The sequence below is a fragment of the Streptomyces sp. ISL-99 genome, assembly GCF_018614005.1.
Taxonomy (GTDB): domain Bacteria; phylum Actinomycetota; class Actinomycetes; order Streptomycetales; family Streptomycetaceae; genus Streptomyces; species Streptomyces flavidovirens.
Genome location: NZ_JAGGPC010000005.1, coordinates 56,732 through 114,402 on the forward strand (window position 1 = coordinate 56,732; position 57,671 = coordinate 114,402).

At 71.0% G+C, this 57,671-nt stretch carries 45 protein-coding genes and 5 pseudogenes (2 of these 50 running past the window's edge); 31 read left to right on the forward strand and 19 right to left on the reverse strand.

Going from position 1 to position 57,671, the window contains the following annotated elements; all coding sequences use genetic code 11:
• Positions 1-708, reverse strand: partial view of a (2Fe-2S)-binding protein gene (locus J7E91_RS02940; RefSeq protein WP_214898860.1) — the 5' portion only. The gene continues 144 nt to the left of window position 1, outside the view; only the first 708 of its 852 coding nucleotides appear in the window; its start codon is at positions 706-708; the stop codon falls past the left edge of the window.
• A 204-nt stretch (positions 709-912) separates the two neighbouring features.
• On the opposite strand from J7E91_RS02940, the gene J7E91_RS02945 reads away from it, so the two are divergent.
• From J7E91_RS02945 to J7E91_RS03000, 12 genes are all read left to right on the forward strand, one after another.
• Complete coding sequence (locus J7E91_RS02945) at positions 913-1,896, forward strand: iron ABC transporter permease (RefSeq protein ID WP_308375999.1); 984 nt, start codon at positions 913-915, stop codon at positions 1,894-1,896.
• Entirely contained in the window at positions 1,893-2,957 is a 1,065-nt protein-coding gene (locus J7E91_RS02950) for a FecCD family ABC transporter permease (RefSeq protein ID WP_374224606.1), read from the forward strand. The genes J7E91_RS02945 and J7E91_RS02950 overlap by 4 nt, the downstream gene beginning before the upstream one ends.
• Positions 2,954-3,802 (forward strand): ABC transporter ATP-binding protein, encoded by an 849-nt coding sequence (locus J7E91_RS02955; protein WP_214898861.1) that lies wholly within the window; start codon positions 2,954-2,956, stop codon positions 3,800-3,802. The genes J7E91_RS02950 and J7E91_RS02955 overlap by 4 nt, the downstream gene beginning before the upstream one ends.
• Before the next feature lie 48 nt (positions 3,803-3,850).
• Positions 3,851-4,870: an ABC transporter substrate-binding protein gene (locus J7E91_RS02960; RefSeq protein ID WP_214898862.1), complete on the forward strand. Its 1,020-nt coding sequence runs from the start codon at positions 3,851-3,853 to the stop codon at positions 4,868-4,870.
• A gap of 88 nt (positions 4,871-4,958) precedes the next feature.
• Positions 4,959-6,149 carry an acetyl-CoA carboxylase biotin carboxylase subunit family protein gene (locus J7E91_RS02965; RefSeq protein WP_214898863.1) on the forward strand — a complete coding sequence of 397 codons (1,191 nt, stop codon included), beginning with the start codon at positions 4,959-4,961 and terminating at the stop codon, positions 6,147-6,149.
• Positions 6,150-6,175: 26 nt separating this feature from the next.
• Positions 6,176-7,990 carry an IucA/IucC family protein gene (locus J7E91_RS02970; protein ID WP_214899012.1) on the forward strand — a complete coding sequence of 605 codons (1,815 nt, stop codon included), beginning with the start codon at positions 6,176-6,178 and terminating at the stop codon, positions 7,988-7,990.
• The gene (locus J7E91_RS02975) at positions 7,987-9,237 is read left to right on the forward strand and encodes an MFS transporter (protein ID WP_214898864.1); all 1,251 of its coding nucleotides are present in this window, start codon (positions 7,987-7,989) and stop codon (positions 9,235-9,237) included. The genes J7E91_RS02970 and J7E91_RS02975 overlap by 4 nt, the downstream gene beginning before the upstream one ends.
• Positions 9,237-10,997, forward strand: coding sequence for an IucA/IucC family siderophore biosynthesis protein (locus J7E91_RS02980; protein ID WP_214898865.1), 1,761 nt, complete (start codon positions 9,237-9,239; stop codon positions 10,995-10,997). Before J7E91_RS02975 ends, J7E91_RS02980 begins: the two co-directional genes overlap by 1 nt.
• Entirely contained in the window at positions 10,994-12,211 is a 1,218-nt protein-coding gene (locus J7E91_RS02985) for a type III PLP-dependent enzyme (RefSeq protein ID WP_214898866.1), read from the forward strand. The genes J7E91_RS02980 and J7E91_RS02985 overlap by 4 nt, the downstream gene beginning before the upstream one ends.
• A 229-nt stretch (positions 12,212-12,440) precedes the next feature.
• Positions 12,441-14,099: a catalase gene (locus J7E91_RS02990; protein ID WP_214898868.1), complete on the forward strand. Its 1,659-nt coding sequence runs from the start codon at positions 12,441-12,443 to the stop codon at positions 14,097-14,099.
• 172 nt (positions 14,100-14,271) lie between these two features.
• Positions 14,272-14,727, forward strand: a complete 456-nt coding sequence (locus tag J7E91_RS02995; protein ID WP_214898869.1) for an SRPBCC family protein — start codon at positions 14,272-14,274, stop codon at positions 14,725-14,727.
• 145 nt (positions 14,728-14,872) lie between these two features.
• Positions 14,873-16,519: an NAD(P)/FAD-dependent oxidoreductase gene (locus tag J7E91_RS03000; RefSeq protein WP_214898871.1), complete on the forward strand. Its 1,647-nt coding sequence runs from the start codon at positions 14,873-14,875 to the stop codon at positions 16,517-16,519.
• Between the two features lie 7 nt (positions 16,520-16,526).
• Here J7E91_RS03000 and J7E91_RS03005 read toward each other — a convergent pair whose 3' ends face one another.
• The 7 genes from J7E91_RS03005 to J7E91_RS03035 form a co-directional block, all read right to left on the reverse strand.
• Positions 16,527-17,411 (reverse strand): SDR family oxidoreductase, encoded by an 885-nt coding sequence (locus J7E91_RS03005; protein ID WP_214898873.1) that lies wholly within the window; start codon positions 17,409-17,411, stop codon positions 16,527-16,529.
• A 27-nt stretch (positions 17,412-17,438) separates the two neighbouring features.
• Entirely contained in the window at positions 17,439-17,885 is a 447-nt protein-coding gene (locus tag J7E91_RS03010; protein ID WP_214898874.1) for an ANTAR domain-containing protein, read from the reverse strand.
• Positions 17,886-18,078: 193 nt separating this feature from the next.
• Positions 18,079-18,414 (reverse strand): zinc-binding dehydrogenase, encoded by a 336-nt coding sequence (locus J7E91_RS03015; protein ID WP_374224609.1) that lies wholly within the window; start codon positions 18,412-18,414, stop codon positions 18,079-18,081.
• Positions 18,415-18,707: 293 nt separating this feature from the next.
• Positions 18,708-19,100 (reverse strand): hypothetical protein, encoded by a 393-nt coding sequence (locus tag J7E91_RS03020; protein ID WP_214898876.1) that lies wholly within the window; start codon positions 19,098-19,100, stop codon positions 18,708-18,710.
• 25 nt (positions 19,101-19,125) lie between these two features.
• The gene (locus J7E91_RS03025; RefSeq protein ID WP_214898877.1) at positions 19,126-19,986 is read right to left on the reverse strand and encodes an NlpC/P60 family protein; all 861 of its coding nucleotides are present in this window, start codon (positions 19,984-19,986) and stop codon (positions 19,126-19,128) included.
• Between the two features lie 13 nt (positions 19,987-19,999).
• Complete coding sequence (locus tag J7E91_RS03030; RefSeq protein WP_214898878.1) at positions 20,000-23,890, reverse strand: helix-turn-helix domain-containing protein; 3,891 nt, start codon at positions 23,888-23,890, stop codon at positions 20,000-20,002.
• Between the two features lie 116 nt (positions 23,891-24,006).
• Positions 24,007-25,305 (reverse strand): MFS transporter, encoded by a 1,299-nt coding sequence (locus tag J7E91_RS03035; protein WP_214898879.1) that lies wholly within the window; start codon positions 25,303-25,305, stop codon positions 24,007-24,009.
• 71 nt (positions 25,306-25,376) lie between these two features.
• On the opposite strand from J7E91_RS03035, the gene J7E91_RS03040 reads away from it, so the two are divergent.
• Positions 25,377-26,450, forward strand: coding sequence for a GlxA family transcriptional regulator (locus J7E91_RS03040; RefSeq protein WP_214898880.1), 1,074 nt, complete (start codon positions 25,377-25,379; stop codon positions 26,448-26,450).
• Positions 26,451-26,512: 62 nt separating this feature from the next.
• Positions 26,513-26,833, forward strand: a complete 321-nt coding sequence (locus tag J7E91_RS03045) for a type B 50S ribosomal protein L31 (protein WP_214898882.1) — start codon at positions 26,513-26,515, stop codon at positions 26,831-26,833.
• Positions 26,834-26,840: 7 nt separating this feature from the next.
• On the opposite strand, the gene J7E91_RS03050 is transcribed toward J7E91_RS03045, so the two are convergent.
• The gene (locus J7E91_RS03050; RefSeq protein ID WP_214898884.1) at positions 26,841-27,149 is read right to left on the reverse strand and encodes a hypothetical protein; all 309 of its coding nucleotides are present in this window, start codon (positions 27,147-27,149) and stop codon (positions 26,841-26,843) included.
• 179 nt (positions 27,150-27,328) lie between these two features.
• Between J7E91_RS03050 and J7E91_RS03055 the strand changes: the two genes are divergently transcribed.
• The gene (locus J7E91_RS03055; protein ID WP_028812157.1) at positions 27,329-27,529 is read left to right on the forward strand and encodes a hypothetical protein; all 201 of its coding nucleotides are present in this window, start codon (positions 27,329-27,331) and stop codon (positions 27,527-27,529) included.
• 106 nt (positions 27,530-27,635) lie between these two features.
• Here J7E91_RS03055 and J7E91_RS03060 read toward each other — a convergent pair whose 3' ends face one another.
• Together J7E91_RS03060 and J7E91_RS03065 are read right to left on the reverse strand one after the other, a co-directional pair.
• Positions 27,636-28,649, reverse strand: coding sequence for an iron-containing redox enzyme family protein (locus tag J7E91_RS03060; protein ID WP_214898886.1), 1,014 nt, complete (start codon positions 28,647-28,649; stop codon positions 27,636-27,638).
• Positions 28,646-30,190 (reverse strand): FAD-dependent oxidoreductase, encoded by a 1,545-nt coding sequence (locus J7E91_RS03065; RefSeq protein WP_214898888.1) that lies wholly within the window; start codon positions 30,188-30,190, stop codon positions 28,646-28,648. The genes J7E91_RS03060 and J7E91_RS03065 overlap by 4 nt, the downstream gene beginning before the upstream one ends.
• Before the next feature lie 59 nt (positions 30,191-30,249).
• On the opposite strand from J7E91_RS03065, the gene J7E91_RS03070 reads away from it, so the two are divergent.
• The 5 genes and pseudogenes from J7E91_RS03070 (at position 30,250) to J7E91_RS03085 (ending at position 33,802) form a co-directional block, all read left to right on the forward strand.
• Positions 30,250-30,900: a HemK2/MTQ2 family protein methyltransferase gene (locus tag J7E91_RS03070; RefSeq protein WP_214898891.1), complete on the forward strand. Its 651-nt coding sequence runs from the start codon at positions 30,250-30,252 to the stop codon at positions 30,898-30,900.
• 64 nt (positions 30,901-30,964) lie between these two features.
• Positions 30,965-31,078: pseudogene (locus J7E91_RS37210) on the forward strand (CDGSH iron-sulfur domain-containing protein); the annotation flags it as partial.
• A 93-nt stretch (positions 31,079-31,171) separates the two neighbouring features.
• Positions 31,172-31,588 carry a CBS domain-containing protein gene (locus tag J7E91_RS35640; RefSeq protein WP_251015096.1) on the forward strand — a complete coding sequence of 139 codons (417 nt, stop codon included), beginning with the start codon at positions 31,172-31,174 and terminating at the stop codon, positions 31,586-31,588.
• 14 nt (positions 31,589-31,602) lie between these two features.
• Entirely contained in the window at positions 31,603-32,559 is a 957-nt protein-coding gene (locus J7E91_RS03080; RefSeq protein WP_214898895.1) for a DUF72 domain-containing protein, read from the forward strand.
• Between the two features lie 52 nt (positions 32,560-32,611).
• On the forward strand, positions 32,612-33,802 hold the full coding sequence (locus J7E91_RS03085; RefSeq protein WP_214898897.1) for an acyl-CoA dehydrogenase family protein: 1,191 nt from the start codon (positions 32,612-32,614) through the stop codon (positions 33,800-33,802).
• A gap of 100 nt (positions 33,803-33,902) precedes the next feature.
• On the opposite strand, the gene J7E91_RS03090 is transcribed toward J7E91_RS03085, so the two are convergent.
• From J7E91_RS03090 to J7E91_RS03100, 3 genes and pseudogenes are all read right to left on the reverse strand, one after another.
• Complete coding sequence (locus J7E91_RS03090) at positions 33,903-34,283, reverse strand: AbfB domain-containing protein (protein ID WP_308376000.1); 381 nt, start codon at positions 34,281-34,283, stop codon at positions 33,903-33,905.
• Positions 34,284-34,355: 72 nt separating this feature from the next.
• Positions 34,356-35,142, reverse strand: a pseudogene (locus tag J7E91_RS03095) (family 43 glycosylhydrolase); the annotation flags it as partial.
• The gene (locus J7E91_RS03100; RefSeq protein WP_214898901.1) at positions 35,036-35,656 is read right to left on the reverse strand and encodes a hypothetical protein; all 621 of its coding nucleotides are present in this window, start codon (positions 35,654-35,656) and stop codon (positions 35,036-35,038) included. The pseudogene J7E91_RS03095 and the gene J7E91_RS03100, both read right to left, overlap by 107 nt.
• 518 nt (positions 35,657-36,174) lie before the next feature.
• On the opposite strand from J7E91_RS03100, the gene J7E91_RS03105 reads away from it, so the two are divergent.
• The 3 genes from J7E91_RS03105 to J7E91_RS03115 all read left to right on the forward strand — a co-directional run bounded on the left by J7E91_RS03105 (position 36,175) and on the right by J7E91_RS03115 (position 41,294).
• Entirely contained in the window at positions 36,175-37,608 is a 1,434-nt protein-coding gene (locus J7E91_RS03105) for a glycoside hydrolase family 43 protein (protein WP_214898903.1), read from the forward strand.
• A 162-nt stretch (positions 37,609-37,770) separates the two neighbouring features.
• Positions 37,771-39,198, forward strand: a complete 1,428-nt coding sequence (locus J7E91_RS03110; protein WP_214898905.1) for an RICIN domain-containing protein — start codon at positions 37,771-37,773, stop codon at positions 39,196-39,198.
• 92 nt (positions 39,199-39,290) lie between these two features.
• Positions 39,291-41,294, forward strand: coding sequence for a DUF2264 domain-containing protein (locus J7E91_RS03115; RefSeq protein ID WP_214898907.1), 2,004 nt, complete (start codon positions 39,291-39,293; stop codon positions 41,292-41,294).
• Positions 41,295-41,422: 128 nt separating this feature from the next.
• On the opposite strand, the gene J7E91_RS36945 is transcribed toward J7E91_RS03115, so the two are convergent.
• Positions 41,423-41,545 carry a hypothetical protein gene (locus J7E91_RS36945; RefSeq protein WP_308375987.1) on the reverse strand — a complete coding sequence of 41 codons (123 nt, stop codon included), beginning with the start codon at positions 41,543-41,545 and terminating at the stop codon, positions 41,423-41,425.
• 599 nt (positions 41,546-42,144) lie between these two features.
• On the opposite strand from J7E91_RS36945, the pseudogene J7E91_RS35645 reads away from it, so the two are divergent.
• Positions 42,145-43,074 (forward strand): annotated as a pseudogene (locus J7E91_RS35645) (glycoside hydrolase family 5 protein); the annotation flags it as partial.
• Between the two features lie 82 nt (positions 43,075-43,156).
• Positions 43,157-43,366 carry an RICIN domain-containing protein gene (locus J7E91_RS35650; RefSeq protein ID WP_251015121.1) on the forward strand — a complete coding sequence of 70 codons (210 nt, stop codon included), beginning with the start codon at positions 43,157-43,159 and terminating at the stop codon, positions 43,364-43,366.
• Positions 43,367-43,506: 140 nt separating this feature from the next.
• On the opposite strand, the pseudogene J7E91_RS36660 reads toward J7E91_RS35650, so the two are convergent.
• Together J7E91_RS36660 and J7E91_RS03135 are read right to left on the reverse strand one after the other, a co-directional pair.
• Positions 43,507-43,833 (reverse strand): annotated as a pseudogene (locus J7E91_RS36660) (aldehyde dehydrogenase family protein); the annotation flags it as partial.
• Between the two features lie 235 nt (positions 43,834-44,068).
• Positions 44,069-45,127 carry a vWA domain-containing protein gene (locus J7E91_RS03135; protein ID WP_214898909.1) on the reverse strand — a complete coding sequence of 353 codons (1,059 nt, stop codon included), beginning with the start codon at positions 45,125-45,127 and terminating at the stop codon, positions 44,069-44,071.
• Positions 45,128-46,702: 1,575 nt separating this feature from the next.
• On the opposite strand from J7E91_RS03135, the gene J7E91_RS03140 reads away from it, so the two are divergent.
• The 4 genes and pseudogenes from J7E91_RS03140 (at position 46,703) to J7E91_RS03150 (ending at position 52,200) form a co-directional block, all read left to right on the forward strand.
• Positions 46,703-47,818 (forward strand): sugar ABC transporter substrate-binding protein, encoded by a 1,116-nt coding sequence (locus J7E91_RS03140; RefSeq protein WP_214898911.1) that lies wholly within the window; start codon positions 46,703-46,705, stop codon positions 47,816-47,818.
• Between the two features lie 155 nt (positions 47,819-47,973).
• Positions 47,974-48,352: pseudogene (locus tag J7E91_RS35655) on the forward strand (DUF2236 domain-containing protein); the annotation flags it as partial.
• Positions 48,334-50,577, forward strand: coding sequence for a tetratricopeptide repeat protein (locus J7E91_RS03145; RefSeq protein WP_214898913.1), 2,244 nt, complete (start codon positions 48,334-48,336; stop codon positions 50,575-50,577). The pseudogene J7E91_RS35655 and the gene J7E91_RS03145, both read left to right, overlap by 19 nt.
• Before the next feature lie 66 nt (positions 50,578-50,643).
• Positions 50,644-52,200 (forward strand): NAD(P)/FAD-dependent oxidoreductase, encoded by a 1,557-nt coding sequence (locus J7E91_RS03150; RefSeq protein WP_214898915.1) that lies wholly within the window; start codon positions 50,644-50,646, stop codon positions 52,198-52,200.
• Between the two features lie 34 nt (positions 52,201-52,234).
• Here J7E91_RS03150 and J7E91_RS03155 read toward each other — a convergent pair whose 3' ends face one another.
• The gene (locus tag J7E91_RS03155; protein ID WP_214899014.1) at positions 52,235-53,980 is read right to left on the reverse strand and encodes a serine hydrolase; all 1,746 of its coding nucleotides are present in this window, start codon (positions 53,978-53,980) and stop codon (positions 52,235-52,237) included.
• 240 nt (positions 53,981-54,220) lie between these two features.
• Here J7E91_RS03155 and J7E91_RS03160 point away from each other — a divergent pair, with 240 nt between their 5' ends.
• Both J7E91_RS03160 and J7E91_RS03165 read left to right on the forward strand, forming a co-directional pair.
• Positions 54,221-55,333, forward strand: coding sequence for a nitronate monooxygenase family protein (locus J7E91_RS03160; RefSeq protein ID WP_214898917.1), 1,113 nt, complete (start codon positions 54,221-54,223; stop codon positions 55,331-55,333).
• On the forward strand, positions 55,330-56,886 hold the full coding sequence (locus J7E91_RS03165) for an acyl-CoA synthetase (protein ID WP_214898919.1): 1,557 nt from the start codon (positions 55,330-55,332) through the stop codon (positions 56,884-56,886). The genes J7E91_RS03160 and J7E91_RS03165 overlap by 4 nt, the downstream gene beginning before the upstream one ends.
• Before the next feature lie 59 nt (positions 56,887-56,945).
• On the opposite strand, the gene J7E91_RS03170 is transcribed toward J7E91_RS03165, so the two are convergent.
• Positions 56,946-57,671, reverse strand: partial view of a penicillin acylase family protein gene (locus tag J7E91_RS03170; protein WP_214898921.1) — the end only. The gene runs 1,689 nt beyond the window's last position; 726 of the gene's 2,415 nt are visible here — the last part of the coding sequence; its start codon lies beyond the right edge, outside the window — the gene reads right to left on this strand; its stop codon occupies positions 56,946-56,948.

The following is a 57,671-nucleotide window of genomic DNA, read 5'->3' on the forward strand; positions in this document are numbered from 1 at the left end:
CAGACGACGGAAGTCCGCGCCACCGGGGAACGGTGCGATCGGGCCGGGGAGCAGTTCGGTGGCGGCGCGGACGGACCGGCCCTCCTCGCCGAGCATGCGGCCGAGGTACCAGATCCCGGAGACCAGATCGTCGCCGGTCATGCCCCACAGCACCCTCGGACCCCGGCGCAGCCGGGGTGCGAGCGCGGTGAGCAGGGGACGTACGAACTCGGCCGCGGCGGTCCGCAGCTCGGCGCGCAGCGCCTCCTCGTCCGCTACGACACGTACGCCGGGGGATGCGGCCGCGGGATCGTCCGGAAGGCAGGTGAAGGTGCCGGGCACGACGGCGAAGTCTCCGCTGCCGGGCTCGATGTGCACGTCCTGCGGACGTAGCCGCGGCACCCGCCGCTCCAGGTACCAGGGGCCGCTCATCAGCAGGCAGACCGACCAGAGGTAGTGGTGAAGCGCCCTGGACGCGGCGACGTCAGGGCGGGCGGTGTGGCCGTGCGCGGCTTCGATGCGACGGGACTCCGCGTCCACGAAGTCGTCGAGCTGTCCCGGCTCGGACACCAGGCGCGCGCTGTCGGTCCAGCCTTCGGCGGGATGCGCCGTATGCGCGACCTTCACGCGCAGCGATTCACAGAGGTGCGCGAGGCGTTGATACGTGTCAGCCAGTAGTACGGAGGAACTCGCGGCCCGGGCGGGTGCGGTGGGTGCCGGAACCGGCATCTTCAACTCCCCTCCAACATCGCTGGACGACATCGCTGGACGTAAGGTCAGCCTCACCTTAGTCTCATGTTCGCACCCTGGTGATCAGGGGGTGTCCGGAGCGGAGACGCCGGACCGGAGTTGACAGAATTAGGTACACCTAACCTAACCTGTCGCCTCGTGTCCAAGAACGAGCCCGGGGCCCTGGCAGCTGCTTCGCCCCCTATAACCGCCCGGCGGGTACCGCTACTTGTCGTCGGCGCCTGCGCGCTGACGCTGTGCGCCGCGCTGAGCCTCGCCATGGGCTCGCGGCCGGTACCGATGTCCGTCGTCGCCGACGCGCTGTTCGGCGACGCCGTCGGACGTGACGCGCTCGTGGTCACCGGCCTGCGGCTGCCGCGCACCGTCCTCGGACTCGCCGTCGGCGCGGCGTTGGGCGTCGCCGGAGCCGTCGCCCAGGGCATCACCCGCAACCCGCTCGCCTCACCCACCACCCTCGGCATCAACGCCGGCGCGGGCTTCGCCGTGGTCGTCGCCATCTTCGCCCTGCATCTCACCCGGCCCGTCGAGTACGTCTGGTTCGCCTTCGCCGGAGCGGCGGCCGCCGCCCTGTTCGCCCAGGCACTCGCCCGGCGCGGCGGCGATCTCGATCCGGTGCGGCTCGCGCTCGGCGGCACCGTGCTGCAACTGGTCCTGCTGTCCTGGACCTCGGCGGTGATGCTGGCCAGCCAGCGCACCCACGACGAAGCCCGGTTCTGGCTGGCGGGCTCGCTGGCCGAGCGTCAGCTCGACGTGCTCTGGCCGGTGCTGCCCACGCTCGTCGTCGGACTGGTGCTCGCCCTGGCCATTTCTCCCGCGCTCAACGCCCTCGCGCTCGGCGACGACGCCGCCCAGTCGCTGGGCGTACCCGTGGCGAGGATCCGGCTGGCCGGCGGCATCGCAGTGGTTCTGCTCGCCGGTTCGGCGGTCGCCGCCGCCGGACCCATCGCCTTCATCGGCCTCGCCGCACCGCACCTGGTGCGCCCGCTGCTCGGCGCCGACCACCGGCTGCTCGTACCCGGCTGCCTGATCGCCGGTCCGCTGCTGCTGCTCGCCGCCGACGTACTGGGCCGTGTCGTCATACGCCCGTCCGAGCTGGAGGTCGGCATCGTCAGCGCGTTCCTCGGCGCCCCGCTGCTGGCCCTGCTCGCCCGGAAGGTGGCCCGGTGACCAAGACTGTGGAGATTTCACGGCCCGCCCCCGTCAAGCGTGTCGGCGCTGCCCGCGCCCGGCGGCGGCGCCGCAGCGCCCTGTTCGGCGGTGCGGCCGTCGCCCTCCTCCTCGTGCTCGCCACCGTCTCGCTCACCGTCGGCGAGATACCGATGACTCCGTCCGTCGCGCTGCGCGCCCTCGTGGGAGCGGGCGACGAAGGCGATGTGTTCGTGGTCCAGGAGTTCCTGGCGCCCCGGCTGACCGCTGCGGTCGTCGCGGGAGCCGGGCTCGGCGTCGCGGGCTCGCTGCTGCAGCGGCTGTTCCGTAACCCGCTCGCCTCTCCGGATGTCATGGGCATAACCGGCGGCGCCTCCTTCGGAGCGGTGTCGATGCTCGCCGTCGGCGCCTCGCAGGCCCTCATCCCGCTCGGCGCGCTGGGCGGCGGACTGCTCGCCGCCCTGCTGCTCGGGGTGTTCGCCTGGCGCTCCGGACTCGACGTCACCCGCATGGTGCTGGTCGGCCTCGCCGTGCAGGCGGGCCTCGCCGCCGCCGTGAACTTCATGGTCGTACGCTTCCCCGCCGAGCTCGCGGGCTCCGCGCTGCAATGGACCACCGGATCGCTGTACGGACGTACCTGGACCGAGGTCTGGGCGGCGGCGGGCGCTGTTGTCCTGACCCTGGCCCTCGCCTTCGCCCTGCACCGGCGGCTGGCCGTACTGGACCTCGGTGACGACTCGGCGGGCGGGCTCGGCCTGAACACCTCCGCCGCCCGTCTCCAGTTGCTCGTCACCGCCATCGTGCTGGCGTCGCTGGCCGCCGCCATCTCGGGACCGGTCGCGTTCGTGGCGCTGGCCGTGCCGCACGTCGTGCGGTTCCTCGCGGGCCCGCCGACCCCCGGCACGCTGGCGCTGTGCGGCCTGGCCGGCGCCGTACTGCTGCTGGCGTCCGACCTGATCGTGCAGCACGTGATCCCCGTCGAGGGGCTGCCGGTCGGGGTGGTCACCGCGACCCTCGGGGCCCCGTGGCTGCTGGTGCTGATGATCCGTCAGAGCAAGGCCGTCAACAGGAGCTCCCTATGACCACGACCACGCAGCAGAAGCAGACGCAGGCGCAGTCGAACGAGCTGGCCACCCACAGCCTCGACCTGCGCTACGGCGACCGGTCCGTCATCGAAGGCCTCGACCTGGTCCTGCCCGGCGGCGCCGTCACCGCCATCGTCGGTCCCAACGCCTGTGGCAAGTCGACCCTGTTGCGCGGCCTGAACCGGCTGCTCAGCCCGGCCGGCGGCAGCGTCACCCTGGACGGCGCCGACATCCACGGCATGCCGGCCCGCTCGCTCGCGCTGCGGATGGGCCTGCTGCCGCAGCAGCCCGTGACCCCCGAGGCGATCACCGTGGAAGCGCTCGTACGCCTCGGCCGCTACCCGCACCAGCGACTCCTCAGCCCCTGGTCCGCCGCCGACCAGGCCGCAGTGGAGGCCGCCCTGGAGCGCACCGGTACGGCGGCGCTGCGCGACCAGCCGGTCGACCGGCTCTCCGGCGGCCAGCGGCAGCGCGCCTGGATCGCCCTGGCACTCGCCCAGGACACCGAGCTGCTGCTGCTCGACGAGCCCACGACCTTCCTCGACCTGCGGCACCAGCTCGACGTACTCGACCTGGTCGCCGAACTGCACTCCGAGGCCGGCCGCACCGTGGTGATGGTGCTGCACGACCTCGGTCAGGCCGCCCGTTACGCGGACCACCTCGTGGTGCTCAAAGACGGGCGGCTGGCCGCCGCCGGCGCTCCGGCGGCGGTGCTCGACGCGGAACTGGTCAAGTCCGTGTTCGACGTGGACTGCCGGGTGATCCCCGACCCGGAGACCGGCACCCCGCTGGTCGTCCCCAAGAGCACGGCGACCCGGCACACCGCTGCCGTAACCGTCTGACCGCCCTTCCGTCCCCATCCGCTCACTGCAAGAAGGCGAAACACCCTCATGAACACCAGCACCTCCCGCCGCGGCCTGCGCCGCTTCGGCGCCGCGCTCTCCGCCGTCCTCGTAGGCGCCACCGCGCTCACCGCCTGCGGCGGCGACAAGGCCGCCGAGGGCAAGCCCCAGAAGGCGGGCGCCGAGGCGGACGCCGGCTTCCCGCGCACCGTCGAGCACGCCATGGGCAGCACCAAGATCCCCGCCAAGCCGGCCCGTGTCGTCGTGCTCGACACCGGTGAACTGGACGACGTGACGATGCTCGGCATCAAGCCGGTCGGCGCGGTCTCCCCGCACATGAAGACCGCGGGCGGCTTCCCGAACTACCTCAAGGGCAAGACCGACGGTGTCAAGGACGTCGGCCCGCTCCTCGAGCCGAACCTCCTGAAGATCGCCGCGCTCAAGCCCGACCTGATCCTGTCCTCCAAGGTCCGCCACGAGAAGGTGTACAAGAAGCTCGCGGGCATCGCCCCGACCGTCTTCACCGAGACCACCGGCGGCCCCTGGAAGGAGAACCTGGCGGTGCACGCCGAGGCGCTCGGCCTGGAGAAGGAGGCCAAGAGCGCGCTGACGGCCTACGAGACCCGCGCCAAGGCCCTCGGCGAGGAGATCAAGAAGAAGCACAAGGGCAAGATGCCCTCCGCCTCCGTCGTCCGCTTCGTCGCGGGACCGACCCGGCTCTACCAGAAGTCGGCGTACAGCGGCATCGTCCTGAACGACATCGGCCTCGCCCGCCCCAAGTCGCAGTCCTCCGTCGACCCCGAGGTCACGATGCTGGACGTCAGCCCCGAGCAGATCGACAAGGCCGAGGCCGACCTGATCTTCGTCACGCTCGCCGACGACCCGTCCAAGACCAAGCAGAAGGACGTCACGTCCAACCCGGTCTGGAAGGATTTGAACGCGGTCAAGAACGACAAGGTCTTCACCGTTCCCGACGAGACGTGGATGTCCGGCATCGGTGTCCAGGCCGCCGAGCACATGCTCGCCGACGTGGCGAAGGCCGCCGGCGTGGAACTCCCCAAGAAGTAACACCTGCCGGGGGCGGGCCGCAGGCCGGTCCGCCCCCGCCCGGCGTCACCGTCCCCCCACTTCAGGCCCGGAAGGGGTCCTCCCGCTCATGCGGATGTACCTGCTTGCCCTCAACCCGACCGATTCCGTCTCCGAGGGCTTCCTCCCCGCCGCCCGTCGGCTCGGCATCGACATCACCCTGCTCACCGACCAGCCCGAGCCTCACCGGCGCACCGCCGCGGACATCGAGATCCTGGAGTGCGACGTACGCGACTACCGCGCCGTCATCACCCGGATCGCCACACACCACCCGGCCGACGCGGTCTTCACCAACAGCGACCACCTCCAGACCCAGGCCGCCCTGGCCGCCGCGTACTTCGGCCTGCCCGCCAAGGACTGGCGGGCCACCCTGCGCGCCAAGGACAAGGCCGAGATGCGCAGGCACCTCGCCGCCGCCGGAGCCGACTGCGTGTGGTCGGCCGAACTCGCCGCCGGGCAGGACCCCGCCGAGCTGACGGCCCGCCCTGTTCCGTACCCCTGTGTGGTCAAACCACGGGAAGGTGTGGCCAGCGAGGACGTCGTGCTCGCGGCCACGGACGACGAACTGGTGCAGCGCTGCAAGGAGATACAGGCGCGGCGGCCGGAAGCGGCCCTGGTCGTCGAGGAGTACCTCGCCGGGGAGCTGTACACGCTGGAGACCCTCGGTGACGGCCGACTGCGTCATGTGCTGGGCGGCTTCCACACCGAGCTCTCGCCACCGCCGTACTTCATCGAGACCCGTCTCACGTACGTCCCCGCGCACCCCGAGCCGGTCGTCGCCCAGGTGCTCGCGCAGCTCGACGCGCTCGGCGTCGGATTCGGCGCCTGCCACACCGAGTTCGTGGTGCACGAGGGCCGGGCACGGATCATCGAGGTCAACTACCGGGTGATCGGTGACCAGTGCGACCTGGTGCTGCAAGAGCTGCTCGGCATCCCGCTGTTCGAGCACATCCTGCGTACGCACCTGGGCGAGCCGCTCCCCGACGACCTCGGGGCGCGCTCCGACGGGCGGGCCCGCATGGACTACCCGTGCGCCGAGCGGGCGGGGACACTCACCGCGGCACCGGCAGCCGCCGACCTGACAGTGGACGGCGTACGGCTGACCTACCGCCCGCTGCGCGAGGTCGGCGAGCGGCACGAGATCCACCACACCAACCGGGACTACGTCGGAGTGGTCCGGGCCGTCGGGACCGATCAGGGGGCCGTCGACCGAGCCGTGGAGGGCTTCCTCGCCGAGCAGCGCTGGGAGTTCACGCCGTGACGACCGCCGAGGTGACGACCGCCGACGTGACGACCGACGCCGCAGCGCCCGCCGCCACGGATCCGGCGCCCACCGGGCCCGACGCCGCCGAGGCCGGACTGCTCCTGCGGGTCCTCAGCGCGCTGCTGCGCGAAGACGTCGTCGGCCTGCGGACCCGCGGCACCCCCGTAGAGCTGGCGGACGGCCGCTGGCTGCGGCTGGCCGGCGGCGACGGGGCCGCCACCGACGCGCTGCTGCTCCCGGTCGCCGCCGACGGCTTCCAGTGCGCCGACGCCGCCCGGCTGCCGCTGTTGCGACGGGAGTCCGACGGCGCCGAACTGACCACCACCGACGAGGTCCTCGCGGCGCTGCGCGCCCTGGCCGACCCCGCCGACCGGGGCGGCTTCGACGACTTCGCCGAGGAGTGCCGGCAGACCCTCGACACCATCCGTCTGCACACCGAGGCGCGCCAAGAGGTCACCGAGGCACTCACCACCCGGTACGGCGCCACACCCGCCGACTGGACCGGCCTGGCCGCCGGCCTCGCCCACGACACCCTCGCCGCCCACCTGGACCACCCCGTCTACCCGACCGCACGCGGCCGGTCCGGGCTCGGCCGTGACCAACTGCGCGCGTACGCACCGGAGTTCCACCCGCGCTTCGCGCTGCGCTGGATCGCCGTACCCCAGGACGCGGTCACCCTGCCGGGCGGCCCACCGGCACTGCCCGACTGCTGGCCCACCCCTGCGGACCTCGGCCTGCCCGAGCTCGGCCGAAGCCATCTCGCGCTCCCCGTGCACCCCCTGTCGGCCGGCGCGCCATTGCGCGAAGCCCTGCGGGAGAGCGGGCTCACGGACCGTACGGTCCTCGCCGACCGGCCGTACCTGGAAGCCGTACCGACGCTTTCGATGCGTACGGTCGCCCTCGCCGAGGACCCCACCCTCCACCTCAAGGTGCCGCTCGCCACCGCGTCCCTTGGCCTGCGCAACCGCCGCACCATCAAGCCCGGCACGCTCGTCGACGGCGCGGCCGGTCAGCGGCTGCTGGAGTGCGTGATCGCCCGCGAGGAGCGGTTCGCGGAAACGGTCCTGCTCGCGGACGAGACGACGTACGCCCACGCGGGTCACGAACTCCTCGCCGTACTCTGCCGCCGCTACCCGGCGGGCCTCGACGCATCGGCCGTCGTCCCCATGGCCGCGCTGCTGAGCGAAGCACCCGACGGCGGGCTCGTGATCGACCACCTCGCCGACCGGTTCTACGGCGGCGACCCCGTCGCCCTGCTCGACGCCTGCCTCACCCTCCTCTTCGACTGGCAGACCACACTCTTCGGGTACGGCGTCGCGCTGGAGTCCCACCAGCAGAACATCTCCCTGGTGCTCGACTCCCGCGCCGGCGCGACCCGGCTGCGGCTCCTGCTGAAGGACAACGACGGGCCGCGCGTCCACACCGCCCGGCTGCGCCAGACCCTCGGCGCCGACGCCCCCGCGCCGTCCGACTTCGCCGACCCGCGGATCTTCACGGACGACGACCGGCAGCTCACCGACCTGTTCACCACGATCACGGTCCACCTGTGCGCGGGAGCGTACGCCTTCGGGCTCGCCCGGCACGGCCGCGCGTCGCTCGACGCGCTGCTGGGGCTCGTACGCGACCGGCTCGCCGAGGCCGTCGAACGGCTCGGTACCGCACCCGGCGAGCCCGGCGCGGTGCTGCGCGCCCACGTACTGGACGCTCCGAGCCTCCCGGTCAAGGCCATGGTCACGGCGGGCACCCTGCTCAGCAAGGAGCGCTCGGGCGCCGCCGACATCAACAAGCACTACACCGACGGCCCCAACTACCTCCTGCGGACGGGGGACACACGATGAGCACCACCACCCGCACTGCCGCCGCTCTCGAATCCGCTGCCGCTCCTGCCGGGACCCCTGCCGCCCCCGCCCTCGGCCGCCGCCAGGTGCAGGCCGTCGCCGGCTGCTACTTCGTGGCGTCCTTCGCCGCCCTCGGCCTGCCGCCGTACCTCACCGAGATCCTGCCGGAGTTCGGCGACACGGCCGCCCGCTGGGCCGGTCTGCTGTACGTCGTCCCGACCGTCTTCGGCGGGCTCGGCGCCCCCCTGTGGGGCCGCCTCGCCGACCGCTACGGACGCAAACGGCTCCTGCTGCGCGCCCAGCTGGGCCTCGCCGTGGCCTTCCTGCTCGCCGGCTGGGCCGACTCCCTCGCGACCTTCACCGCCGCCCTCGTCCTGCAGGGCATCCTCGGCGGCACCTTCGCCGCGTCGAACGGCTATCTCGGCGCAGCGCTCGAAGGCCCGGCCCTGTCCAGGGCGCTCACCCTGATGCAGGGCAGCGCACGCGCGGCCCTCGTCCTCGCCCCGATCGTCGTCGGCGCCCTGTCGCCCTGGCTCTCGCCACACCGCCAGTACGCCCTGCTCGCCGTACTGCCGCTCGGCGCCGCCCTGATGCTCGCCGCCCTGCCCGAACCACCCAAGGCCCGCACGGAATGCGCGCCCAGGGCGGTGGAGAGCGATGCGGCCGAGCCGCCGGTCATGCCGCTGCGCACGCTCTACGCCCTCGAGTTCGCCTTCGTCTTCTCCACCGTCATCTCCTTCCCGTACCTGATCTCCCTCGTCGACGAGCGAATACCGGGGACGACGCCGCTGATGTCCGGAGTGCTCTTCGCGCTGCCGCACGTCTGCTACCTCGTCGCCGCCATGGCCGTGCACTCCGCCTTCGAGAGCCGCCCCCGACTGGGCATCGCCCTCGGCTTCGCCTTCATCGCGCTCGGCCTCGCCGCCCACGAGGTGGCCGGTTCGCTCGCCGCCTTCGCGGGCGCCCGGCTGCTGCTCGGCGCCGGCCTGACCCTCGGCCTCGTCTGTCTGTCACTGCTGGCCGCCGGCTGCGCCAAGGGCCGGGCGCCCGGCGGCATGTTCGGCTCGCTGGAGTTCTTCTCCAAGGCCGGGGCCGTCGCCGCCGGCCTCGCGGCCGCGGCCGGCAACAACTGGTTCGGCCCCGGCGCGCCCGTACTGACCGGCACCGCCGCCGCCGTGACCGCGGCCTTCCTGGTCGCCCTCCCCATCGTGATCCGCCGTTCGTTCCGTCCTCGCAGGAGCCGTTGATGACACTGCCGACCGGCACCGCCCCCCGTCGTGCCTCCGCCCCGCGCGGTCTGCCCACCGCCGACGAGGCCGTGGCACACACCCTCCTGAACTGCCTGCTGCGCGAGGTGTCGGGCCCCGAGCACCAGACCGCCGTCGCCGAGGGGCAGCTCCTGCTGCGCCTGCCCCGGTGCGGCGTACTCCTGCGGGTCGCGCTGCGCCGCACCTCGCTGCTCGGCGCGCATCGCTTCACCGGCCCGGTGACCGAGCAGCGGGACGGCACCTGGACCGAGGTCGGCTGGCGCCGCCTCGCCGACTACGCGCACGCCGAACTCTCGCTCCGTACCGGCGTACGCAACGAGGAGTTCCTGGAGCAGGTCGCCTCCAGCCACCAGGGCGTCAGCGCCGCGCTCGCGGCCGGGCCCCGCCCGGCGGCCGACGGCCGGCACCTCTCGTACCTCGCGTCCGAGCAGTCCCTCGTCCTCGGCCACCGCTTCCACCCGACCCCGAAGGCCCGCACCGGCGACCCCGACGCCTGGTCGTCGTACGCCCCCGAGGCGGCGGCGTCCTTCCCGCTGCGCCACCTGGCCGTACGCGAGGAGCTGATCGCCGGGGAGAGCGCCGAGCCGGGCGCGGCCGACCCTCTGGACCGGCTGCACGGCGACGCGGCCCCCGCCGTCCCGGCCGGCTACCGGCTGCTGCCCGCGCACCCCTGGCAGTACGAGCTGCTGCGCGAGCACCCCGCGCTCCGCGAGGCGCTGACGCGCGGCGACGTCATCGACCTGGGGGAGGGCCGCACGCCGTTCGCCGCCACCGCGTCCGTCCGCACGCTGTACGACGGCGAGACCTTCCTGAAGTTCAGCCTCAACATCCGCATCACCAACTGCCTGCGCAAGAACTCCAGTTACGAGCTGGCAGGCGCCGTGGCCCTGACCCGCCTCCTGCGCCCGGCCCTGGCCGACCTGGCCGTCAGGTTCCCCGGCGCCGCCGTGCTCCGCGAGCCCGCCTACCGCAGCCTCGCCCTCCCCGGCCCCGACGGCGTACCGGACCTCGCGCTGCTCGAAGGCTTCGGAGTGATCGTCCGAGAGGGCCTTTCCCGGCGCCAGCTGCCCGGCACCACGGCGCTGCTGGCCGCCGCCGTCGCCGACGAGTACCCGACAGGCCCCGGCCACATCTCCCACCTCATCGACGGGGCCGGCCCGCAGGCCGCGCTGGACTGGTGGGAGGCGTACCTCGAACTGCTCCTGCCGCCCGTCCTCGCCGCCTACTTCGACCACGGCCTGGTGCTGGAGCCGCACCTGCAGAACGTCGTCGTCTGCGTCGACGACGACGGCATGCCCGCCCAGGTGCTCCTGCGCGACCTGGAGGGCACGAAGCTCGTCCCGGAACACCACGCGGACGCCCTCGCCTCGCTCCCGGCCGAGGTCGCCGGCCCCATGACGTACGACGCGGAGCGCGGCTGGGACCGGGTGGTCTACTGCCTGCTGGTCAACCACGTCGCCGAGATGCTCGCCGCCCTCGCCGACCTGCACCCGGACACCGAGCCCGCCCTGTGGGCCAAGGTCCGCGCCACGCTCCAGAACTACGCGGACCGGCACGGCTGCCCGCCCCGGCTCGCCGCCCTCCTCGCGGGCGTGCCGCTGCCGGCCAAGGCGAACCTGCTCACCCGCTGGGAGCGCAAGGCCGACCGTGAGGCCGGCTACGTACGGCTCCCCTCGCCGCTCGCCGAGGACGTCCTGTCCGGGGCGACCGGCACCGACACCCCCTGGAACGCCCGATGACCGACCCCACCTCCGCGGTGCGCGACCGCGCCCTCGCTCTGCCCTCCGCCGAGCTCCCCGCGTACCTCTACGACCTGGCGGCGCTGCGCGAGCACGCCGAGACGGTACGGGCCGCCCTGCCCGCACGCGTCGAGCTGTACTACGCGGCCAAGGCGAACCCGGACCCCGAGATCCTGGCCGCGCTCGCCCCGTACGTGGACGGCTACGAAGTCTCCTCCGGCGGCGAACTCACCCACGTCCACGAGGCAGTCCCCGGACATCCGCTGGCCTTCGGCGGTCCCGGCAAGACCCCTCGGGAGATCACGACCGCGCTGGAGCTGGGCGTACGACGCTTCCACGTGGAGAGCGCGTACGAGCTGCGCATGCTGGCCGAACTGACCGCGCGGACCGTGCCGGACGCGCGGGTGGCGGTGCTGCTGCGCTTCAATCTGCCGGTGCCGGACGGCTCGCTGGAGAACAGCTCACTGGCGATGGGCGGCCGCCCGACGCCGTTCGGACTCGACCCGGCGGAGGCCGACGAGACAGTACGGCTGCTCACCGACGGCACGTTCCCGCAACTGGACCTGCGGGGCGTCCACGCCCACCTGGCCAGCGGCCTTGAGGCCGCGGAGCAGCTGGCGGTCGCCCAGTCCGTGGTGGGCTGGGCCACCGGCCTGGCGGACCGGCACGGATTCCGCCTCGCGGAGGTCAACGTCGGCGGCGGCATGACGGTGGACTACGCCGAGCCGCAGCGCCGCTTCGACTGGGCGGCGTACGGCAAGGGGCTCGGCGAACTCGCCGACGCGCACCCGGACCTGACGATCCGTATCGAACCCGGCCGGGCGCTCACCGCGTACTGCGGCTGGTACGCCACCGAGGTGCTGGACGTGAAGAACAGCCACGGCGAGGAGTTCGCGGTCGTCCGCGGCGGTACGCACCATCTGCGCACCCCGGCCACGAAGGGCCACGACCAGCCGTGTTCCGTACTGCCGGTGGACGACTGGCCGCACCCCTGGCCGCGCTCGGCGGCCCGGCGGGACCTGGTCACCCTCACCGGTCAACTCTGCACCCCGAAGGACGTCCTGGCCCGGCGGGTCCCGGCGGCGGGTCTGCGGGCGGGGGACAGGGTGGCCTTCTCACTCGCCGGCGCGTACGCGTGGAACATCTCGCACCACGAGTTCCTGATGCATCCCCGGCCGGGATTCCACTACTTGGGCGGAGAGGAGCGGGGCTGAACCGTCGCCCTGCGGAATCCGGTCCCGCTGCGGGGCCGGATTCCGCAGGGCCGGTCGTATGACTTCTATGCCGCTGGGTACTGGCGGGGCAGCGAAGCCCGTCTCCCGGGGCCGGGCGCAGGGTGGTGACGACGCACCCTGCGCGAGCCCGTCGGGAGTGCCGGGCTTCCACCCCAAGAGGAATGGTGTGGAATATCCGGCAAAACTGGCATAGAAGGGGTTGAAGATCGTGACGGATGTATCCGGCAAGGGCCCGTCCCCCGAGGATGACCGGAAGGTACTGACCAACCGGCAGGGTCACCCGGTCTACGACAACCAGAACCAGCGCACTGTGGGACCCAGGGGCCCGGCCACCCTGGAGAACTACCAGTTCCTGGAGAAGATCAGCCACTTCGACCGTGAACGCATCCCCGAGCGCGTCGTCCATGCCCGGGGAGTCACCGCGTACGGCTACTTCGAGGCGTACGGAGCCTGGGGCGACGAGCCGATCAGCCGGTTCACCAGGGCCAAGCTCTTCCAGGAGCGCGGCAAGCGCACCGACCTGGCCGTACGCTTCTCCACCGTGATCGGGGGCCGTGACTCCTCCGAGGCGGCGCGTGACCCGCGCGGCTTCGCGGTGAAGTTCTACACGGAAGACGGCAACTGGGATCTCGTCGGGAACAACCTGGGCGTCTTCTTCATCCGGGACGCGATCAAGTTCCCGGACGTCATCCACGCGCTCAAGCCGAATCCCATCAGCTTCGAGCAGCAGCCGCGCCGGATCTTCGACTTCATGTCACAGACCCCCGAGAGCATGCACATGCTCGTCAACCTGTTCAGCCCGCGCGGTATCCCGGCCGACTACCGCCACATGCAGGGGTTCGGCGTCAACACGTACAAGTGGATCAACGCCGAGGGCGACTCCGTCCTGGTCAAGTACCACTGGCTGCCCAAGCAGGGCGTACGCAGCATGACCGAGGAGGACGCGGCCAACGTACAGGCCCAGGGGCTCGGCCACGCCACGAAGGATCTCTACGAGGCGGTGGGCCGGGGCGACTACCCGGAGTGGGAACTCGTCGTCCAGATGATGGAGGACCACGACCACCCCGAGCTGGACTTCGACCCGCTCGACGACACGAAGACGTGGCCCGAGCAGGACTTCCCGCCGAAGCCGGTCGGCAAGATGGTCCTCAACCGGATGCCGGAGAACTTCTTCGCCGAGAACGAGCAGATCTCCTTCGGCACCGGTGTGCTGGTCGACGGCCTGGACTTCTCCGACGACAAGATGCTGGTGGGCCGTACGTTCTCCTACAGCGACACCCAGCGCTACCGGGTGGGGCCGAACTACCTCCAGCTGCCCGTCAACCAGGCCAAGAACGCCGACGTACGCACCAACCAGCGCGACGGCATGATGACGTACCACGTGGACGGCGGCGGGGAGAACCCGAGCGTCAACTACGAACCGTCGATCACCGGCGGCCTGCGCGAGGGGCAGTACCCCACGCACGACGAGCAGGGCCCGGAGATCCGCGGCAGGCTCACGCGCAAGCGCATCCCGCGCACCAACGACTACATGCAGGCCGGTCAGCGCTTCCGGCTCATGGAGGACTGGGAGCGGGACGACCTGGTGCACAACTTCATCACCCTGCTGTCCGACTGCGACCGTCCCGTGCAGGAACGGATGGTGTGGCACTTCCTGATGGTCGAGAACGAGCTCGGCCTGCGGGTGGGTGACGGACTCGGGATCAGCCCGCAGGACGTCGCCGGGCTGGAGCCACTGGCCAGCCAGGACCTCACGGAGGAAGACCGCAAGCGGCTCGCGAACCTCGGGGAGAACCCTCCGCGCGACGTGACCGGTCTGACCATGACGCACTGCGTTCCCAACGAACGGCACGTCGTCACCCGGTGAAGCCGCCACAGCAGCGGTCCGGCCGACGGGCTCCGCACGTGACACGTGCGGGCCCGTCGGCCGGGGCCACCCGGACGCGCCCGGGAGGTCGATCGGGGTGGGGCGCCCTAGGCTGGGCACTCGGGGGGCCGGCGAACGTTTCTGTCGTTTCTGTCCAGGCGTTGGAGGACCCATGGCCGTACGGCATCAGCTGATCCGCACTTCGCCCGAGGCGGTGTGGGAGGTCCTGGCGGACGGGTCGCGGTACAGCGACTGGGTCGTCGGCACCTCGGAGTCGCGGCCCGGCAAGGGCCATTGGCCGGAGGTCGGCGCGACGATCGACTACACGGTGTGCGTCGGGCCGTGGACGCTGACGGGCCAGACGATCGTCCGCCGGGCCGCACCGCCGCACGAGCTGGAACTGGAGGTCGACAGCGGCCCCCTGGGCACCGCCAGGATCGCCATCGAGGTCCGCCCCTGGGGAGAGGACGCGCTGGTCATCCTCGACGAGCACCCCCTGCGCGGAGTGGGCGGCGCGCTGCACAACGCGGCCCTCGACGCCGTACTGCAACTGCGCCACCGCAGCATGCTCGGCCGGCTGGCCAAGGTCGTCGAACGCACCACGCGGCGCGCGACCGCGCGGTCCTGACCCCATGGACCCGCGGTCCGCTCCGCGCACAGGAGCCGGCGGGACAGAGCCGACCGATCACCAGCCGACCGATCACCAGCCGACCGATCAGTAGCCGACTGACCAGGAGCCGGCCGGTCAGGAGCCGGCCGGCCGGGAGACAGTGATGCCGGACGCCGTAGTGATCGGCGCGGGCCCCAACGGGCTCGTCGCCGCGAACGTGCTGGCCGATGCCGGCTGGACCGTCGAAGTCCTCGAGGCGCAGCCCGAGCCCGGAGGCGCCGTCCGCAGCGACCGCGGAGTCCATCCGGACTATGTCAGCGACCTCTTCAGCGCCTTCTATCCGCTGGCCGCCGCGTCCCCCGTCCTCGACCGCCTGCGCCTGCACGAACACGGGTTGCGCTGGAGCCACGCCCCCAGCGTGCTGGCGCATCCCCTGTCCGACGGCCGGTGCGCGGTCCTGGAACGCCGCGCCGCGGACACCGCCGCGGGCCTGGACGGCTTCGCCGCCGGTGACGGCGCGGCCTGGCGGGGACTGTGCGGCGTCTGGGACCGGCTGGGCCCCGACATCCTCGGCTCCCTCTTCACCCCCTTCCCGCCCGTACGCTCCGCCGCCCGGCTCGCGGCCCGGCTGCGCGGCGCGGGCGGACTGCGTTTCGCCCGGACGATGCTGCTGCCGGTACGCCGCCTGGGTGAGGAGGAGTTCCGTGGCGAGGCGGGCCGGCTGCTGCTCGCGGGCAACGCCCTGCACGCCGACCTCCCCCCTGAAGCGGCAGGCAGCGGCGGCTTCGGCTGGCTCATGTCCATGCTCGGTCAGAGTTACGGATTTCCCGTGCCGACCGGCGGCGCGGGCGAGCTCACCGCGGCGCTCGTACGACGACTGCGAGCGCGCGGCGGAGCTGTGCGGTGCGGCGAACGCGTCGTCGAGGTCGTCGTACGGTCGGGCCGCGCCGTGGCCGTGCGGACGGCGGGCGGCGAGACGGTTCCGGCCGGCCGGGCCGTGCTGGCGGACGTCGCCGTGCCGGACCTCTACGGCGGGCTGGTCGACGAACGGCACCTGCCCGGCCGGTTCGTCCGCGACCTGCGCGGTTTCCAGTGGGACTTCGCCACGTTCAAGGTCGACTGGGCGCTCGACGGCCGCGTGCCGTGGACGGCCGCCGGGGCATCGACTGCCGGTACGGTACACCTGGCCGACGGGGTCGACGGCCTCACCCGGTTCGCCGCGCAGATCGCGACGGGCCAGGTGCCCGACCGGCCCTTCGCCCTGTTCGGCCAGATGACGACGGCCGACGCCTCGCGTTCACCGGCGGGCACCGAATCGGCCTGGGCCTACACCCACGTCCCGCAGGAGATCAAAGGCGACGCGGGCGACGACGGCCTCACGGGCGCGTGGGACTCCCGCGAGCAGGAAGCGATGGCAGACCGGGTGGAGGCCCAGGTCGAGCGGTACGCGCCCGGCTTCCGGTCGCGGATCCTGGCCCGCCGGGTCCTCGCCCCTCCGACGCTGCAATCGATGAACGCGAATCTTCACGGCGGCGCGATCAACGGCGGCACCACCGCCATCCACCAGCAGCTCTTCTTCCGCCCCGTCCCCGGCACAGGGCGCCCCGAAACGCCCGTCAGGGGGCTCTACCTCGCCTCGGCCGGCGCACATCCGGGCGGCGGCGTCCACGGCGCTCCGGGAGCCAACGCGGCCCGGGCGGCGCTGCGCGGCCGCTCCCTGGGCGGCGTACTCAGCCGTACCCAGCGCGCTGTCAGCCGTCGCGACAGGAGCGGCAGGAGCGGCGAGCACACCGACTCCTCCCGGTCCTGACCACCCTTCACCGCTTCAGGCCCGCGGCGTCGGCGTCGGCCTCGCCGCCCGCCCCGAGCAGTCCGGTCGCCGAGAGGCCGGCGCGGCCGTCGAGCCGGCTGAGTTCGCGCCGGGCGCGGTGGGTGACGACCGCCGGCAGGCACGCGCGTGCCGCCTGTGCGGCGCGCAGCCACGGCTGGGCGTAGACGGCGGGAGAACGCCGCTCGATGCCGCGGACGAGACGGTCGACCACCGGCTGCGGCGCGTAGATCCGGCCGGCGGGCCAGGGCATGCGGGCGCGCAGGGCGCGCAGGGAGTCGTGGTGCTGGGCACCCCGGATCATGTCCGTGTCGGTCCAGCTGAGGTACGCGACGCCCACGGCCACGCCGCGGTGCGCCAACTCGGCGCGTACCGCGTGGGCGAAGGCCGCCACGCCCGCCTTGGAGGCGCCGTACGCCGACATGAGGGGTGCGGGGGCGAGGGCCGCGAGCGAGGCGACCTGGAGGTAGTAGCCGCGCGTCACGAGCAGCCCGGGCAGGAAGGCCCGGACGGTGACCGCGCTGCCGATCAGGTTGACCTCCACGACCCGGCGCCAGGTCGCCGGGTCGTGGTCGAGGAACAGCCCGCCCGCGGCCACACCGGCGTTGGCCACGAGGACGGAAGGCGGGCCGAAGCGCTGTTCCACCCGGGCGGCGGTACGCGCCATCGCGGCCTCGTCGGTGACGTCGACCGGCCAGTGGGCGGCTCTGCCCGGGAACGCGGCCGCGATCCGGGCGAGTGCCGGCTCCTCGTGGCCGAGCAGGGCCACCCTGGCCCCACGCCGCACGAGAGCGCGCGCCATGCCTTCTCCGATGCCGCGAGCGGCACCGGTGACCACCGCGGTGCGGCCCAGCAGGGGAAGTGTGCGTGGCATCGTCGCCTCCGTGATCCAGCGGTTGTCTCACCCGGCGGTGTCGGGTCGGACGGTGGTGGTGTCGAGTCGTTCGAAGGCGTTGTGCAGGGCCGTACGCAGTGGTCCGCTCGGGGGCGGTCCGTCGACGCTGTCGACGAGGCGCTGGGCGATCTCGCGCAGCTCGATGTTGGTGTACCGGGAGACGTCCACCAGAACCTGGAACGCCTCGTCGTGGGTGCAGCCTCCCAGCCTCATGACGATGGTGCGGGCCAGACCGATCACCGGACGGGTTTCCAGGGTGTGCCAGAGCTGGTTGAGTTCCTTCTTCAGCGCCCGCTCCGCGGGTACCGGCGCGGGGGGCAGCACCGTTTCCAGGGCGGCCTGGGCGGCGTGGTACTGCGCCGCGTCCGACGCCTGCCAGTACTGGTCGTCGTCTTCCCGGTGCACGGGAGCCTCGTTGTCCGCGGTGATCGTGCGGTTGTCGTTCGTCGTCATGACTCCGGCTCCTTTTGACCAGTCTGCCGGCCGCCCCGGGCACAAGCAGGGGACGGCCGGCGGCCCGCCGTTCGGACGTGCTCCTTGAGTGATTCCCTGTTTCTGCTGGTTTGAGGCTGTGAGTCTTTTTTGCTGTCGCTCCCTTTACGCCGGGGAGTTACGCCGCGGCGTTACGTCGGGGAGCGAGTCACGCTCAGGGAGCGACGCGCAGTACGAGCTTGCCGCGGGTGCGGCCCGACTCGACGTGGCGATGCGCTTCGGCGGCTTTCTCCAGCGGGAACACCTCCTCGACCTCCACGAGGAGGACGCCGGAGTCGATCAGGCGGGCGATCTCGCCCAGCACGTGCCCGTCCGGCTCGACCAGGTACGCGGTGGCGCGGCAACCACGCGACCCGGCCTTCTCCAGGAGTTCGGGGGAGACACCGGAGGGGACGGCGACGAGCAGCCCGCCGGGCCGCAGCGTGTCCAGTGAGGGGGTGGTGGTCGCGTCCGCGCCGTACGCCCCGGAGGCCGCCTTTGTCCTCTTCACCGCGTCCTTCCAGGCGACCATTTCCGTCGGGGCGCTGGCCGGTGGCGCGTGGTGGACCGTACCTCTCCCGCGACGGTCATGGCTTTCGGGGGCTCGGTCGCGGTCCTCGCGGTACTGACAGCCTGTGCGCGGCGTTCAGCGGTGCTCGCGGCCGAAGCCGAGGCCCGGGTGACGGCGGTGACATCCGCCGCGCCGGACGCGCCGAACGCGGCGGCGCGGCGGAGGGGGCGAGTGCGCCGAGTGGGCCGCCCCTCGTCCGTAGGGGCGGCCCACTCCTCAGTGCGTCAGTGCGGTCAGCACTCGCGCAGGCCGGGTGCCGGGTCGACGGACGTGTGGACGTCCACGGCCGGCATGTTGCCCCACTGGCCGTTGTCCAGCTTGGTCCAGTACCAGATGTTGTTGCCGCCCGGGTGGCTGTCGCCGCGGCCCCAGCACTGGAACCAGCTGAACGTCGTGTTCATCCGGCCGCGCACCGCCGAGGCGTACGACCGGTGCTCGTAGCCCTTTGCGCCGGCCCGGTTGCCGCAGTACAGCTTGCCGTCCGAACGGACCCCGCATTCGGCGGCGGGTCCGGCGGGGGCGGCGGTGGCGGGAGCCGTGACGCCGGCCAGGCCGGCCGTCAGAGCGGTCGCGGCGAGGGCGACGGCGAGCTTCTTGGTGAGGTTGAGGTTCAGGTGGGGGCTCATGATTGCTCCTTGAGGTGTGTGTGTCCTACGGGCAGGTGGGCACGCCGTCGAGCCAGGCCGGGCCCTTGATGTAGATGTTGGTGATCCACGCCTTGTGGTCCGGCAGATAGGACCAGGCGTCGTTGGTGATGCCTTCGGCGGTGACCGGCTGGGCGTGTTTCTGGCACGAGATACGCACGGACGTCGGCCCCGCGAACTTGTGCACCCGCGCGCTCGTGGTGGACGCCTCGGCATGTGTCCACACGTCCGTACCCCAGGTGCTGAACGTGCCTTGCCCCGGTGTGCCGTTGACGCGTACGGCCCCGAAGGAGTCGCCGCCCAGGCGCACATCACTGACCGTGATCCGGGTGCCGGACTGCCTCGCCTCGACCATCTTTCCGGCGCCGAGGTAGATCGCGATGTGATGAACCTTGCGGGCGTTCCCGTAGACCAGCAGGTCCCCGGGGACCAGCGGCCCGGTCCCCTCCGACGGGCCGAAGCGGGCAGTCGCGTGCGGGGTGTTGTACTGGCTGTGGGCCGTGCCGTTCAGGATGTCCTGGCCGGTCGCCTCGGCGTAGGCGTACCTGACCAGGCCCGAGCAGTCGAAGCCGCGCCGCTGCGGATCGTGTTCGCTGGCCGGATCGGTCGGGTCCACCATCCCGTACGTGGGCCCGGGGGCCGGGCCGTGGCCGCCGCCCCACGAGTACCACACGCCGATCTGCGAACAGGCGGCCCGTACCGCCTTCTCGGCCGCCGCCGAGGCTCCGGGTGTGAGGACGTCACACCCTTCGGCGGCCGCGGTCCCGGAAGGCGCGACCCGTACGGGCTGTCCCGCCTCCGCCGGCCAGGCGATGAGCGACAGTCCGACGGCCGCCGCCGCGGCTGCCGCTCTCCATCGATTGCGCATGTCTGATCCCCGTTCATGTTCCGTCAGGCTTCCGGTTCGACGGCTTCGGTCCGTTCGGTCCGGCCCTTCGAGCCTGAGCCGCGAAGCCCGGGGATGTCGAGGATCCAGCTGTCTCCTGGCGCGCCAGGAAACGGGAAACGCCCTGGGAAACGGCCCTCACGTCGGTGTTCCACAGCCGTACGGTGCCGTCATTGCTGCTGCTGACCAGTGCGCGCGACCGCGGATCGAAGACGACGCCCCAGACCGCGCCGCTGTGGCCGGTGAGGGTGGCGGTGAGCCGGTGGTGCGTGGTGTCCCAGAGGCGCACCGTGCCGTCACTGCCGCTGCTCGCCAGCGTCGTGCCCGGCCTATCCGCGCCCGCGCCCGGATCGAAGGCGACCGCCCGCACCGCGCCGCTGTGGCCGGTGAGGGTGGCGGCGGGCCGGTGGTGCGTGGTGTCCCAGAGGCGCACCGTCCCGTCATTGCCACTGCTCGCCAGCGTCCGCCCGTCCCGGCTGTACGCCAGGCCGCGCACCGAGCCCGTGTGGCCGCGCAGCACTCCGCGGGCCCGCCGGTCCGCCACGCTCCACAGCCGCACCGTCAGGTCGTCACCACCGACCGCCAGCATCTTGCCGCCCGGGCTGAACGCGACCGCGTTCGCGAAGTCCTGATGGCCCGTGAGGGTGGTGAGGAGTCTGTGGCGGCGTACGTCCCAGAGCTTGACCGTACGGTCGGCGCTCGCGGAGGCGAGGAGATGTCCGTCGGAGGAGAAGGCGATGCCGAAGACGGAGCCGGTGTGTCCGGTGAGGGTGGTGAGCAGTCTGTGGCGGCGTACGTCCCAGAGCCTGACCGTACGGTCGGCGCCCGCGGAGGCGAGGAGGCGTCCGTCGGGGGAGAAGGTGACGCCGAAGACGGAGCCGGTGTGTCCGGTGAGGGTGGTGAGCAGTCTGTGGCGGCGTACGTCCCACAGCTTGACCGTACGGTCCACGCTCGCCGACGCCAGCAGCCGCCCGTCCGGCGCGACCGCCGACTGCCACGCCTCGGCGAACGGCCGCGCGGTCAGCGCCGCCCGGTCCAGGTCCCACAGCACCACCGACTGGTCGAAGCCCGCCGTCGCCACCACATGGCCGCCGCTGACGGCGGCCCCGAGCACGTAGTCCGTGTGCCCGGCCAGCGTCGCGGTCACCCGGTGGCTCGCCGTGTCCCACACCTTTGCCGTGCCGTCGCCGCCCGCGCTGACGACGGTGGCCCCGTCCTCGCCGTACGCCACGGCGTTGACGTCGTCGCTGTGGCCGGTGAGGGTGGCCCGGACACGCAGGCGGCGTACGTCCCAGATCTTGACCGTACGGTCCGCACTGCCCGAGGCGACGCTGCGCCCGTCCGGGCTGAAGGCCACCCCCAGGATGCCGTCACTGTGCCCGCTCAGCGTCGCCCGCCCGGCGCGCCGGGCCACGTCCCAGAGCCTGACCGTACGGTCCGACGAGCCCGAAACGACGGTTCGCCCGTCGGCGCTGAAAGCGACCCCGTGCACGCTGTCGCCGTGGCCCCGCAGCGTCGCCCGTACCTGCCGGCGCGCCACGTCCCACAGCCGCACCGTCCCGTCCGCTCCGCCCGACACGAGGCTCCGCCCGCCGGGACCGAAGGCGACCGACCGTACGGCGCCGCCGTGGCCGAGCAGCGTCCCGGCCGGCTGACGGTCCGCCACGCCCCACAGCCGCACCGACCCGTCGGAGCCCGCCGACGCGATCAGCCGCCCGTCGGGACTGAACGCCACGGAGATCACCGGACCGCTGTGGCCCGTGAGCGTATCCACCGGGGTGCGGTGGTCCGCCCCTCCCCACAGCCGCACGGTGCCGTCCGAACTGGCCGATGCCAGCAGCCTGTCGCCGGGGCTGAACGCCACGCCGTTGGCCGGTCCCGTGTGCCCGCCGAGGCGGCCCGCGAAGTACTGCGCCTGTGTGCTGAGCAGCGCGCCGCGCGCCTCGGTGGTCGGCGCGGTGCGGTACGCCTCGGCCGCCAGGCGCATCGACGCCTCCGGCTGCCCCGACGCCAGAGCGCCGGACCGTACCGCCATCGCCTGCGACTGGGCGATCCGGCGCTCGTCGACCGCGCGGGACCGCTGGTGGAACGCCGTTCCGCCCGCGAGGAGTGCCAGTACCAGCAGCGCGCCAAGCAGCACCAGCAGCCTGCGGTGGGTGCGCACCTGGCGCCGCGCGGCCTGCTTGCCGGCCTCCTCCTGGGCCCGGCTCGCGTCGAGGAACTCGGTTTCGTACGTGGCGAGTTCGGCCCGTCCGTCGGTCTGCTCCGCCCATTCCCGTACGGCGGCGAGCCGCGTCCCCCGGTACAGGAGCCCGGGATCGCGGTCCGCGCGCACCCACTCGGCGGCGGCCTCGGCGAGCTGCTGGTGGATGAGCAGCCCGGCCCGGTTGGTGCCGATCCAGCCCCGCAGCCGGGGCCAGGCGCGCAGCAGCGCCTCGTGGGTGATCTCCACCGCGTCGCTGTCCACGGTGATGAGCCGGGCCCGTACGAACGCGTCGAGCGCCACCTCCACACCGTGCCTGTCGGGCAGTTGCTCCAGCAGCAGCTCACGGCTCGTCCTGCGCCGGGTCGCCGCGTCGCTGTCCCCGCCCGCGTTGCCGCCGCCGTCGCCCGCGCCGACCTGGACCAGTCGCACCAGCACCCGCCGCGCCATCTCCTGCTCGGCCGGCCGAAGCCGGGTGAACACGGCTTCGGCCGTCCGCGCGATCGCGCCGTGGATGCCGCCGGTCGTCTTGTAGCCCGCGACGGTCAGCGTCCGGCCGGTGCGCTGCTGCCAGGTGACCAGCAGGGCGTGGGCGAGCAGGGGCAGCGCGCCGGGCGAGGCCGGCGTGAGATCGTCCTGGCTGCCCCGGCCGGTGCCTCTGACCCCCACATCGCGGAGCAGCAGACCGACGAGACCTGGCTCCAGGGCCAGCCCCGCTCGCTGGGCGGGAAGCGTGATGGACTCGCGCAGTTCGGCGGCGGTCATCGGGCCGAGCGCGAACAGGCCGTGCGAGAAGACGGCCGCCAGCTCCGGGTGGTCGAGGCAACGGCCGCTGAAGTCGGCCCGTACGCCCAGCACCACGACACCGGGCGGCCTCTCGTCGTCCCCGTCGGCGTCCTCGTCGGCAGGGGTGGCGAGCGCGGACAGCGCCGCGACGAAGGCGCGCCGCTCCGCCTCGTCCGCGCACAGCGTGAACGTCTCCTCGAACTGGTCGACCAGCAGCACCAGCCGCCCCGGCCCCGCCGCCAGCAGCGGCCGTACGGCCTCGGCAAGCCCCCGTGGCCGCACCCGCAACGACTCCGGGTCCACCCCGAGCCCCGCCCCCAGCGCCTCGGTCACGCACCGCAGCAGCTCCTTCAGCGGATGCGCGGTGGGCGTGCACGCCACCACCGGCCAGCCGCTCGACCCCTCGACGGGCAGCGCGCCGCGCCGCAGCGCGGGCACCAGACCGGCCCGCAGCAGTGAGGACTTGCCCGCCCCCGAGGAGGCCACGACCGCGAGTGGTCCGCTGCCGGCCCGTTCGGCGAGCTTGCCGACCAGCTCGGCGGTCGCCCGCTCCCGCCCGAAGAACCACTGCGCGTGCTCGGGCCCGAAGGCCGCGAGGCCCCGGTACGGGCACACCGCGTCGGCCGGGCCGGGCCGTTGGGGCGACGGCGTTGTCATCGGACGGCGCGCGGGCGGTACTTCGGCGACCAGCCGCACCAGGGCGCCGCCCGCGCCCAGCGCCTCGTCGCAGCGCCTGGCCACGTCCGGGGTCGGTGGCTTGCCGCCGTTCTCGATCTTGCTGAGATAGCCCTTGCTGTAATGGATCGACCGGGCCAGCGCCGTGAGCGAGATGCCGCGCTCGCTCCGCAGACGCCGCAGTTCTTCCCCGAAGGAGCGTGCGCCCCGGACCCCGTCCATGCGGGGCACCGTACAGGCCGATTACGGTCAGTTTCCTCATGTAGTAACGCTTTTGCCTGAATCCTGGTCGGCCCGGCTTGCGTGCCCCGCGGGCAGGGTAGGGGGCCAGGTCTTCCTCACTCCGCCGCTCGCCTCGGCCGTACGACCATCAGCGCCAGCAGCGCACCCGCCCCGCACAGTGCGCCGACGCCCACCCACAGCGGGTCGTACGAGCCGAACGCGTCCCGCGCCGCGCCGCCCGCGAACGCGGCCAGTCCGGCACCCAGTTGGTGCGCCGCTCCGACCCAGCCGAAGACGATGGAACTGCCCCTGCCGTACAGCTCGCGGCACAGGGCGAGCGTCGGCGGCACCGTGGCGACGTCGAGCAGCCCGAAGAGCACGACAAAGGCGAACAGGGGCGCCCCGATGTGCGCCGTCAGCAGCAGGGGCAGGGCGAGGAGCGTGAGGCCGCGCAGCGCGTAGTACGCGGCGAGCAGGCGCCGGGGGTCGAGGCGGTCGGTCAGCCAGCCCGAGGCGACGGTTCCCGCGACGTTGAAGACGCCGATCGTCGCGAGCAGCGACGAGGCGACGGTGGCGGGCATGCCGTGATCGTGCGCGGCCGGGGTGAAGTGGGTCCACATGACGCCGTTCGTCGACGCGCCGCAGATCGCGAACGTCGCCGCCAGCAGCCAGAAGGGACCCGTGCGCGCCGACCGTGCGAGCACGTGAACGGTCCGCCGCGCCGCTCCGGGAACGGGCACGGGCCGCTGCGGGGAACGCTCCGCGGCGTGCTCCGGCGCCCCGTACGGCCGTAGTCCGACATCCGTCGGACGATCACGCAGCAGCAGGAGTACGAGCGGCAGGGCGGCCAGCGCCGCCACGACGAGCGTCACGGTCCCGGCGCGCCACGCGTACCGCTCGACGATCCAGGACAGCAACGGCAGGAACACGAACTGCCCACACACCCCGGCCGCGGTGAGCACACCGGTGACCAGTCCCCGGCGGCGTACGAACCAGCGGTCGGTCACGGTCGCGGCGAACGCCATCGCCATCGAGCCGCAGCCCGTACCGACGAGCACACCCCAGGCCAGTACGAACTGCCAGGGCCGCGTCATCACCGTGGTGAACAGGGCGCCCGTCGCGACGGCCGCCAGCGCGCCGCCGGCCACCCGGCGCATCCCGAAGCGGTCCATCAGGGCGGCGGCGAACGGCGCCGTCAGGCCGTACAGGACCATGTTCACCGACGCGCCGAGCCCGATCGTGGAGCGCGACCAGCCGAACTCCCGGTGCAGCGGGCCGGTCAGCAGTCCCGCCATGGTGGTGAAGGCCCCCGCCGCGACGATCGCCAGAGCGGCGACCGCGGCGACCCCCCAGGCCCGGTGCACCCGTGCCCGTACCCGAGGCCGCTTGTGTGGACTCCGCGTGATCTGAACCATGCGTCCGACCCTGCGCCGTGGCCCGGCGGCGGACCAGTGGCGAGAACGTCATGGTGTGAAAGAATCTCGCCATGCCGCTCGTGTCGCCCGCATCAGCGTTCCGGAACCCGGGAAACCCGCACCGCGTCGCCGTCCTCGTGCGTGACGGGCTGCTCACCATGGAACTGGGCATCGTCCACCGGCTGTTCAGACAGGCCGTCTCGGCCGGCGGCGAGCCCCTGTACGAGGTCCTGACCTGCACACCCGAGCCCGGCGACGTACGCACGGACGCCGATGTCACCCTCCACGTCGCCCACGGCACGGACATCCTCGCCGAAGCCGACACCGTGATCGTCCCGGCCTCCGACGAGGACTACACACCCCGCGCCGAGCCCCACCTGCCGCCCGCCCTCGCGAAGGCCCTGGGCCGGATCCACCCCGACGCCCGCATCGCGTCCATCTGCACCGGCTCCTTCGTCCTCGCGGCGGCCGGACTGCTCGACGGGAAGCGCGCCACCACGCACTGGCGCTCCGCCGCCGATCTCCAGCGGCTCCACCCGGCCGTGCGCGTCGACCCGGACGTGCTCTACACCGACGAGGACGGCGTACTCACGGCGGCGGGCGTGGCCTCCGGCATCGACCTGTGCCTGCACATGATCCGCTGCGACCACGGGTCACGCGTGGCCAACGAGGTGGCCCGCGGCACGGTCGTCCCGCCGCACCGCGACGGCGGCCAGGCGCAGTACATTCCGCGCCCGGTCACCGCCCCGCGCCAGTCGTCCACCGAACCCGCCCGCACGTGGGCCCTGGAGCACCTGGACCGGCCCATCAGCCTGCGCGAGCTCGCCGGCCGCGCCGCGATGAGTACGCGCACGTTCTCCCGCCGGTTCTGCGAGGAGACCGGACAGACGCCGGTCCAGTGGCTCACCGCACAGCGGGTCGACCGCGCCCGGCAGCTGCTCGAGGAGACGGACCTGCCGGTCGACCGGGTGGCGGCGGCGGTCGGTTTCGGCACGGCGGTGTCGCTGCGCCAGCACCTGCACGCCGCTCTGGGCGTCTCGCCGAGCGCCTACCGCTCCACGTTCAGGGGCACGGCGGCGCGTGGGGGAGCGGGCGCGGCAGCGGGCGTCACGGCGACGGATGCCGACGGGCGCCGTCCGGCTTAGCCTGAGAAGGCCCGATCCGTACGCGCGCACTCGCCCCCGTACAACGAGGCAAGGAGCCAGACGTGAAGCCGGACGCCAGCATCTCCTACCAGCAGGTGGTCTTCGGGGACCGGGCCGCGGGATACGCGTTCCTCACCCGGTCGACGGCCACCAGCGAGAACACCATCGAGTGGGACGACGGCAACACGTATCCCGTCGTCGATGTCGAGATCTCCTCGGAGAGCCACCCGTTCTACACGGGCAAGGCCCGGGCAGTGGACACGGAGGGGCGGATCGCCCGGTTCGAGCGGCGGTACGGGCAGGAGGGGCCGGAGGGGCAGGGCGGCCGGGGCGGGCAGAGCGGTGAGGGCGGTCCGGCCGGTGAGGGCCAGTCGCCCGCGTAGCCGTCGGCTACAGGTCTTCCAGTTCCTCGTCGAGGCCCTCGAGCTCTTCGTCCAGACCCTTGAGCTCGTCCTCCTCTTCGTCCTCGTCGGGGGCGTCCGGATCGATGTCCGGTTCCTCCTCGGAAAGAAGCTGGTCCAGCGACTCGCCCCGATGCGCCTCCTCCGCCGTGTTGCCGAAGAATTCGGCCGGCGACCAGTGCTCGGGGGGCGAGATACCCGCGTCGAGGGGGTCGTACTCCAGATCGTCGCTCTCGAGCGTGTCCTGGGCGTCCAGAACGCCGTCGTCCTCGGGAGGAACCATGTTGTCTTCGCTCATGTGTCCCACTCCGTGCCTCGTCCGGCCCGATTGAGCTGCCCACATTGCCCACGCTGCCGCAGGCAGGCGCCCCTCGCATCCGGAACGGAAGAACCCACAGGGCCGGGGGATGTTCACCGGATGCGGTGCGGGTACGCGGGAACCAGAATGCCGACTGATCGACGAAACAAGGAGGCGGTATGAGCGAGGAATCCGTTTCGAGGCCGAAGCCGTCGGAGGTGACCCCCGACAGCCTGCTGCACACCGGCGCCACCGACGACGTCACGCCCGAGGACCTGGTGCTCTCCTCGGGGCGTGACGTGACTCCGGCGACTTTGGAGTGGGCGCGGCGCCGGCTGGAGAAGGAGGGCCGAGCGGCGATCGACACCCAGCTTCCTTAGCGCCCCGCGGCATCACACCCGCACTCACGCATTCCGCCGCGCACAGGCCGTCCTGTGCGCGGCGGAGTGCGCTCTCGGGGCAGGATGCGCGCGGCGGACCCGGAGCTCATCGGGGCGATGCCGGCCCGCTGATGCCGGGCGCGCCGGGCCGCAGCGAAGTGCGGTCTTCCCGCCAGGCGGCCAGTACGTGCTCCTCCCAGCGCGTCTCCAGCAGCACGCTCGCCCGGATGCCGAACGCGACGTCCCCGGCAAGCTGCGGCTCCCTGGCGAGCAGATCCCCGATCACGTCGCGGCGCATCACCTGTTCGTGCACGGCGTCCGCCTCGATGTGCTCGGTGAAGAAACGCGTGCACTCCTCGCCCGCGCCCAGCCGCTCCAGAGCCTTCGCCATCCGGCGCGCGCCGGGCGGAGAGGTGATCTCCAGCGTGGCGAAGTTCCCGACCATGGCGCCGCGCAGGGCACGGTGCAGTCCGAAGAGCGACATCGCGTTGACGGGGGCGAGTGTGACGGCGGGCGCGAACTCCAGGTAGCGGCCGTAGCGCGCGTCGAGTCCCGCGCCCTCCATCAGATCGGCGAACAGTCTGGCGTGTACGTTCTCACCGCGTCCGCCGCCGAACTCGTCGAACTCGACCGCCACCAGCGACGCCTTGGCCTGCCCCTCCAGCCGTGGAATCACCCATGCCTGCGGGTCGGCCTCCTTCAGCTGGTAGAGCGAGCGGTGGGCGAGGTACTCGCGCATCCGCTCCCAGGTGCCGTCGTGCATCAACTCGTGCGAGACACCCTGCCCCTCGGCCGGCTCGATGAGCAGCGCGTCCAGTGCGGCCGTCACGTCGTCGTCGCCGGCCGCCGCCGCCCGCAGCGCGCCCAGGAACGTCTCTTCCATGGCGCCGCGCAGCCGCAGCAGGTCCAGGTCCCATTCCCGCGTATCGCAGACACCCCGGAAGCCCCGGTAGTGCGGTTCGTACGCCATGTACAGGGCCAGCTGGAGATCGTCCCCGAACGGGTCCCAGGAAGCGGCCTCACCGGGCGGCGGGCCGGGCGGGGGAGAGCCGAGCAGTATGTCCCGCACGGCGCCCGAAAGGGGCCCGCGGGCGGAGGGCAGCTCAGGGGCGGCCGTCATGCGTCGTCGTCCTCCTCGATGTCGTGGACCCGTTCGAGCGGGTGTACGGCCGGTCCCTGGAGCACCTCGCCGCCGGTCCCGAACCGGGACCCGTGGCACGGGCACTCCCAGGTCCGTTCCGCGTCGTTGAACCGGACCAGGCACCCCAGGTGCGTACACCGGGCAGACAGCGCGTGCAGCTCACCGGCTTCGTCGCGGTGGACCGCCACATGACGGGCGCCACTGCGCAGCACCGCGCCCCCGCCGGGAGGGATCGCCGAGGCACGGCCGCCGCCCGTCACGAAGGGCAGCCGGTCGCCCACGAAATGACCGGCTGCGGCGGCCTGGAACCGCATCAGCGACGGGGCCTCCTTCAGCGGCTTCAGACGCACCGGGTCGTACAGGTCCGTCCAGGGCAGCTTTTCCCCGGTGATCCGGGCGGCGAGCAGTTTGCCCGACATCACGCCGCTGGCCATGCCCCAGCTGTTGAAGCCCGCCGCCACGAAGCTGTGACGCGCGCGCGGGTGCAGCGCGCCCACGAAGGGCACACCGTCCGTCGGCTCGTTGTCCTGGGCGGCCCAGCGATGCGTCAGCCGTACGTCGGGGAAGCGCTGCGTGGTCCACGTCTCCAGCCGCTCGTACCGTTCCTCGACCCGGCCCGCTCCCGGGGTGAACTTCTCACCCGTCACGATGAGCAGCCGCTGCCCTTCCCCGTACGGAGCGGTCCGCACCGAACGTGTCGTTCCCTCGGGCGTCAGGTACATCCCCAGCGGGTCCTGCCCGGACGGAATCACACCCGCCACGACCAGCTCGCGGTGCGGCTTCAGCCGCGCGAAGAGCAGCGAACGGTCGAAGACCGGGTAGTGCGTGGTGACCACGACGTCACGGGCCGAGACGGTGCGTCCGTCCTCCGTCGTCAGCCGGCACGGCTCGCCCTCGCGCAGTCCGACGATCCTGGTCCCCTCGAAGACCTGCCCGCCGCGCCGCTCCAGATCGGCGACCAGCGCGTACAGGTACTTGCGCGGGTGGAACAGGGCCTGGTCCTCCACCCGCACCGCGCCCGCCACGGGAAACGGCAGTCCCGTCTCCTTGACGTACGACGCGGGCAGCCCGGCCTCGCGGGCCGCCTCCGCCTCCGCCTCGACCGTGTGGGCTTCCTTGGCCGTCTCGGCGTACGTGAACGCCGGGAAGCGTTCCAGGTCGCAGTCGATCCCCAGTTCCTGGCACACGGCCACCACGTGCCCGATGGCGTCCTGCTGGGAACGGGCGTACAGGGCGGCGCCCTGCGCGCCACGGGTGCTGCGCAGCCGCTGGTAGAGGTTCCCGTGTAGGGCGGAAAGCTTTGCCGTCGTATGACCGGTCACTCCGGCGGCGACCCGGTTCGCCTCCAGCAGCGCGACCGTCCTCCCCGCCCGGGCCAGCTCCCAGGCCGTACAGATCCCGGCGATGCCCGCGCCGATCACCGCCACGTCCACGTCCAGACCGTCGGGCGGCCGGGGGCGCGCCGCGTCGTCGCCGTACTCCATCCAGTACGAACCGGGGCGGACGGGGACATCCCTCATTTGCTGCTCCTTCCGGCGGGGGCCGTTATGACCAGGGCTCTTCGAGGTACCCCCGTCCCATGCGCCTACTCAGACCACCTGGTGTCTACGCTCCACTGGAAGACACCGAACTCCTCGCACGGGTGACGCGTGAGGAGCCGCGGATGCCCGGTGCCGACGTGCTCGACGTCGGCACCGGCACCGGTGCTCTCGCGCTCGTGGCCGCCGAATGCGGTGCCGCCAGTGTCACCGCGACCGACCTGTCGCGCAGAGCCGTCCTCGCGGCCCGGTTCAATGCCCGGCTGCGAGGACATCCGATCCGTGTCCACCGAGGTGACCTGCTCAGCTCGTTCGCGGGGCGGAGCTTCGATGTGATCCTTTCCAATCCACCGTACGTCGCTTCGCCCGGCGGCGTACCGGCGAAGGCCGCCGATCTGGCCTGGTGGGCGGGTGCGGACGGCCGTGCGGTGCTGGACCGGCTGTGCGTGCAGGCGCCGCCCCTGCTGAGGCAGGGCGGCGTACTCCTTCTGGTGCAGTCGGCGCTGTGCGGCGTGGACGCCACCGTGGACGCCCTGACCGCGCGCGGGCTGCGGGCCGGGCCCGTGGCCCGCGAGACCGTGCCGTACGGCCCGGTGATGCGGCGGCACGCCGCCTGGCTGGAGGCCCAGGGGCTGGTGGACCCGGGCGAGACGAAAGAGGAATTGGTGGTCATCCGTGCCTGGCGCGACTGAGAGTTTTGGAACGCAGGACAGCCGCCCCGCCCGGCGGGTCGTGGTCGACCCCGAGGGCCCGGTGATGGTCGAGGGGCCGGTGGAGATCACACTGGCGGACGGCACGACCGCCCGCTCCGACCGGTTCATGGTGGCCGTCTGCACCTGTCGGCGCAGCCGCCGCTACCCCTGGTGCGACACAAGTCATCGCCGCAGAACGGTTGCCCGGCCCGCGGGCGGGTACCCGGCGGATTCCAGCAAACGGACCGTCACATCCGAACCAGGAGGGACGATGACAACCGCACGCCAGATCATGTCCAAGGGCACGGAGTGCGTGGGCGAGCAGGAGACCCTGGCGGACGCCGCCCGGACGATGACGCGGCTCGGTGTGGGCGCCCTGCCCATCTGCGGCACCGACGAGAAGCTCAAGGGCATGCTGACCGACCGCGACATCGTGGTGCGGGCACTCGGCGCGGGCAAGGACCCGAACGCGACCACGGCCGGCGAACTCGCGCAGGGCGAGGTGGTGTTCGTACAGGCCGACGACAGTGTCGAGCAGGTGCTCCGCAAGATGACGCAGCACAAGGTGCGCAGGCTGCCCGTGATCGACGACCACCGGCTCGTCGGCATGGTCGCCCAGGCCGATGTCGCCAAGGCGCTGCCCGAACCCCAGGTCGGTGAGCTCCTGGAGGCCCTGTCCACCGACTGATCACGGGCGACGACATGGGCGACATTCTGGTGGGCACCTGCTCGTGGACCGATCCCGCGCTGGTCTCCAGCGGCTGGTATCCGACGGGTGCCCGGGGAGCCGAGGGGCGGCTGCGGCACTACGCCGCCCGGTTCCCTGTCGTGGAGGCGGACAGCACGTTCTACGCGCTGCCCGCCGAGCGGGTCAGCGCCCTGTGGGCCGGGCGCACCCCCGAGGGCTTCCTCTTCGACGTGAAGGCGTTCGCCCTCCTCACCGGGCACGGCGCCCGGGTGGGCGCGCTTCCCGCATCCCTGCGGCCACCGGGCCTCGACCCGGCGGCGTGGGTACGCAAGTCCCAGCTGCCCGAGGACGCGGTGACGCAACTGTGGCAGCGGTTCACGGCCGGCGTCGCGCCCCTGCGCGACGCCGGCCGGCTGGGCACCGTGCTGTTCCAGTTCTCCCCCTGGTTCCGGCCGGGCGCCCGCTCACGGGCGTACATCGAGGAGTGCAGGGAGCGCGCCGGGACGCCGATCGCCGTGGAGTTCAGACATCCGGGGTGGCTCACGCCGGACCGTATCGACGAGACGGCGGGCTTCCTACGGGACCAGGGCATACCACTGGTGGCCGTCGACACGCTCCAGGGACTGCCCGATTCGGTGCCGCCCGTCGCGGAGGCGACGGCGCCGGGTCTCTCCGTCGTACGGTTCCACGGGCGCAGCCCGCAGTGGGGCACCGGCAGCAAGGAGAACCGCTACCGGCACCACTACACGCGGGACGAACTCCGGGACTGGCTCCCGCGCGTCCGCGCGCTCGCGGAACGCACGGACCAGGTCCACGTGCTCTTCAACAACTGCTGTGCGCAGGCGTCGGTCGAGGCGGCCGCGACGATGTCCGAACTGCTGACGGATCAGCGCGACGAGGGCGATCTGCGCGATGACAGCGATCGGCGCGATGACGGCGATCGGGTGCGGGAAGCCCTTCCAGATTCTTGAAACACGTTCTACTGTGTCGGCCGCCGTAGGAACGCGACACTCTGGAGGGGCCGTGCACCTCGAATACACGCCTGAGCAGACGCGGTTGCGCGCCGACCTGCGTGCGTACTTCGCCGAGCTGGTACCCGACAACGCCTACGCCCGGTACGCCGAACCGGCGGCCCGGAAGCGCTTCTACCGCGCCACCGTCCGCCGCCTCGGCGCGGACGGATGGCTGGGCGTCGGATGGCCCGAGGAGTACGGCGGGCGGGGGCTCTCGCCGATGGAACAGTTCATCTTCTTCGACGAGGCCGCGCAGGCCGGCGTGCCGCTGCCGCTGATGGCCCTCAACACCGTGGGCCCGACGATCATGCAGTTCGGCACGGACGAACAGAAGACGTTCTTCCTCCCCAGAATCCTGGCCGGGGAGATCGACTTCGCGATCGGGTACAGCGAGCCCGACGCGGGCACCGACCTCGCCGCCCTGAAGACCCGCGCCGTACGTGAGGGCGACGAGGCCACCGGCCACTACACCGTCAACGGACAGAAGATCTGGACCACCAACGGGGACACCGCCGACTGGGTCTGGCTCGCCGTACGCACCGATCCCGACGCACCGCCCCACAAGGGCATCACGATGCTGCTCGTGCCGACGAGCGAGCCCGGCTACTCGTGCACCCTCATCAACACCCTCGCCTCGCACGACACCACGGCCAGCTACTACGAGAACATCCGCGTCCCCGTCTCCCGCCGCGTCGGCGACGAGAACAAGGGCTGGCGGCTCATCACCAACCAGCTCAACCACGAACGCGTCACCCTCGCCGCCCACGGCACCATGGCCATCCGCGCGCTCCACAACGTCCAGCGCTGGGCCGCCGGAACCAAGCTCGCCGACGGGCGCCGCGTCATCGACCTCGGCTGGGTCCGCGGACGCCTCGCGAGGACCCACACCAGGCTCGACGCGATGAAACTCCTCAACTGGCAGATGGTGTCCGCCCTCCAGCAGTCCACCCTCACCCCGCAGGACGCCTCCGCGGTAAAGGTCTACGGCTCGGAGGCGCGCCGCGACGCCTACGCCTGGCTGATGGAAGTCCTCGGCGCGGCAGGCCCGTTGAAAGAGGGATCGGCGGGCGCCGTCCTGCACGGCGAACTCGAACGCGGCTACCGCAGCGCCGTCATCTTCACCTTCGGCGGCGGGAACAACGAGATCCAGCGCGAGATCATCTCCTGGATCGGCCTGGGCATGCCACGAGTACGCCGCTGAGGTCCCGTGAACACAGACGCTGGTTGCCACATACCGTGCCCGCAGCCAGGTGACCCGCACGGCAAAGCCCTGCGGGAACCTGGCGAGTGAGGGAGTGTGATCAGGTCCAGGGGCTGACCGCCGTGAAGGAGCTGTCGGCGCGGAAGGTGGCGTTGTCCTGGTAAGGGTCAACGCGTAGCTCGTAGTTGTGGTGGCGGAGGTAGCGGCCGGGGTAGTTGTACGACTCCAGGCTGGCCGAGCCGGTGGCCGAACCCGGCCGGGCGCAGTAGGTGGCGTCCTTGTTGAAGAGCGCCGTGCCGTTGCCCGCGTCGAAGCGGACCCGCAAGTCCAGGTGGCGCAGGTAGCGACCGGATGAGTCACGGAACGAGTAGCAGGTGGAGTCGGCCAGTCCGGGGACGACGGTGAAGGTGGCGCTCTGCTTGACCGCTGTGGCGCTGGAGGATGCCACCGGGTCGATGTAGCCGAGGCTGTCCGGCCGCACGGCGGCGTAGCGGCCGGGGAAGTTGACCGGCTGGAGCGAGCGGGTGGTGTTCGTCGGCAGGGTGGCGCCGCCGGAGACCGGGTCGATGCTGCTCAGGGTGGGGGCGACCTTCTTGATCAGGCCCGCCGGAGTCGAACTCCATCCTGTCGATGGTGGTTTCGCGGTGGGTGCCGTCACCGCCGGGGATGGCGAAGCGGTGGTACGCGATGTACCAGTCGTCGGTGTTCGGCACCTGGACGACCGAGTGGTGGCCGGGTCCCTTGATGCCCAGGGAGAGGTCCTTTTCCAGGATCAGGCCCCGCTTGGTCCAGGGGCCGGTGGGCGAGGAGCCGGTCGCGTAGGCGACGCGGTAGTTCTCGTCCCGGGTGTCGTTCTCCGACCACATGAGGTAGTAGGTACCGTTGCGCTTGATGACGAAGGTGCCCTCGTTGTAGCCGCTGGGGGTGATGTCGGTGACCTTCGACGCATCGAAGGTCACCATGTCGTCGTTGAGCGGGACGACGTACGCCCTGCCGTTGCCCCAGTAGAGGTACGACTTGCCGTCGTCGTCGGTGAAGACCGCCGGATCGATCATCTGGCCGGTGAGTGCGCCGCGAGGGATCAGCGGCTTGCCCAGGGGGTCTTTGAACGGGCCGGTGGGCTGGTCGGAGACCGCGACGCCGATGTTCGTGTCGGCGGAGTAGTAGAAGTAGTACTTCCCGTTCTTCGCGGTCATCGTCGGGGCCCACGCGCGGCCGTCGGCCCAGCCGATGTCAGGACCGAGGTCCAGGATGACGCCGTGGTCCTTCCAGTGGACCAGGTCCTTGGAGGAGTACGCCTTGAACTGCGTGCCGCTCCAGCCCGGTAAGCCGTCGGTGGACCGAGCGCGGCAGCGCGGCGGAGGTCCGGGTGTTCTGCTCGGTGGAGTACTTCCCGGAGGCGATGCCGGTCCGGAACGAGTTGCCGGTGGTGAACAGGTACCCGTTGCCGGCGCCGTTGCTGGTGTTGCCGAAGCCGTAGAGGAAGTACGGCGTGGCCTGGGTGGCGTCGATCTGCACGTCCATCGAGACGGTGATCGAGTTCATGCCGCTCATGATGGTGTCCGGCACCTTGATGTAGGTGTCGGAGCCGTTGAACGTGAGCCCTTCCCCGGCACCCGACCAGCCCGCGGTGCCGTTGACGGTTCCGTTCCGGCCGTGGCCCGAGGCGTCCACCGCCACGGTGCCCGAGGTGGCGTCGAGTTTGTACCAGATGGCCAGGCCGTCGGTGATCTCCGCCGCCTGGGCAGGGGCCGCCGGGCCGACGACGCCCACCAGGAGCGAGACGGCGGCGGCCACGGCGGCCGGAGCGCTCTGCCGGAATCGTCGGCGGCCCTGAGGTTTCACGCTGTGCATGGGTTCACATCCCCTGAAGAAGACATGCCTGAGGAGGGGCGCAGGCTTCAGCCGAGGTGCTGCTGACGTTCCGCCCGTATGACATCGCGTTGCGCGAGTGTGAGTTGGGACATGAGTCAAGGTCAATAGTTTTCGAACCATGTCCGACACGTCGAACACTTTTCTTTCGGCTTGGCAACTCGCCGCCGCCCGCGGCAGTGTCCTGCCGACGATGCCCGCGTCGAGCGAACCAGTTCGACACGTTCGCCCCAGAGGTCGGAACGAGTGGCTCGAGCGCGCACGGCCGATGTGCGAAGTTGTTCAACAATCAAGCTTGTCCGATCCATTGACGTCCCTCCATCCACACCTCTACCTTCTGATCGAATTCGCGAACAGTGTTCGTGATATCGAACGACCTGCTGTTTCGAAGGGACAATTCCCGGGGCGAAAGGGAGGGAGCCTTACTCGCGACAGCCCATCTCCGGTCGCTGCCACGTCCGAAGGAACTCCGGCTCCACTTGTAGAGATCAGGAGATGCAATGTCCGCGGTTCTCGCCCGGCTGGCGGCGATATTGGTCGCCGCCAGCCTGCTCTTCACATCCCAAGTCCTGACCGCACCTCAGAGGGCCGTGGCCGCTGACCCGGGCTACCTGATGACGCATTTCATCGGGGAGGGGGCGACCAATCAGCAGATCTACTTCTCGCACAGCACGGACGGTCTGCACTGGAACGACCTCAACGGCGGAGGGACGGTCCTGCGCTCCACGGTCGGCACGCGCGGGGTGCGCGACCCCGCCCTGGTGCGCTCCCCGGGCGGCGACCGGTACTGGATCATCGCGACCGACCTGTGCATCGGCTGCGGACAGTCGTGGGGGGACTCCCAGACCAACGGCAGCCGCAACCTCGTCGTGTGGGAGTCCACGGACCTCGTCACCTGGTCGGCGCCGCGCCTGCTCAACGTCGCCGGCGCGATCCCCGACGGGTGCAACGCATGGGCGCCGGAGGCAATCTGGAACCCGCAGACCAACGACTACGTCCTGTACTGGGCGACGAACGCGACGCTCAACGGTGTGCTGAAGCACCGCATCTACTACGCCCGCACCGCGGACTTCCGCACCATCAGCACCCCCCGGCTCTACATCGACCGCCCCGGCACCCAGGGCATCATCGACACCCAGATCCTCGAAGTGCCGTCAGGTACTGGCAACTACCGCTACGTGCGGGCCTCCGGTGACAGCCAGATCACGCTCGAAGGCAGCAACTCGATCCTCGGAACGTGGACCAGCCTCGGCAACCTCTCCGGCATCGGCCTCACCGGCTCCCAGGTCGAGGGCCCGATGTGGATGAAGTTCAGGGACCGCAACAAGTGGGCCCTCTACCTCGACCAGTACGCCTCGGGACGCGGTTACATGCCGGTCCCGACGACCAACCCGGCCACCCCCGGCACCTACCAGCTTCCGGCCTCGGGAAGCTACAACATGGGCGGCACCAAGAAGCGCCACGGCTCGATCCTGAACCTGACGGCCGCCGAGGAGAGTCGCGTGCTCGCACGCTGGCCCAACACGGCGATCAACCGGCTCCAGTCGTACAACCACCAGGACCGGTACGTGCGGCACTCCAACTTCGAGGTGCGCATCGACCCGAACGTCAGCCCCGCCCAGGACGCCCAGTTCCGGCTGAGGCCCGGCCTGGCGGGCTCCGGCACCGTCTCCTTCGAGTCGGTGAACTTCCCCGGGCACTTCCTGCGGCACTTCAACTTCGACTTCCAGCTCGCCTACAACGACGGCACCACCGCCTTCGCCGAGGACGCCACCTTCCGCCAGGTCGCCGGGCTCGCTGACTCAACATGGTCGTCGTTCCAGTCGTACAGCCATCCGGGCCGGTACATCCGGCACTACGCCTTCCAACTGCGGCTCGACCAGATCACCACCGCGACGGGGCGCAGCGACGCCACCTTCCGCGTGACGAGCTGATCCGACAGGGATGCCGGCGCCCTCCCCACCACCGCCGTTGACGCACGAGCATTATCGAATATCTCATGTGCAATAACGTTTGTTCCAATGACTTTTTGCTCGGTTAAGACGTTCCTTGTTGTTTGCACGTCGACTGGGCAGCTGAAGCGGAGGCCTCACCTCATGCGTCGAGCCTGGCTCCTCGTCCTTGCCGTGCTGACGGCGCTCTTGCCGCAGTTCCTCCTGGCGGGCACCGCCCATGCGGCGACCGTCACCATCCCCAACGGAACCCAGTTCACCGACACCACGGGCGCCGGCGTGCACGCCCACGGCGGCGGTGTGATCAAGGTCGGTTCCTCCTACTACTGGTTCGGGGAGAACCGCAACGAGGACAACACCTTCCGGTACGTCTCCGCGTACCGCTCCACCGACCTGAAGACCTGGGAGTTGGTACGCCACGTCCTGACCCGGGCCGCCGACCCCGAGCTGGCCGACGCCAAGATCGAACGCCCCAAGGTCGTATACAACAGCGCCACCGGCAAGTACGTCATGTGGATGCACAAGGAGAACGCCGGCGACTACAACCAGGCCCGCGCCGCGGTCGCCGTCTCCGACACCGTCGACGGCGACTACACCTGGCAGGGCAGCTTCCGGCCGCTGGGCCACATGTCCCGCGACATCACCCTGTTCAAGGACGACGACGGCACCGGCTACATGATCTCCGCCGCTCGCGACAACTACGACTTGCACATCTACCGGCTGACCGCCGACTACACCGGCGTCGACACCCTCGTCGCCAACCCCTGGCCCGGAGGCCACCGTGAGGCGCCCGCCCTCTTCAAGCGCAACGGCGTCTACTTCATGCTGACCTCCGGGGCCACCGGCTGGAATCCCAACCAGCAGAAGTACTCCACCGCCACCGACATCGCCGGGCCGTGGACCGCGATGCGGAACGTCGGCGACTCCACCGCCTACGGCTCCCAGACCGCGTACGTCCTGCCGGTCCAGGGCACTGCGGGCACCGAGTACCTCTACATGGGCGACCGCTGGGGCAACTCCTTCGGCCAGAACGTCAACGCCTCCAAGTACGTCTGGCTGCCACTGGAGTTCCCCACCTCCACCACCATGACCATGGACTGGTACCCGCAGCTCAGCATCGACACGGTCACCGGAAAGGTCGACGGCGTCGGCGGGCCCTGGGAGACCCTCACCGCACGACACAGCGGCAAATGCGTCGACCTGCCCAGCAAGTCGCTGGACGACGGCGTCCAGTTCACCCAGTACGCCTGCAACGGCGGCTTGAACCAGGCGTTCTGGTTCAAGGACATGGGCAACGGCTACGTCCAGCTCATGGCCAAGCACAGCGGCAAGTGCGTGGACGTGGCCGACAACTCCACCGCCAACGGCAACAAGATCACCCAGTGGCCCTGCTCCACCGGCACGAACCAGCAGTGGCAGGTTCAGGACGCCGGTAACGGCTACGTCCGCCTGGTCTCCCGGCTGAGCGGCAAGTGCCTCGACATCGCCGACAACTCCAGTGCCGACGGGGCCAAGCTCATCCAGTGGTCCTGCGGCACCGGCGCCAACCAGCAGTTCAAGCGCGGAGCCTGAGTGACCGCGTCCCCTGGGGAGGGCCCGCTCCAGGGCTTGTGTTCGTATGTGATCGGATGAGGTGGCATCCTCACCACCTGACGGAGGAAACGATGATGCCCAGTGAGGACCGGGACCGGTCCCCGTACACCGGGTGGACCAGGCGGCACTGGACCGCGCTCGCGGACCGGATGCTCGTGGCTGTCGACCCGTACCGCTCCCCGGGTGGGGCCCGGATCGACCTGCCCGGTCCGGCGAGCCGCAACGGCGCGGTCTCCGACGGCCTGGAGGGCTTCGCCCGCACCTTCCTGCTCGCCGGTTTCCGCCTCGCGGGCGAGAAGGGCGCGGATCCGGCGGGCATGCTGGAGCGGTACGCCGAGGGCCTGGCGGCGGGCACCGACCCGTACTCGCCGGAGGCGTGGCCCCGCCCGGACGAACTCGGCCAGGCCAAGGTCGAGGCCGCCTCCATCGCGCTGGTGCTGCAACTGACCAGGCCCTGGCTGTGGGACCGGCTCGACGACGGGGTACGTGAGCGGATCACCGCATGGCTGGGGACCGTCGTCGGACAGCCCTATCCGCCGATCAACTGGGTCTGGTTCCGGATCGTCGTGGAGTCGTTCCTGCGCGAGGCCGGCGGACCGTGGTCGGCGGGCGACATCGAGGAGGACCTGGCCGTCCATGCCTCGCTGCGCCGGCCCGGCGGCTGGCTCAGTGACGGGCAGGAGCGGGCCTACGACCACTACACCGGCTGGGCACTGCACCTGTATCCGCTGCTGTGGACCCACCTGTTCGACGTCACCGGCACCCTGTGTCCGCCGACCCTGCGCCAGACCTGGACCGCGGACCTCGCACGCTACCTCGACGACGCGGTCAGCCTGGTCGGCGCCGACGGCTCCCCGCTGATGCAGGGACGTAGTCTCACCTACCGCTTCGGCGCCGCGGCGCCCTTCTGGGTCGGCGCGGTCACCGGAAGCGGCGGTCAACCGCCCGGACTGGTGCGCCGCGTGGCCAGCGGCATGGTCCGGCACTTCACCGACCACGGCGCCCCCGACCGGGACGGACTGCTCAACCTGGGCTGGCATGGGGCCTGGCCCGCGATGCGTCAGGCGTACTCGGGGCCCGGCTCGCCGTACTGGGCGACGAAGGGCATGCTCGGTCTGATGCTGCCCGCGGAGCACCCGGTGTGGACGGACCCGGAACTGCCGCTGCCGGTGGAGACCGGGGATGTCGCACGGGTGATCAGCGCCCCTGGCTGGCTTGTCGGCGCGCGGCGCGGCGATGGCATCGCGGTGGTGCTCAACCACGGCACCGACCACGCACACCCCGGCGCCCTGACCGCGGACTCGCCGCTGTACGCGCGGCTGGGTTACTCCACAGCGACCGTTCCTCCCCTGGCCGGCGCGGCGGCGACGGACCCGGTCGACAACGCGGTCGTGCTGCTCGACGACGCCGGCCGGGCCAGCCACCGCAGCGGTTTCGAGACCCTGTTCGCCCGAGAGCTCCCCGGCGGGGTGCTCGCCGCCGCCTCGCGGGGACCGGTGCGCTGGGTCGATGTCAGCGCCGACGACTCACCCGACCACGGCTCCGGCCGCACGGGATCGACGACCCCGGGGCCGGTGATCACCGTCGTCTCTCTGCTGCGCGCGGGGACGGAGGTCCGGCTGGTCCGGGTCGACGCTCCGCCGGCACAACCGGATCCCGCCTGGCGCTCGGTGCGCATCGGCGGCTGGCCGGTCGCCGCTGACGCTCCGCCCGAGACCCGGACAGGGACCGGCCCGTCGGGTGCTCCGTACGCCGGAGCGGGAACCTCTCGCCTGCGGTCCAGGCTGCGCGGCCTGCTGGGTCTGCACAGCGGGGGAGTGGCCACCGGGAAGGACGACAGCCCCCTCGGCGCCCGGACCGCGACACCGTGGCTGGTCACGGACGGCGTGCCCTACGGTGAGGTGCTCGCTGCCGCGGTGATCCTCGACCGGGGAGGCCCGGACGATGCGGACCCACTGGACCCGGCTGTTGCTGTGCATTCCGGTCCCGGCGGTGGCCACCGGGCCGAGCTGACCTGGCCGGACGGCCACACCACCGAGGTCGATCTGCCTGCCGCGCCGCATGAGGCCGTCTGATCCGCCCCCCCCGTAGATGGCGGAGGTCGCCGACGAGCAAAGGAGTACCCGGGCGGGGGCGGCCGCCCGGTCCTGGCAACCGCTACCCGGGTGGCCGGGTTGCGGCCGCTGACGCGGCACCAGGGGCGTCACAGCGACGCCGCCCTCTTGACCGAGGACTCGCGCAGGATCAGCTCCGGCAGGATGAGGACACGCTGCGCCGGGCGGCGCTTGCCCTCCATGAGCCTGGCGACCATCGTCTCGACCGCCACGCGGCCGACGCGGACCTTGGGCGGACGGACGGCCGTGATCGCCGGCTGGGTGCCGCCCTGGTGCTCGTCAACCAGGCGCCGCTGATCGGGCTGGCCGTGGTGCCCGGCTGTGCGCTGTTCGTCGTCTGGCGCAACTGCCGTGCCATGTCGGCCCCGGTACGACCCGGCCCTCTCTGACCCCCCGTCTGCCCGGCCGCCCTGACCACAGGCCGGCGGGGTGCCACCTCCTGTTCACAGAGCCGCAGGCGGGTTCGCTACGGCCCGAACCACTTGGGCAAGGGCCACCGCGTGCCATCTGAACAGCGGCTGCCACGGCCGCCCGTCCCGAGAGGAGAACCATGTTCCACTCCCGTGTCACCCGCACCTTCCGCAGTGCTCGCTCCGCCAGACCTGTCGCGCAGCGGCGCCTGCTCCACCGAGTGCTGGCAGCCGCGCTGACCACACTGGTCGCCGTGCCCATCACCGTGCTGTCCGGTGCGTCGCCGGCCGCGGCGGCTGTGGATCCCAGCCAGTTCAAGGGTGTGAACTGGGCCCGTATCGGAGACAACTTCGTCGACGGCCCCGTCGTCCTCGAAGGCTTGAGCGTCTCCGACAGCTACATGACCGTCAAAGCCAAGACGGACGCCCTCTACAGCGGGTTCCGGAGCACCACCGGCGCCGACACCGTACGGCTGCCGATCAACACCTACTCCGTCCCCGGCACGACGTGGGGCGACGCGTACGCGGGAGCCATCGACGCCGCGACGGCCAAGGGCTTCAAGGTCATCCTGTGCTACTGGGAGGACGGGGCCTCCTCCGGCGGCAGAATCGTCAACACGGCCGCCTTCCACTCGATGTGGGACGCCGTCATCAACAAGTACGGGTCCAACGGCCGGGTCTACTTCGAGCCGATGAACGAGCCCCACGGCTACAGCGCCACCGACTGGCGCAACGTCGCCGCCTCCTGGATCGGACGCTACTCGTCCCTCCCCAGGGAGCGCATCTTCGTGAGCGGGCACGGCTACAACGGCGACGTCACCTCCGTGTGCGGAGACAGCCGCCTGGACGGGACGTATCTGTCGCTTCACCTGTACGCGTTCCAGTTCAGCGCCAGGTCCTACGACGAGTGGATGAACCTGTTCAAGTCCCGGATCGGCTCCTGCGGCGCCCGCACCGTCCTGGACGAGTTCGGCGCGCCGCTGGACGACGGCCGCGACTACAACGACCCGAACAGCACGGACCACTTCGTCCGTTACATGCGCGCCGCCACCGACACCGTCCGTGCTCAGGGGATGGGCGCGGTCTACTGGCCGGCCCTCGGCGGCAAGCGCTCGGTCCGGCCCACGCACGACTGGTACTCCCTGTACGCGCTCCAGGGCAGCGGCACCGACCTGAAGCTGAGCGTACGCAACACCACCATGGTCGACCGGCTCGAGTACGCCTGGAACATCGGCGAAGGCTCGCCCACCACGACGCTGCGGAACGCCGGCGTCCCGGGCTGCCTCGACGTCCCCGGAGCCACTCAGCAGAACAACACCCAGATCCAGGTCTACAACTGCAACAGCGGATCGAACCAGCAGTGGACCAGAACGGCCGGGGGGACAGATCACCGTCTACGGCGGGGCCAAGTGCCTGGACGTCTCGGGACAGGACACAGCCAACGGCACGAAGGTCGGCATCTACGACTGCAACGGCCAGGCCAACCAGAAGTGGACCTTCTACTCCGACGGCACGATCCGCGGCGTTCAGTCCGGTCTCTGCCTGGACGTGAGCCAGTCCACGCCCAAGACGCAGCTCTGGTCCTGCTGGGGCGGCAGCAATCAGAAGTGGCAGATCGTGTAGTCGGCGCCGTGGCCCGCAACTCTGCCGGGGCGTGATGCAGGGGTTGTCCGGCCGGCCGGGTGTGAGGGCACATCCGACCGGCCGGCCATCAGGACAGCCGCTGCACAACAGGCGTCACACGCGCACAGCCGTGAGCGGCGTCATGACGTGCGGTAACGGCCACAGAGGCTCCACCGTGATCGGCTGCATGCCCCCTGAAGCCGTCCGTCCTGGGCGCGTTCGGGGCGCGTTCGGGGCGCGAGGACAGGAACAGACTGACGAGAGCTGAGAAGCTCCCGCCGTGGAGGTGCTCGTGCGGTGTGCGGGGAGTCGTCGGTGAGCTTGTCGGCGAGCTGCCCGTACCAGCGGAACGTGTTGATGGCGGCGCGCAGTTCGATGTCGTACGCGTCGGTGATCGGCTTGCCCATCTCCAGGCTGACCGTGAGGGCGAGCTGCTCGCGTCGCTCGTCGAGGAGTTCGGCGATCCGGGGTGACGAAGTGGGACGTGCCGTTTCAGGCGGCGGAGGAGGGAGATGCACGCTTCGCGGTGCAGGGGCGGAAACGTTCCATGAAGCTGTACCGATGTGCGTACTGCTGAAGCTGGTTGGCAAAAGCGCAACGTGGTGATCTGGAGACTCCGAGCGGCTGTGGTCACAGGTCCACGACTGGCCGACCCTTCGCCACTGGTCCTGGACCACCTGCTCTACGGCCTTCTCGTGAATTTCAGAGCATGATGAGCAGACGCGTGTTCGGCTTGAGCTTTCTGTTCACCGAACGACTCTGCACGTACACCTCCAACTTGGGATTACGCCCCGCCTTCACGGAGACGGTCCCCTGGATACCCGTGCCGAACAGAAGACTGCGTGCCGCGTCGCCCGTGTATGCGCGGTCAGTGTCCTTCTCGACCACGATGACTTCCTTGTCGGGCTGCACCTGAACCCGGGTGCCCAGCTGGTAGTAACACGACCCGCGTTCGTACGTCACGCCCGGATGCGAATCAACGAAGGACCGAATCTCGACCTCCGTGTCGACCTTCAGGAGTCGGTACTTGTCGGCCGGGACCGGTTCGAGGTTCGCCCGCACGTCGTCGACCGATATGTCCTGGCCGACCGCGAACAGGTTTTTCGTGCCGCGCACGCCCTGCTCACGGCCACGGAGGAAGCTGGTGGCGGCAGCGCGCACGGTGCCGATCGCCTCCTCGACACCCTCCTGGGAATCCGCATCCCAGATGGCGATGTTTCCGGCCGGGAAGCCGTAGTTCTGGGCGGTTCGCTTCGCCAGGGAATTCGGAACGAGGATCGCGGAAGTCCAGTGGCCCGGAAGCGCCCCCATCTTCGCCGCGATCTTGTCGAGCCAGGGACCGAGGATGGCCATGTCGCCGTCGTGCCGTCTGTCGCCGCCGGAGGCGTTCTCCTCGCCGTCCGTCACCACGATCTGGAGAAAGCTGTGCTCGCCGTACGCCTCCCAGATGTGGCCCAGGTCGTCCAGGGATTTCAGTGAGGCTTCGATGAGGGCCGTAGCGCCATTGTTGACCTTGTACAGACCCCGCATGGACGGCAGATGCTTCACGTCCATGTCCCAGACCAGGTTCTCCACCTTGTGGTCGAAGGAGTAGAGGCTGATCCGGGTCTCATGACCGAGGCTGTCCGACTCAGCCTTCAAGCCCGCCACGAACTCGTCCACTACACGGACGAGTTGACTCTGGTGCTGACGCATGGAACCCGAACAGTCCACTACCAGCGCGACGTGATTCACCTTGTGCTGGATCTTGTTGGCGGACATGTTTCTGCTCCTTCTCCGAGGTTCCCCGAGTGATGTCTCCACACTATGAGGAGGCACTGACAACGGAGCCTGACGGACGATCACCCCCCTGCCCCGCGGCAGACCCAGGGCGGGAGGCCGTGGTGAGAGCCAGACGCGCAGCACCCCGAGGATGGCGACGGCTACATCCCGCCCACTTCCCGCTACCCGACAACCCCCTGTGGTTCTGGCCCTTACTCACCCTGCAGCCGACCTCAGATGTTTCGCAGCACGGTTGTGACGGGATCGGCCTCCAGCAACGCCAGTGATCGTTAGTAAGCTCGGGGCACGGCTGTACTTCGTGTGATTCCTCTGCTGTTGGGGGACGCCGTGCGGCGGTTGCCTATCGGGGATGTGGCGCGCTGGTGGCGATGATGTTCGAACTTCTCGGGCAGCGACAACGAGAAGTACAACGACTCAAGAGCCGCCGTCGCGCATGCGATGGGCGAGCCCTTCTCCGAGGCGGACGGCTCCAACAGCAACTCCGCCGGGCCCGGCGCAGCGCACCCGGCACCACCTCGACGAAGCCTATGGCGAAAGCGTGGCCGACAGCACGGGTTACCGAAAAGGCGAACAGGTGGGCCTTGCCGACGCCTAATCCCCCCGCGTAGGAAAGCGCACACTCGCAGCATGGCGTACGGAGTGGCCGGGGACACCGCGCGTCGTCGTTCTCACCGGAAGTCCCGGCAGCGGGCGCTCACGCCTGCTTGCCGGATTCCTCATGCTCTGCGACCCGGAGTTCCGCAAAGGGCTGCCGCTCGACGAGATGGACCCCACAACCGCGCCGCCCGACCTGCCCGCACCCGCCGTGCCGGCAGCGGCAGGCCGTACAGCAAGCCAGGTGCTGTGGTTGGTCGCCGATCACTACGAACTGACTGCGTCCAGCACCAAGGGTGTGTACGGGGAGCTGGCCTCTCTCGACCGTCCAGTGACCTCGTCGTTCCGGATTCGACCGGGCCGGTCCCGTGCGTGCGACGGACGAGCCCGCACGAGTCGTGCGGGAGGTGCTCAAGCCACTCGCCGCCACCGAGACTGTCCGCCTACTCGTGGACGTACCGCGCGAAGTACGCGTGGCGGGTCAGCACTGCTCATCCACAGCCTCGTCCAGCGGACGCCCCTCGGCGCCATGTCCCCCGAGCGGATACAGCGGCCTTCCGAGGAGGAGCGCGCCTCTGCTCCGCTCGCGCTCAGCGTGGTGGGGACTACCTGCGTGTGGGGAACCGCGCCGACGAGGAGATCGTGGCCGCACTGATCTCCGACGTCCCCGGAGATGACCGGCGAGCTTGAGGTCGGGATGCTCTCCCACCATGTCGTGCCGCACGTCCACCACCGCAGCGGATCGTTGCCGTACGACCGCAACGTGGTCGCGGGATGCTTCAAGTCCCTTCCCGGGAAGCCCTACTTGACCCGTCACAGACGCTTGAACGCTTGATTACGCAGAATCACGTTGCGATCACGTTAATCGGACGCATCTTGACGCTTCCCCCACCACAGAGTTGGCTTTCGGCCACCTTGGCCGCAATTGATGCGGCCTGTCAGGGAGGTTGGATTCAATCAATGAACGCACTTCTGCGTCGTGCTGCCGTCGCAGCCGCCGCCCCCGCTATAGCCATGTCTCTCTTCGGTTGCGGGACGACCGAGGAACCGGGGGTGAGGCTGAGTGACGACATCGTTGTTGGTCTGCTGCTCCCCGAGAACCAGGCCGCTCGCTACGAGCAGTTCGACAAGCCGGTCATCGAAGAGCGCATCGCGTTGCTCACCAACAGCAAGGGCACGGTCCGCTACGCCAACGCGAACAACGACGCCGATCTGCAGACGCGACAGCTCGAATCCATGATCGAGGACAAGGCCGACGTGCTGATCGTGGACGCGGTGGACTCCAAGGCCATAGCCGGCGCGATACAGAAGGCGGACGACGCCGGCATCCCGGTCGTCGCTTTCGACCGCCTCGCCGAGGGCCCCATCGACGGATATGTCTCCTTCGACAACGAACAGGTCGGCCACATCCAGGGCAAATACCTGCTGAAGGCCCTCAAGGGCAAGACCGGGTCCGGTTCGGGGTCCGGGTCCGCGTCGGGCAAGGTCGTGATGATGAACGGCGCCCTCACCGACCCGAACGCCGCCATGTTCAAGAAGGGCGCCCACACCGAGCTCGACGGCAAGGTCGAGATCGGCCTCGAGTACGACACCAAGGACTGGAAGCCGGAGAACGCCAAGGCGAACATGGAGGCCGCGATCGCCTCCCTCGGCAAGGACGCCATCATCGGCGCCTACTCCGCCAACGACGGCATGGCGGGCGGCATCATCGCCGCGCTCAAGGCCGCCGGTGTCACCGATCTTCCGCCGGTCACCGGCCAGGACGCCGAACTGGCGGCCGTGCAGCGCATCGTTGCCGGTGATCAGTACATGACCGTCTACAAGCAGTACGCACCGGAGGCAGAAGCCGCCGCGGAGATGGCCATCCTGCTGGCCAGGAACATGTCGCTCGGCGCCGCCGCGCACACGGACATCGACACCCCGACCGAGACGTCCGTCCCGACGGTGCGCATCCCCGTCATCGCACTGACGAAGGACAACATCAAGGAGACCGTCGTCGCTGACGGCCTCTACACGGTGGAGCAGATCTGCGTCCCCGAGGTTCAGGCAGCGTGCGAGGAGCTGGGGCTCGAGTAGTGCCGCTGGGCGCGGCCTCGTACGTCCTGATCGTATCGGTGACCGGAGTCAGACCCGCCGTACCGGCGGGACGTGTGGGGGCGGTCGGCAACCGACGCGGGCACCGGTGGGCGCTACGGCGTCGGTGAGCCGGAGCTGCTGCCGTGGGTGCACTGCGAGGCGACGATTTCCTCCGCAAACCCCCCGTGCATCCGCTGCTCGTACCGGCGCGCGCACTGCGGTGGCGGCGCGTGGCCGCCACCGCGTACGCCTCACTGCCTCCCTGCGCCCACGACCTGTACGGCCGCCCCCGCCCCCACCCCGCGAACGGCGACCCGCAGGCTCGCAGTCACCGGAACGGGCCTGCGCCGCACCCCCTCCCGTGTGCGGTGGCGACTGCCGCCCGGTCACATTCTGTAGGCAATGCCGCGCCTCGGCCCCGACGCACGCCCCGCCCCGTACAAAGTCCGCAGACAGGCGGCCATACTGGACGGGCCGGGGAGGGCGCAGCGGAGTGACGGGGGCGACAGTACGAGATGGCGGACACCAGGCTGATCCAAGGCCGGTACCGGCTGCTCGATCTGATCGGGCGCGGGGGCATGGGCGAGGTGTGGCGTGCCCTCGACGAGTCGCTGGAGCGCAAGGTCGCCGTCAAATGCCTCAAGCCGGTAGGGCCTCAGCACGACCCGTCCTTCACCAGAGTGCTGCGCGAACGCTTCCGCAGGGAGGCGCGCGTCGCGGCCGCTCTGCAGCACCGCGGCGTCACCGTCGTCCATGACTTCGGCGAGCACGACGGCGTGCTCTATCTCGTCATGGAACTGCTCGAAGGACGCAACCTCAGCCAGCTCCTCGAGGACAACAAGGCCCACCCGCTGGACGTCGCCGATGTCGTCGACATCGCCGAGCAGGTCGCCTGGGCCCTCGCCTACACGCACGAACAGGGCATCGTCCACCGCGACCTGAAGCCCGCCAACATCATGCGGCTGGCCGACGGCACGGTGAAGATCTGCGACTTCGGCATCGCACGTCTGGGCCATGACATCGGCTTCACCTCCCGGCTCACCGGCACCGGGATCGCCATGGGAACCCCGCACTACATGTCGCCCGAGCAGATCAGCGGCGTCGAGGTAGACCACCGCAGCGACCTCTACTCGCTGGGCTGTGTGCTGTACGAGATCGCCACCGGCGTTCCGCCGTTCGACCTCGACGACGCCTGGGCGGTCCTCGTCGGCCATCGCGACACGCCGCCGGAGCCGCCGCGCACCCACCGCCCGGAGCTCCCCGGGTTCTTCGACCGCATGGTCCTCGACCTGCTCGCCAAGACCCCCGGGGAACGGCCCGCCGACGCCAGGGAACTGGCGCACCGCCTGACCGCCGCGCGCTCGTCGGGTCCCGTTGCCGCGCACGCACCGCGCCTGCCTGCCGGGCGCCCCGAACAGCCGCCCTCCCGCGCCCCGCGCCTGCCCTCCTGGACGCGTGGCATGACCACCGGCCACAAGGCGAGCGGCACGTGGGCGCTCCCGCCCACCCCGCCCGACCCTTCCGCGGGCCTGACGGGGGAGTGGACGACCGGCGTCGACCTGCGGGCCGCCGCCGTCCCGGTCGCGCGCCGGCCCGAGCGGCCCACACCCCCGCCGGAGGTGCTGGCCGTACTCAACAGCAGGCACAACGCCGGTCTCAGCCTCGGCCGCCTCGGCCGCTGGAACGAGGCGGGCGAGGTGCACCGCGCGGTCGCCGCCGAGCGCGAACACGCCCTGGGCCCCGATCACCCCGACACGCTCGCCAGCCACTACGAGGTCGGTTTCACTCTCAGCAGGACCGGGCGCGCCGCCGACGCCCTGCGCGAGTTCGGCCACGTGGCCGAGGGCCGCGAGCGCACCATGGGTCCCGACCACCCCGAGACTCTCGCCGCACGCCAGGAGATGGCGTATGTACTCGGGCAGCTCGGCCGTCACTTCGAGGCACACCAGGTGTACGCCGCCGTCCTCGCCTCCCGGGAACGCACCATGGGCGCCGAGCACCCCGACACGCTGCGCTGCCGCCACAACCTCGCGTTCAACCTGAGCAGGCTGGGGCGCCTGGAGGACTCGTACCGCATGGCGCACGAAGTCGCCACGGCCCGGGCCAGGGTGCTCGGCGCGACGCACCCCGACACGCTCGTGACGCGGTACGAGGTCGCGTACGCACTCGGGCAGCTCGGGCGCTGGGCCGAGGCCCTCCAGATGTACCGGGAAGTCGCACAGGACCGGGCGCGGGCGCTGGGGGCCGATCATCCCGACACGCTCGCCGCCCGCTACGAGGTCGGCATCAGCCTGGGCCGGCTCGGCCGCAGCGCGGAAGCCCTGGAGCTCTACCGGGCACTGGTCGACGACCGCACCCGCGTGCACGGACCGGCCGATCCCGAGACACTGCGCGCGCGGCACGGGCTCGGCGTCAACCTGGGCCGCCTCGCCCGCTGGGAGGAGGCCCTGGCCGAGGCCCGTGACGTATGCGCGATCCGCGAACGCGTCCTGGGCGCCGATCACCCGGACACGCTCGTCAGCCGCCGGGAGGTCGCTGTCGGCCTCGGCTGGCTCGGCCGCTGGTCCGACGCGCTGACCGTCTACCGGCAGGTCGCCGAGGCGCGCGAACGCGTCCTGGGCGCCGACCACCCCGACGCCCTCGCCAGCCGCAATGACGAGGCGCACTGTCTGGAGCAGCTCGGGCGCGGTGCGGAGGCGGCCGGGCTGTACCGGCGGGTGGCCGCTCTGCGGCAGCAGCGCGGAGCGCGGAGCCACTGAGTTCCGGGTAGTACAGGTGTGCAGGGAGCGGAGAGCTGAGAGAGCTGAGACAGGAGTGCGTACGCCATGCCCGTACAGGACAGCTATGACGCCGTGATCGTCGGCGGCGGCCACAACGGCCTCGTCGCCGCCGCCTATCTGGCCCGGGCCGGGCGCTCCGTGCTCGTGCTGGAACGTCTGGACCACACCGGCGGTGCGGCGGTGTCCACCCGCCCCTTCGCGGGAGTCGACGCCCGGCTCTCCCGCTACTCGTATCTGGTGTCCCTGCTGCCTCAGTCGATCGTCCGCGATCTGGGGCTGGACTTCGCCGTGCGCAAGCGCACTGTCTCCTCGTACACGCCGAGCGGAAGCGGCGGCCTGCTGGTCGGCGGCGGTACGGACAGGACCAGGGAATCGTTCGCCCGGCTCACGGGCGGCGACGCGGAGTTCGCGTCCTGGCAGTCCTTCTACGCCGTCATGCGGCGCGTCGCCGAGCGCGTCTTCCCCACCCTCACCGAGCCGCTGCCGACCCGGGAAGCCCTGCGCGCCCGTATCGGCGACGAGGCGGCCTGGCGGATGCTCTGCGAGGAGCCGCTCGGAGTCGCGATCGAGGAACACTTCGCCCACGATCTCGTACGGGGCGTAGTCCTCACCGACGCGCTCATCGGCACCTTCGCCGGCGCCCACGACCCCACGCTGCCGCAGAACCGCTGCTTCCTGTACCACGTGATCGGCGGCGGAACGGGCGACTGGGACGTTCCCGTGGGTGGCATGGGAGCGCTCACCGACGCGCTCGCGAAGGCAGCCGGGGCGGCGGGCGCCGAGATCGTCACGGGACATGAGGCGACCCGTATCTACACCGACGGCCGTCACGCCGAGGTGACCTTCCGGAGCGACACGGGTGAGGGCGCTGTCGCCGCCCGGCACGTTCTCGTCAACGCCTCACCCGAAGCGCTCGCGACGCTCCTGGGGGAGGCGACTTCCGCCTCCGCCTCCGCCTCCGCCGAGGGGGCGCAGCTCAAAGTCAACATGCTGCTGCGCAGACTCCCGCGCCTGCGCGACCGTTCCGTGGCACCGGAAGAAGCGTTCGCGGGAACGTTCCATGTCGCGGAAGGGTACGGTCAGTTGGCGGCGGCGTACGAAGAAGCCGCGTCGGGGCGGCTGCCCGGCGCGCCGCCCTCGGAGATCTACTGCCACTCCCTGACGGACCCCTCGATCCTTGGCCCGGAGCTCGCCGCACAGGGCTACCAGACTCTGACGCTCTTCGGTCTGCACACCCCCGCACGCCTTTTCACCCACGACAACGAAGCGGCTCGCGCCGAGCTCCTGGCGGCGACTCTCGCGCAGCTCGACACGTACCTCGAAGAGCCCCTCACCGACTGCCTCGCGCTCGATGCGAACGGCCGCCCCTGTATCGAGGCGAAGACCCCGCTCGATCTCGAAAGCGAACTGCGGCTGCCCGGCGGCAACATCTTCCACCGCCCGCTCTCCTTCCCGTACGCCGACGAGTCAGCCGGGACCGGCCGGTGGGGCGTCGAGACGGCGCACGCGAACGTCCTGCTGTGCGGGGCGGGCGCCGTCCGCGGCGGGGGAGTGAGCGGCATCCCCGGCCACAACGCGGCGATGGCGGTTCTCGGGCGCTGAACGAAAGCCGTCGCCGCCGCTCCAACCGCCGCACTCAGTTCTCGGACGCCGTCCAGCCCGTCGCCTCGATCCGGGCGGCGTCCGCGGGCCTGGCCTCGTCGAAGAGCGTGCGGTGTCCGTCGTCGACCCGCAGCCCGTCGACGTACGCGCCCCGTCCGACGTACAGCGTGTCGGTCCGGTACCGCCAGCGGATCCGCACCTCCTCGCCGCCCCAGGCCGCGAGGTCCGCGCTCAGCCGGTGCCAGACGCGCCCGGACCAGCCGGTGACCGCGCCCGCCGGGTGCGACTGCGGCTCGTGCCCCTTGCGTACGGTCGTGAACGGCACCGCCTGCCAGGTGGCTCCCGCGTCCGCCGATGCTTCCAGGAAGAGGCGGTCGGAGCCCGGTTCGGTGTCCCACCACAGTGAGCAGCGCAGTCGTGGGCGCCCGGAGGTGAGGGCGAGGGCGGGCAGGCTGAGGGCGGGCAGAGTGAGCGTGGCCGTGGTCGCCGACGCCATGCCGGAGAACCAGGCGGTGCGGCCGTGGGGCGGGCGTACCGCGACGGCCCGGGCCAGGTTGTTGGCAGCCGCCACGCGCGGGGCGCTGCCGGAGCGCCAACTGCGCACCGGGTGGACCGAGTTCCCGAGTACGACGAGGAAGGAGTCGGTGGACGGGTCGAGGACCAGACTGGTGCCCGTGAACCCGGTGTGGCCCGCGGTCTTCGGAGTGGCCATGGCGCCCATGTACCAGTGCTGGTGGAGCTCGAAGCCGAGGCCGTGCTCGTCGCCGGGGAAGGCGGTGTTGAAGTCGGTGAACATGAGCTCCACCGACTCGGGCTCCAGGACCCGCGCCCGCCCGTACGCGCCGCCGTTGAGGAGCGTACGGGCGAGGATCGCGAGGTCCCAGGCGGTGGAGAACACGCCTGCGTGGCCCGCGACACCGCCGAAGCTGTAGGCGTTCTCGTCGTGCACCTCACCCCACACCAGACCCCGGTCCAGACCGGACCAGGGCAGCCGGGCGTCCTCGGTGGCGGCTGTCTTCGGCTTCCAGGAGGCGGGCGGGTTGAAGCGAGTGCGGTGCATCCCGAGCGGAGCAGTGATCTCGTCGTGGAGCAGTGCGTCCAGGGTGCGACCGGTGATCTCTTCGAGCACCAGCTGGAGCGAGATCAGATTCAGGTCCGAGTAGAGGTACTTGGTGCCGGGCGTACTGGCCGGCGCCTCGTTCCACAGGAGCCGCAGCTTCCCCTCCCGCGTCGGCTCCTTGTAGAGCGGAATCCAGGCACGGAACCCCGAAGTGTGCGTCAGCAGCTGGCGCACCGTCATGTCCTGTTTGCCCGCGCCCCCGAAGTCCGGGAGATACGCGGCGACCTTCCCCTCCAGCTCCAGCGTGCCGCGCTCGATCTGCTGCACGGCGAGCATGGAGGTGAACAGCTTCGAGACCGACGCCAGGTCGAAGACCGTGTCCTCGGCCATCGCGATCTGCTGGTCCGCCGGGAACTCCACCGCCGTGTCGGTCTTCTCGTCGTACGCCGAATAGCGCACCGCCGAGCCGATCGCCTGATGCAGCGCCACCGTGCCGCCCCGCCCGGCGAGCAGGACCGCGCCCGCGTACCAGGGGCGCCGGGGGGAGGGGCCGAGGTAACGCTCCGCGTCCGTGACGAGCTGCTGCAGAGGTCCGGGGAGGAGCCCGGCGCGTTCGGGTGAACCGCGGCGCAGTGTCGGGCGTGCGTGGCCGAAACCGTCCGCCGCCCTGGCCCGCCCCGCCGCCAGCGGCGCAAGCACGAGGGCGCCGCCCAGCGCCATGATGCCGCCGCCCAGCCTGCGCCGGCTGATTTCTCTGTCCGCTGCCGCTCCTGCTTCCGCTTCCCCTGCACCGTCGGTCACCAGCCACCCCTTGTGAAAGTAACTTCCGCCACACGTTCAACGAGTGAAACTTTCTTGCAGGCGGTGAGTGCTGTCAACCGTCCAGCGAAACTCAAGCAATCTGACGCTGCATCAGGAAATCTCTTCCCTCGTCCGCCCCACTGCGGCATCCTGCCGCTCATGGAGACGGAGCTGAGCAAGAAACTGGGTGTCGAGCACGCCATCTTCGGCTTCACACCCTTCCCGGCGGTGGCCGCCGCCATCACCCGGGCGGGCGGATTCGGCGTGCTCGGCGCGGTCCGCTACACCGCACCGGACGAACTCGCGCGCGACCTCGACTGGATGGCGGAACACACCGACGGGAAGCCGTACGGTCTCGACGTCGTCATGCCCGCGAAGAAGGTCGAGGGCGTGACCGAGGCCGACGTGGAAGCGATGATCCCGGAAGGCCACCGCCGGTACGTCGAGGAGACCCTCGCCAAACACGGCGTACCCGAACTCGCCGAGGGCGAGGCATCGGGCTGGCGCATCACCGGCTGGATGGAGGAGGTCGCCCGCAACCAGCTCGACGTCGCCTTCGACTACCCCATCAAGCTGCTCGCCAACGCCCTCGGCTCCCCGCCCGCCGATGTCATCGCCCGCGCCCATGACCACGGCGTCCTGGTCGCCGCGCTCGCAGGCAGCGCCAGACACGCCAGGCACCACGCCGCAGCGGGCATCGACATCGTCGTCGCGCAGGGCTACGAAGCGGGCGGCCATACGGGCGAGATCGCGTCCATGGTCCTCGTCCCCGAGGTGGTCGACGCGGTTCACCCCCTGCCCGTACTCGCGGCCGGAGGCATCGGCAGCGGCGAACAGATAGCCGCCGGCCTCGCCCTCGGTGCCCAGGGCGCCTGGCTCGGTTCGATCTGGCTGACCACCGAGGAAGCCGACCTCCACTCCCGCGCCCTCACCGCCAAACTCCTCGCCGCGGGCTCCGGCGACACCGTCCGCTCCCGCGCCCTGACCGGCAAGCCCGCCCGCCAGTTGCGCACCGAGTGGACCGACGCCTGGGACGACCCGAGCGGACCGGGGACGCTCCCCATGCCGCTCCAGGGGCTCCTCGTGGCCGAAGCCGTCTCCCGCATCCAGAAGTACGAAATCGGGCCCCTGCTCGGCACCCCCGTCGGCCAGATCGTCGGCCGTATGACATCCGAACGCAGTGTTCAGGCCGTCCTCGACGACCTCACCCGCGGGTTCGAACGCGCCGTGGACCGAATCAACCGCATCGCCGGAAGGAGCAGCCGGTCATGACCGCGAGTCAGCCGCCCAACGGCTTCTGGGCCCAGGCGAAGGCGGACCCCGGCCGTACGGTCCTCACCACCCCCGGCGGCGAGCAGTGGACGGCCGGACGGCTGCACGCCGCCGTCAACCAGCTCGTCCACGGACTGCGCGCCGCGGGCATGCGCCGGGGCGACGCCTTCGCCGTCGTCCTCCCCAACGGCGTCGAGTTCTTCACCGCCCACCTGGCCGCCTCCCAGGCCGGCTTCTACCTGGTCCCCGTCAACCACCACCTCGTCGGCCCGGAGATCGGCTGGATCGTCGCCGACTCCGGCGCGAAGGTCGTCATCGCGCACGAACGCTTCGCCGAAGCCGCCACCGCCGCGGCCGACGAAGCGAAGCTTCCCGGGAACCGCCGCTACGCCGTCGGCGACGTTCCCCGGTTCCGTCCGTACACCGATCTCCTCACAGGGCAGCCCGAGTCCGAGCCCGCCGACCGCACCCTCGGCTGGGTCATGAACTACACCTCGGGCACCACCGGACGCCCGCGCGGCATCCGCCGCCCGCTGTCCGGCAAGCTGCCCGAGGAGTCCTACCTCGGCGGATTCCTCGCCATCTTCGGCATCCGCCCCTTCGACGACAACGTCCACCTCGTCTGCTCGCCGCTCTACCACACCGCCGTACTCCAGTTCGCAGGCGCCGCTCTGCACATCGGCCATCCGCTCGTCCTCATGGACAAGTGGACGCCCGAGGAGATGCTGCGCCTCATCGACCGGTACGCCTGCACGCACACCCACATGGTCCCGACCCAGTTCCACCGGCTGCTCGCCCTCCCCGAGGAGATACGCGCGTCGTACGACGTGTCCTCGATGCGCCACGCCATCCACGGCGCCGCGCCCTGCCCCGACCACGTCAAGCGGGCGATGATCGACTGGTGGGGTCACTGCGTGGAGGAGTACTACGCGGCCAGCGAGGGCGGCGGCGCCTTCGCCACCGCGGAGGACTGGCTGAAGAAACCCGGCACCGTCGGCAGAGCCTGGCCCATCAGCGAACTCGCCGTCTTCGACGACGCAGGCAACCGACTGCCGCCCGGCGAACTCGGCACCGTCTACATGAAGATGAGCACCGGCGGCTTCAGCTACCACAAGGACGAGGGGAAGACGAAGAAGAACCGTATCGGTGACTTCTTCACCGTCGGAGACCTCGGCGTACTCGACGAGGACGGCTACCTCTTCCTCCGCGACCGCAAGATCGACATGATCATCTCGGGCGGCGTCAACATCTACCCCGCCGAGATAGAGGCAGCCCTCCTCACCCACCCCGCCGTCGCGGACGCCGCCGCCTTCGGCATCCCGCACGCGGACTGGGGCGAGGAGGTCAAGGCCGTCGTCGAACCGGCCGATGGCCACATCCCCGACGACGGGCTGGCCGCCGCCATCCTCACGCACTGCGAGGGGCGGCTGGCCGCCTTCAAGCGGCCCAGGACCCTCGATTTCATCGAGACGATGCCCCGCGACCCGAACGGCAAGCTCTACAAGCGCCGGCTGCGCGAGCCCTACTGGGAGGGTCACGAGCGCGCCGTGTGACCGGCCGCCGCGAACGGGCCCCCACCACACCGGTGGGGGCCCGTCCCGGCGAAGCGTCGTCAGCGTTCGCGCACCCGCTCCACCCGCAGGTCCGGTGACCTGAGGATGTCCTTCTCGCAGAACCGGGACGTCACCCAGCGCTCGCCCGCGTACAGCTTCGTCTGGTCGCTGTAGTACGGCGACGACGGGTTCGACGACTGCCCGTACGTCAGCAGTGTGCGTGCCACCGGGCAGCGGCTGCCGTCCCAGCCCACCGCCTGGATGTGGCTGGATCCGGTCGTCACCTCCGTGTAGCCGCCGCCCGCCGCGTCCCAGACGGGCTCGATCTTGTTCCAGATGCCGAGCGACTCCGTACCGCCGTGCACCGGGACGCGTTCGCCGTTCCGTACGACGAACTGGTGCTTGCCCAGGGGCGCGTCGAGCGCGATGCCCGCCGCCTTCAGCTCCGACACCGCGCCGCTGAGGGCGGTGGCGAAGCCGGGTGCGGCCGTGTTGAGAGTGTTCGGCGTACGTACCGGGTCCGCGGGGGAGAACGGCACCTTCCACAGCTCAGCCGACGGCACGGAGGCCACCAGTTTGCGCCAGAACCGGTCGAAGAGCAGCGCGCCCTCACTGTCGCTGTTCACCGTCCTGTCCCACCGCTCCAGGACAGCGCACGCCTCCCTGAGGTCCGCGCGGTCCGCCGCGAGCGCCGTGCACGCCTTCGCCGCGTCGGCCGCCGCCAGGTCGCCCGCCGGCGCCCGGTTCGCAAACTGCTGCCGCTGCAGGTCACCGACCGTCAGCCG

Bases quoted from the DNA above. Each gene is read 5' to 3' on its own strand.
- J7E91_RS02955 (WP_214898861.1), top strand. From the start codon at position 2,954: ATGACCACGACCACGCAGCAGAAGCAGACGCAGGCGCAGTCGAACGAG.
- J7E91_RS02960 (WP_214898862.1), top strand. From the start codon at position 3,851: ATGAACACCAGCACCTCCCGCCGCGGCCTGCGCCGCTTCGGCGCCGCG.
- J7E91_RS02965 (WP_214898863.1), top strand. From the start codon at position 4,959: ATGCGGATGTACCTGCTTGCCCTCAACCCGACCGATTCCGTCTCCGAG.
- J7E91_RS02975 (WP_214898864.1), top strand. From the start codon at position 7,987: ATGAGCACCACCACCCGCACTGCCGCCGCTCTCGAATCCGCTGCCGCT.
- J7E91_RS02980 (WP_214898865.1), top strand. From the start codon at position 9,237: ATGACACTGCCGACCGGCACCGCCCCCCGTCGTGCCTCCGCCCCGCGC.
- J7E91_RS02985 (WP_214898866.1), top strand. From the start codon at position 10,994: ATGACCGACCCCACCTCCGCGGTGCGCGACCGCGCCCTCGCTCTGCCC.
- J7E91_RS02995 (WP_214898869.1), top strand. From the start codon at position 14,272: ATGGCCGTACGGCATCAGCTGATCCGCACTTCGCCCGAGGCGGTGTGG.
- J7E91_RS03000 (WP_214898871.1), top strand. From the start codon at position 14,873: ATGCCGGACGCCGTAGTGATCGGCGCGGGCCCCAACGGGCTCGTCGCC.
- J7E91_RS03005 (WP_214898873.1), bottom strand. From the start codon at position 17,411: ATGCCACGCACACTTCCCCTGCTGGGCCGCACCGCGGTGGTCACCGGT.
- J7E91_RS03010 (WP_214898874.1), bottom strand. From the start codon at position 17,885: ATGACGACGAACGACAACCGCACGATCACCGCGGACAACGAGGCTCCC.
- J7E91_RS03020 (WP_214898876.1), bottom strand. From the start codon at position 19,100: ATGAGCCCCCACCTGAACCTCAACCTCACCAAGAAGCTCGCCGTCGCC.
- J7E91_RS03025 (WP_214898877.1), bottom strand. From the start codon at position 19,986: ATGCGCAATCGATGGAGAGCGGCAGCCGCGGCGGCGGCCGTCGGACTG.
- J7E91_RS03030 (WP_214898878.1), bottom strand. From the start codon at position 23,890: ATGGACGGGGTCCGGGGCGCACGCTCCTTCGGGGAAGAACTGCGGCGT.
- J7E91_RS03035 (WP_214898879.1), bottom strand. From the start codon at position 25,305: ATGGTTCAGATCACGCGGAGTCCACACAAGCGGCCTCGGGTACGGGCA.
- J7E91_RS03040 (WP_214898880.1), top strand. From the start codon at position 25,377: ATGCCGCTCGTGTCGCCCGCATCAGCGTTCCGGAACCCGGGAAACCCG.
- J7E91_RS03050 (WP_214898884.1), bottom strand. From the start codon at position 27,149: ATGAGCGAAGACAACATGGTTCCTCCCGAGGACGACGGCGTTCTGGAC.
- J7E91_RS03055 (WP_028812157.1), top strand. From the start codon at position 27,329: ATGAGCGAGGAATCCGTTTCGAGGCCGAAGCCGTCGGAGGTGACCCCC.
- J7E91_RS03060 (WP_214898886.1), bottom strand. From the start codon at position 28,649: ATGACGGCCGCCCCTGAGCTGCCCTCCGCCCGCGGGCCCCTTTCGGGC.
- J7E91_RS03065 (WP_214898888.1), bottom strand. From the start codon at position 30,190: ATGAGGGATGTCCCCGTCCGCCCCGGTTCGTACTGGATGGAGTACGGC.
- J7E91_RS03070 (WP_214898891.1), top strand. From the start codon at position 30,250: ATGCGCCTACTCAGACCACCTGGTGTCTACGCTCCACTGGAAGACACC.
- J7E91_RS35640 (WP_251015096.1), top strand. From the start codon at position 31,172: ATGACAACCGCACGCCAGATCATGTCCAAGGGCACGGAGTGCGTGGGC.
- J7E91_RS03080 (WP_214898895.1), top strand. From the start codon at position 31,603: ATGGGCGACATTCTGGTGGGCACCTGCTCGTGGACCGATCCCGCGCTG.
- J7E91_RS03100 (WP_214898901.1), bottom strand. From the start codon at position 35,656: ATGCACAGCGTGAAACCTCAGGGCCGCCGACGATTCCGGCAGAGCGCT.
- J7E91_RS03105 (WP_214898903.1), top strand. From the start codon at position 36,175: ATGTCCGCGGTTCTCGCCCGGCTGGCGGCGATATTGGTCGCCGCCAGC.
- J7E91_RS03110 (WP_214898905.1), top strand. From the start codon at position 37,771: ATGCGTCGAGCCTGGCTCCTCGTCCTTGCCGTGCTGACGGCGCTCTTG.
- J7E91_RS03115 (WP_214898907.1), top strand. From the start codon at position 39,291: ATGATGCCCAGTGAGGACCGGGACCGGTCCCCGTACACCGGGTGGACC.
- J7E91_RS03135 (WP_214898909.1), bottom strand. From the start codon at position 45,127: ATGTCCGCCAACAAGATCCAGCACAAGGTGAATCACGTCGCGCTGGTA.
- J7E91_RS03140 (WP_214898911.1), top strand. From the start codon at position 46,703: ATGAACGCACTTCTGCGTCGTGCTGCCGTCGCAGCCGCCGCCCCCGCT.
- J7E91_RS03145 (WP_214898913.1), top strand. From the start codon at position 48,334: ATGGCGGACACCAGGCTGATCCAAGGCCGGTACCGGCTGCTCGATCTG.
- J7E91_RS03150 (WP_214898915.1), top strand. From the start codon at position 50,644: ATGCCCGTACAGGACAGCTATGACGCCGTGATCGTCGGCGGCGGCCAC.
- J7E91_RS03155 (WP_214899014.1), bottom strand. From the start codon at position 53,980: ATGGCGCTGGGCGGCGCCCTCGTGCTTGCGCCGCTGGCGGCGGGGCGG.
- J7E91_RS03160 (WP_214898917.1), top strand. From the start codon at position 54,221: ATGGAGACGGAGCTGAGCAAGAAACTGGGTGTCGAGCACGCCATCTTC.
- J7E91_RS03165 (WP_214898919.1), top strand. From the start codon at position 55,330: ATGACCGCGAGTCAGCCGCCCAACGGCTTCTGGGCCCAGGCGAAGGCG.